The sequence below is a fragment of the Nitrospinota bacterium genome (assembly GCA_029881495.1).
Classification (GTDB): Bacteria; Nitrospinota_A; UBA7883; order JACRGQ01; family JACRGQ01; genus JAOUMJ01.
Genome location: JAOUMJ010000004.1, coordinates 1 through 57,671 on the forward strand (window position 1 = coordinate 1; position 57,671 = coordinate 57,671).

General features: G+C 50.6%; 48 protein-coding genes and 1 pseudogene (1 of these 49 running past the window's edge). 27 read left to right on the forward strand and 22 right to left on the reverse strand.

Annotated elements, in window-relative coordinates; translation table 11 throughout:
• Positions 1–582 (forward strand): hypothetical protein (locus OEY64_02435; GenBank protein ID MDH5541801.1); only part of this gene is annotated, 582 nt, incomplete at its 5' end.
• A gap of 170 nt (positions 583–752) precedes the next feature.
• Here OEY64_02435 and OEY64_02440 read toward each other — a convergent pair.
• Positions 753–1,205 (reverse strand): DUF1569 domain-containing protein, encoded by a 453-nt coding sequence (locus OEY64_02440; protein ID MDH5541802.1) that lies wholly within the window; start codon positions 1,203–1,205, stop codon positions 753–755.
• Between the two features lie 204 nt (positions 1,206–1,409).
• Here OEY64_02440 and OEY64_02445 point away from each other — a divergent pair, with 204 nt between their 5' ends.
• Positions 1,410–2,156 carry a C-GCAxxG-C-C family protein gene (locus tag OEY64_02445; GenBank protein MDH5541803.1) on the forward strand — a complete coding sequence of 249 codons (747 nt, stop codon included), beginning with the start codon at positions 1,410–1,412 and terminating at the stop codon, positions 2,154–2,156.
• 159 nt (positions 2,157–2,315) lie between these two features.
• Here OEY64_02445 and OEY64_02450 read toward each other — a convergent pair whose 3' ends face one another.
• The 6 genes from OEY64_02450 to OEY64_02475 form a co-directional block, all read right to left on the reverse strand.
• On the reverse strand, positions 2,316–3,572 hold the full coding sequence (locus tag OEY64_02450; protein ID MDH5541804.1) for a replication-associated recombination protein A: 1,257 nt from the start codon (positions 3,570–3,572) through the stop codon (positions 2,316–2,318).
• A 619-nt stretch (positions 3,573–4,191) separates the two neighbouring features.
• Positions 4,192–5,925 (reverse strand): threonine--tRNA ligase, encoded by a 1,734-nt coding sequence (thrS, locus tag OEY64_02455; GenBank protein MDH5541805.1) that lies wholly within the window; start codon positions 5,923–5,925, stop codon positions 4,192–4,194.
• Positions 5,926–5,951: 26 nt separating this feature from the next.
• Complete coding sequence (locus OEY64_02460) at positions 5,952–7,496, reverse strand: MFS transporter (protein ID MDH5541806.1); 1,545 nt, start codon at positions 7,494–7,496, stop codon at positions 5,952–5,954.
• Positions 7,496–8,128 (reverse strand): L-threonylcarbamoyladenylate synthase, encoded by a 633-nt coding sequence (locus tag OEY64_02465; protein ID MDH5541807.1) that lies wholly within the window; start codon positions 8,126–8,128, stop codon positions 7,496–7,498. The genes OEY64_02460 and OEY64_02465 overlap by 1 nt, the downstream gene beginning before the upstream one ends.
• Before the next feature lie 90 nt (positions 8,129–8,218).
• The gene (locus OEY64_02470; protein ID MDH5541808.1) at positions 8,219–8,626 is read right to left on the reverse strand and encodes a secondary thiamine-phosphate synthase enzyme YjbQ; all 408 of its coding nucleotides are present in this window, start codon (positions 8,624–8,626) and stop codon (positions 8,219–8,221) included.
• A gap of 55 nt (positions 8,627–8,681) precedes the next feature.
• A complete protein-coding gene (locus tag OEY64_02475; GenBank protein MDH5541809.1) occupies positions 8,682–9,947 on the reverse strand; it encodes a bifunctional folylpolyglutamate synthase/dihydrofolate synthase in 1,266 nt (421 codons plus the stop codon).
• 107 nt (positions 9,948–10,054) lie between these two features.
• Here OEY64_02475 and OEY64_02480 point away from each other — a divergent pair, with 107 nt between their 5' ends.
• Complete coding sequence (locus OEY64_02480; protein ID MDH5541810.1) at positions 10,055–11,185, forward strand: efflux RND transporter periplasmic adaptor subunit; 1,131 nt, start codon at positions 10,055–10,057, stop codon at positions 11,183–11,185.
• A 39-nt stretch (positions 11,186–11,224) separates the two neighbouring features.
• On the opposite strand, the gene OEY64_02485 is transcribed toward OEY64_02480, so the two are convergent.
• Positions 11,225–12,931 (reverse strand): tetratricopeptide repeat protein, encoded by a 1,707-nt coding sequence (locus OEY64_02485; GenBank protein MDH5541811.1) that lies wholly within the window; start codon positions 12,929–12,931, stop codon positions 11,225–11,227.
• 436 nt (positions 12,932–13,367) lie between these two features.
• Between OEY64_02485 and OEY64_02490 the strand changes: the two genes are divergently transcribed.
• The gene (locus OEY64_02490; GenBank protein MDH5541812.1) at positions 13,368–15,488 is read left to right on the forward strand and encodes a PAS domain S-box protein; all 2,121 of its coding nucleotides are present in this window, start codon (positions 13,368–13,370) and stop codon (positions 15,486–15,488) included.
• A 9-nt stretch (positions 15,489–15,497) separates the two neighbouring features.
• Here the strand turns inward: OEY64_02490 and OEY64_02495 are convergent, their stop codons facing one another.
• From OEY64_02495 to OEY64_02520, 6 genes are all read right to left on the reverse strand, one after another.
• Complete coding sequence (locus tag OEY64_02495; GenBank protein ID MDH5541813.1) at positions 15,498–17,087, reverse strand: DUF1957 domain-containing protein; 1,590 nt, start codon at positions 17,085–17,087, stop codon at positions 15,498–15,500.
• Positions 17,088–17,121: 34 nt separating this feature from the next.
• A complete protein-coding gene (locus tag OEY64_02500; GenBank protein MDH5541814.1) occupies positions 17,122–18,039 on the reverse strand; it encodes a DUF4912 domain-containing protein in 918 nt (305 codons plus the stop codon).
• A 236-nt stretch (positions 18,040–18,275) separates the two neighbouring features.
• A complete protein-coding gene (locus OEY64_02505; GenBank protein MDH5541815.1) occupies positions 18,276–20,054 on the reverse strand; it encodes a hybrid sensor histidine kinase/response regulator in 1,779 nt (592 codons plus the stop codon).
• A gap of 563 nt (positions 20,055–20,617) precedes the next feature.
• On the reverse strand, positions 20,618–22,402 hold the full coding sequence (locus OEY64_02510) for a HAMP domain-containing histidine kinase (protein ID MDH5541816.1): 1,785 nt from the start codon (positions 22,400–22,402) through the stop codon (positions 20,618–20,620).
• A complete protein-coding gene (gene der / locus OEY64_02515) occupies positions 22,399–23,733 on the reverse strand; it encodes a ribosome biogenesis GTPase Der (protein ID MDH5541817.1) in 1,335 nt (444 codons plus the stop codon). Before der ends, OEY64_02510 begins: the two co-directional genes overlap by 4 nt.
• Positions 23,734–23,922: 189 nt before the next feature.
• The gene (locus OEY64_02520; GenBank protein ID MDH5541818.1) at positions 23,923–24,663 is read right to left on the reverse strand and encodes a TlyA family RNA methyltransferase; all 741 of its coding nucleotides are present in this window, start codon (positions 24,661–24,663) and stop codon (positions 23,923–23,925) included.
• A gap of 375 nt (positions 24,664–25,038) precedes the next feature.
• On the opposite strand from OEY64_02520, the gene OEY64_02525 reads away from it, so the two are divergent.
• The 6 genes from OEY64_02525 (at position 25,039) to coaE (ending at position 31,900) form a co-directional block, all read left to right on the forward strand.
• Positions 25,039–27,456 (forward strand): tetratricopeptide repeat protein, encoded by a 2,418-nt coding sequence (locus OEY64_02525; GenBank protein ID MDH5541819.1) that lies wholly within the window; start codon positions 25,039–25,041, stop codon positions 27,454–27,456.
• Positions 27,457–27,587: 131 nt separating this feature from the next.
• Complete coding sequence (locus OEY64_02530) at positions 27,588–29,081, forward strand: glycosyltransferase family 39 protein (GenBank protein ID MDH5541820.1); 1,494 nt, start codon at positions 27,588–27,590, stop codon at positions 29,079–29,081.
• Positions 29,078–29,638 carry a hypothetical protein gene (locus tag OEY64_02535; protein ID MDH5541821.1) on the forward strand — a complete coding sequence of 187 codons (561 nt, stop codon included), beginning with the start codon at positions 29,078–29,080 and terminating at the stop codon, positions 29,636–29,638. The genes OEY64_02530 and OEY64_02535 overlap by 4 nt, the downstream gene beginning before the upstream one ends.
• Positions 29,628–30,689: a chorismate synthase gene (aroC, locus tag OEY64_02540; protein MDH5541822.1), complete on the forward strand. Its 1,062-nt coding sequence runs from the start codon at positions 29,628–29,630 to the stop codon at positions 30,687–30,689. Before OEY64_02535 ends, aroC begins: the two co-directional genes overlap by 11 nt.
• 4 nt (positions 30,690–30,693) lie before the next feature.
• A complete protein-coding gene (locus OEY64_02545) occupies positions 30,694–31,287 on the forward strand; it encodes a Maf family protein (GenBank protein MDH5541823.1) in 594 nt (197 codons plus the stop codon).
• Position 31,288: 1 nt separating this feature from the next.
• A complete protein-coding gene (coaE, locus tag OEY64_02550) occupies positions 31,289–31,900 on the forward strand; it encodes a dephospho-CoA kinase (protein ID MDH5541824.1) in 612 nt (203 codons plus the stop codon).
• A 55-nt stretch (positions 31,901–31,955) separates the two neighbouring features.
• Here coaE and OEY64_02555 read toward each other — a convergent pair whose 3' ends face one another.
• Positions 31,956–32,819 carry a DUF481 domain-containing protein gene (locus OEY64_02555; GenBank protein MDH5541825.1) on the reverse strand — a complete coding sequence of 288 codons (864 nt, stop codon included), beginning with the start codon at positions 32,817–32,819 and terminating at the stop codon, positions 31,956–31,958.
• A 141-nt stretch (positions 32,820–32,960) separates the two neighbouring features.
• On the opposite strand from OEY64_02555, the gene OEY64_02560 reads away from it, so the two are divergent.
• The 9 genes and pseudogenes from OEY64_02560 (at position 32,961) to OEY64_02600 (ending at position 41,508) form a co-directional block, all read left to right on the forward strand.
• Entirely contained in the window at positions 32,961–34,544 is a 1,584-nt protein-coding gene (locus OEY64_02560) for a tetratricopeptide repeat protein (protein ID MDH5541826.1), read from the forward strand.
• A gap of 176 nt (positions 34,545–34,720) precedes the next feature.
• The gene (smpB, locus tag OEY64_02565) at positions 34,721–35,176 is read left to right on the forward strand and encodes an SsrA-binding protein SmpB (protein MDH5541827.1); all 456 of its coding nucleotides are present in this window, start codon (positions 34,721–34,723) and stop codon (positions 35,174–35,176) included.
• Between the two features lie 71 nt (positions 35,177–35,247).
• Positions 35,248–36,054: an alpha/beta hydrolase gene (locus OEY64_02570; GenBank protein MDH5541828.1), complete on the forward strand. Its 807-nt coding sequence runs from the start codon at positions 35,248–35,250 to the stop codon at positions 36,052–36,054.
• The gene (locus tag OEY64_02575) at positions 36,051–36,827 is read left to right on the forward strand and encodes a methyltransferase domain-containing protein (protein ID MDH5541829.1); all 777 of its coding nucleotides are present in this window, start codon (positions 36,051–36,053) and stop codon (positions 36,825–36,827) included. The genes OEY64_02570 and OEY64_02575 overlap by 4 nt, the downstream gene beginning before the upstream one ends.
• A 4-nt stretch (positions 36,828–36,831) precedes the next feature.
• Positions 36,832–37,476: pseudogene (bioD, locus tag OEY64_02580) on the forward strand (dethiobiotin synthase).
• 72 nt (positions 37,477–37,548) lie between these two features.
• Positions 37,549–38,955, forward strand: coding sequence for an adenosylmethionine--8-amino-7-oxononanoate transaminase (gene bioA, locus OEY64_02585; GenBank protein ID MDH5541830.1), 1,407 nt, complete (start codon positions 37,549–37,551; stop codon positions 38,953–38,955).
• A gap of 15 nt (positions 38,956–38,970) precedes the next feature.
• Positions 38,971–40,419: an amidophosphoribosyltransferase gene (gene purF, locus OEY64_02590; GenBank protein MDH5541831.1), complete on the forward strand. Its 1,449-nt coding sequence runs from the start codon at positions 38,971–38,973 to the stop codon at positions 40,417–40,419.
• Between the two features lie 52 nt (positions 40,420–40,471).
• Positions 40,472–41,212, forward strand: coding sequence for a pyridoxine 5'-phosphate synthase (locus OEY64_02595; protein MDH5541832.1), 741 nt, complete (start codon positions 40,472–40,474; stop codon positions 41,210–41,212).
• A gap of 2 nt (positions 41,213–41,214) precedes the next feature.
• Positions 41,215–41,508 (forward strand): Dabb family protein, encoded by a 294-nt coding sequence (locus OEY64_02600; GenBank protein MDH5541833.1) that lies wholly within the window; start codon positions 41,215–41,217, stop codon positions 41,506–41,508.
• Between the two features lie 57 nt (positions 41,509–41,565).
• Here the strand turns inward: OEY64_02600 and OEY64_02605 are convergent, their stop codons facing one another.
• Positions 41,566–41,952 carry a CBS domain-containing protein gene (locus OEY64_02605; protein ID MDH5541834.1) on the reverse strand — a complete coding sequence of 129 codons (387 nt, stop codon included), beginning with the start codon at positions 41,950–41,952 and terminating at the stop codon, positions 41,566–41,568.
• A 275-nt stretch (positions 41,953–42,227) separates the two neighbouring features.
• Between OEY64_02605 and OEY64_02610 the strand changes: the two genes are divergently transcribed.
• The 7 genes from OEY64_02610 to OEY64_02640 all read left to right on the forward strand — a co-directional run bounded on the left by OEY64_02610 (position 42,228) and on the right by OEY64_02640 (position 53,715).
• Positions 42,228–42,836 carry a TetR/AcrR family transcriptional regulator gene (locus OEY64_02610; GenBank protein MDH5541835.1) on the forward strand — a complete coding sequence of 203 codons (609 nt, stop codon included), beginning with the start codon at positions 42,228–42,230 and terminating at the stop codon, positions 42,834–42,836.
• A 42-nt stretch (positions 42,837–42,878) separates the two neighbouring features.
• A complete protein-coding gene (locus OEY64_02615) occupies positions 42,879–44,411 on the forward strand; it encodes a TolC family protein (protein MDH5541836.1) in 1,533 nt (510 codons plus the stop codon).
• 3 nt (positions 44,412–44,414) lie between these two features.
• A complete protein-coding gene (locus OEY64_02620) occupies positions 44,415–47,513 on the forward strand; it encodes an efflux RND transporter permease subunit (GenBank protein MDH5541837.1) in 3,099 nt (1,032 codons plus the stop codon).
• 72 nt (positions 47,514–47,585) lie between these two features.
• On the forward strand, positions 47,586–49,883 hold the full coding sequence (locus tag OEY64_02625) for an MMPL family transporter (GenBank protein ID MDH5541838.1): 2,298 nt from the start codon (positions 47,586–47,588) through the stop codon (positions 49,881–49,883).
• A gap of 83 nt (positions 49,884–49,966) precedes the next feature.
• Entirely contained in the window at positions 49,967–50,764 is a 798-nt protein-coding gene (locus tag OEY64_02630) for an outer membrane lipoprotein-sorting protein (GenBank protein MDH5541839.1), read from the forward strand.
• Between the two features lie 16 nt (positions 50,765–50,780).
• Positions 50,781–52,031, forward strand: coding sequence for a hypothetical protein (locus OEY64_02635; protein ID MDH5541840.1), 1,251 nt, complete (start codon positions 50,781–50,783; stop codon positions 52,029–52,031).
• A gap of 406 nt (positions 52,032–52,437) precedes the next feature.
• Complete coding sequence (locus OEY64_02640) at positions 52,438–53,715, forward strand: sigma-54 dependent transcriptional regulator (GenBank protein ID MDH5541841.1); 1,278 nt, start codon at positions 52,438–52,440, stop codon at positions 53,713–53,715.
• On the opposite strand, the gene OEY64_02645 is transcribed toward OEY64_02640, so the two are convergent.
• The 6 genes from OEY64_02645 to tatC form a co-directional block, all read right to left on the reverse strand.
• A complete protein-coding gene (locus OEY64_02645) occupies positions 53,705–54,325 on the reverse strand; it encodes a fumarylacetoacetate hydrolase family protein (GenBank protein MDH5541842.1) in 621 nt (206 codons plus the stop codon). The genes OEY64_02640 and OEY64_02645 overlap by 11 nt on opposite strands.
• 39 nt (positions 54,326–54,364) lie before the next feature.
• On the reverse strand, positions 54,365–54,910 hold the full coding sequence (locus OEY64_02650) for a class I SAM-dependent methyltransferase (GenBank protein ID MDH5541843.1): 546 nt from the start codon (positions 54,908–54,910) through the stop codon (positions 54,365–54,367).
• Positions 54,911–54,953: 43 nt separating this feature from the next.
• The gene (locus OEY64_02655) at positions 54,954–55,208 is read right to left on the reverse strand and encodes a hypothetical protein (GenBank protein ID MDH5541844.1); all 255 of its coding nucleotides are present in this window, start codon (positions 55,206–55,208) and stop codon (positions 54,954–54,956) included.
• Between the two features lie 80 nt (positions 55,209–55,288).
• A complete protein-coding gene (gene yccX, locus OEY64_02660; GenBank protein MDH5541845.1) occupies positions 55,289–55,570 on the reverse strand; it encodes an acylphosphatase in 282 nt (93 codons plus the stop codon).
• Entirely contained in the window at positions 55,563–56,285 is a 723-nt protein-coding gene (pyrF, locus tag OEY64_02665; protein MDH5541846.1) for an orotidine-5'-phosphate decarboxylase, read from the reverse strand. The genes yccX and pyrF overlap by 8 nt, the downstream gene beginning before the upstream one ends.
• 10 nt (positions 56,286–56,295) lie before the next feature.
• On the reverse strand, positions 56,296–57,066 hold the full coding sequence (tatC, locus tag OEY64_02670; protein MDH5541847.1) for a twin-arginine translocase subunit TatC: 771 nt from the start codon (positions 57,064–57,066) through the stop codon (positions 56,296–56,298).
• 224 nt (positions 57,067–57,290) lie between these two features.
• Here tatC and OEY64_02675 point away from each other — a divergent pair, with 224 nt between their 5' ends.
• On the forward strand, positions 57,291–57,671 hold the 5' end (the start) of the coding sequence (locus OEY64_02675; GenBank protein MDH5541848.1) for a PAS domain S-box protein. The gene runs 1,761 nt beyond the window's last position; the window shows 381 of its 2,142 coding nt (coding positions 1–381); it begins with the start codon at positions 57,291–57,293; its stop codon lies off the right edge, out of view.

Consider the following 57,671-nt stretch of genomic DNA (forward strand, 5'->3'; position numbering starts at 1 on the left):
ACCCCTAAACTCGGCGAAGGGATGGATCTGATGGTCGGTGTGCAGATGTCGATGGGGACCGCGGAGTTCTCGAACCATGATTACGAGGAAGTAGCTGGTTTGACACCGCAGGAGCAGGCGGCGACACAGCTAACAAAGATCAAGGCAGAAGCTACCGTTGTAGACTTCCAGCTCCAGATGGCTGACATCGGCCACATGTCACTCGAAGTGAACGGTGCGTATGTCACCATTCCCAAGAGTGAGTTCTCCGCTCCAGATGCGATGGGTACGGCTCTCGGACTTCCGTTTGCCTACTCCGACTATAAGGACGGAAAGATCAACTGGTACAACGGCACCAGCAAGGATGTCAGCGGTTGGGACGTGAACGTCGGCCTCGGCGTCACTCATTCTCTCGGTGTAAAACTCGCGATGATGGGCACCGACAATGGGCAGGACACAGGCAACAAGCTCTCCGCAAATACGCTTGGCCTCTGGTACGACATCAAACAGAATATCGTTTTCCATTTCGAATACTCGATGTGGGATGGCGACCACAGGGAGTTCGACAACCAGATGTTCTTGATGCTTGAGCTCGGAATATAATTTCGGCTTAAGTTTTTCGGTTTCTACAGGGCCCGGAGGAAACTCCGGGCCTTTTTTTTATTCTTCCAAAAAGTACCGTTAAGACAAAAGGAGAAAACGGTTAATTTCTCTTTCACCCCGGCAGACAGGAACTTCACTGAAATGGGCGGTCGATAATTAAGGTATTGTTTTCAACCCTTCTTCGGAACAAGAAAGCCGAGGTGGTGACCCGCATGTTGCAGGTGCATCATCCTCCACTGGTCCAGGGTCAGCTTTCCGAATAGCCCGGAGGGGTGGAGATCCTTTGCCGTCGAGAGCCGGGTGAGGAGTTCTTTGGTTTTCATCACCGCCTCATGGTCGTCAACATTTTCAGTGGGGACAGACTGCGGGACCGTTTGGGAATTGTCCGGGTATCCTTCCCGTCGCATCAGCCACCAGAGAAACGGTTTTCCTACGAGTACCCTTATTATCCAGGGGGCTTTGAACTCGAATCCTTCAAGCGAACCTCTGAAATAGAACGCAAGGTGTGTGCACACCTGGCCGAGGCTCCATTTGCCAAGCCGGGAGTATCCGCTCTTTTCAAGCATTTCCAGATCTCTTATCACATCTTCGTAGGTATCGAATTTTGGTTTCCGCCGTTCCATTAGACCGCCCCTTTTCCAAAATAAAAATTTATCGTTCTTTATTCGAGTATATCATCTTCTCCCAGCCGGAAAAGAGCATGTCCAGACGGTATTCTCATAACTCAAAATTATCGGGTTTGTACTGAAGCCCGGTTGGTCTATCCTGTAGGTGTACACAGGAGTTTGTCGTTTTCCATATACAGGTTTCGTAAGGAGGGCACCAAGATGTCGGATATTATTCATCCTTCTGATAACAGGAATATTTCAAGAAAGGAACTCTTCTCCGGCGCCGGCCAGATGATCGGCGGGGCCGCCCTTGCTTCGATAGCCGGGCTTGGGCTTGCAGGTTGCACGAAGAAGGGGAAAGAGACCGTGGCGAAATATCCCTGGCCTTATGTAAAGCTCGATCCGCAGAAGTCTGGTGAGATAGCCTACGAAAACTGGTACAAGAAGTTCTGCTGTTACGCAGTGGCGAGCGGTATTTTACAGCCTCTCCAGGAGAAGGTCGGCGAACCGTACAGCGTACTTCCGATAGAAGCGTTCAAATTCGGTCATGGCGGTACGGTCGGATGGGGCACCCTTTGCGGCTCCCTTCTCGGCGCGAGCATTGCCGTCTCACTCATCGCCGGCGAAGAAGGGGAGGATATCATCAACGACGTGATCGGCTGGTACACGGAAACGGAGTTTCCTCTTTTCAAGCCGACCGCACCTAAAACTGAAATAAAGAATATCAGCGTAAGCGGTTCTCCACTCTGCCATGTCTCGGTAGGGAGATGGATGAAAAAGGAGGGGGTCGATTTTTTCAGTGAAGGGAGAGCGGAAAGATGCGCCAGGCTGAGCGCCGATGTTGCCGTTCATGCGGTTACGCTTCTCAATCTCTGGGCCGACAGGAAGTATGAAGCTGAGTATGACGATCAGCCGATGAAGTATCAGATGCCGACGCAGAACAACTGCGACGACTGTCACGCCTGAACCTGAAAGCGCGCTGCAAGAGTGACGGAATCTTTTTGATACGGCATAAGGGGTGCAATTATCTCTCTTCCTGTCTGCAGGGTGTATATGGAAGAAGCGGTTGCCCTTTGTGTTATCGGGAACGGTAAAAGCATGCGCCGGTCTTTATGAATGGCTGTATCAGCTCTTCCCCCGGTTGCGCTCTTTTATCTCTCTTAATCTTTCGGAGAGGGTTGCCTCCCGCCCATGCCCGGAGGAATTGAAAAAGCTGGCATTCTTTAGTTCTTCGGGGAGATACTGTTGCCGTACAAAATTATCCGGCTCTCCATGCGGGTAGGTATATCCGGTTTTATCCTTCTCCCCCGTGTGCCATTTGTAGCTTGAGTCGCGCAGGTGCGGCGGCACCTGCGGATTGGAGCCGGACTGCCTGATAGTTTCGATGGCCGAATCGATGGCGGTGACCGCGCTGTTCGATTTCGGGGCGAGCGCGACATATATGACCGCCTGGGTCAGCGGTATCCTCCCTTCGGGGAGACCTATTTTTTCGACCGCTTCGGCGGCTGATACCGCGAGAATGAGAGCGGTAGGGTCGGCGTTCCCGACATCTTCCGCCGCGGTGACTATCAATCTCCTCGCGATGAACCTCGGGTCCTCCCCGGCTTCAAGCATTCTCGCCAGCCAGTAGACAGACGCGTCCGGATCGGAACCTCTCAGTGATTTCTGGAATGCCGAAGCGTGGTCGTAATGTCCCTGTCCTGCCCTGTCGTACAGAAGGAAAGCTTTTTGCGAAACAGCCTCCACGGTTTTGGAATCGATCACATCTTCTTCCGCAAGATGAGCTGACGCTTCCACTATCCCGAGCGCGATCCTCGCGTCCCCGCCGGAGAGAAGCGCTATCTGTTCCACCACGTCGTCTGCCAGTTTGATATTGGAATCTCCCAGTCCGTTCTCCCTGTCCGAAAGCGCGTTGGCTATGACAGTCCTTATATCCTCCTCACGAAGAGGTTTTAACTCAATAACACTGCAACGCGAGCGAAGAGCGGGGATAACACCGAACGAAGGATTTTCAGTGGTAGCCCCGATGAAGGTAAACAGCCCTTTTTCGACATGCGGCAGGAGGGCGTCCTGCTGGGTTTTGTTGTAGCGGTGTATCTCGTCTATGAAGAGGACGGAATTCTTTCCCGAGTCCTTCATGAATCTCGCCTCCTTTACCACCTCCTTCAGTTCCTTGACTCCCGACTCTACGGCGCTCAGGGTGAAGAACTTTTTGCCGCTAACCTTCGCGGCGATGCTTGCGATGGTTGTCTTCCCGCTCCCAGGGGGACCCCAAAGGAGGAGGGAGCCGAATTTGTCGGACTCTATAAGTTTTCGCAAAGGTTTTCCCGGGCCGAGGAGATGCTTCTGGCCAACAAAGTTATCGAAGTTTGTCGGGCGCATCCGCTCAGCAAGGGGGGTTGCGCCTGAGACCGGAGGGATATCTTTCTCCTGACCGGATTCCTCGTTACCGCCGAACATCTCTATGGTCTTCAATAGCCCCTCCAAAACCTGATGTGGAAACGAAACGATTGTACCACTTTGAGTGATTCGTTAGGGACGGGGAGAGCGGTTATTGGAAAGTATCCTGAAAAACTGATATCCAAGATTGAATCGGGGGTGGTACAGGGGCTTTAGAAGAGGAGAGGTTGCTTCCCCTGAATATTGCCAGGTTTTAACCGAAACAATATTCAGCGCGTTGCGGGCCTTTCAGTTTGCATTACAAAGTTGTCAGGCCAAATGACTTGTAGAGGGGAAGTCCCCTAAATCCTCATCTAAATCCTGTATCTTGCTGTCTGCATGGTGCGTATACACTGTTTATTAAGCATGTTATGTGCCAACGCTAACATATTGATAAATAAAAGCATATATTCTTGTCGATACAGCAAAAGTGCGGTGATTATGTAGCTTTTATCTGTAAAAGAGATAAAACAATGAAACTATTGGAGAAACGGTGCGGTAATTATGAACAGAAGAAAGCAGGAAAACAACGTCAATACCTCTCTTCCCCTCTAATCGGAATTCAAGATGGCCAGAGTGTATCGCTTCTCCCCCTTACTATTCCATTCACGGTTTCGGTAAATTGCGAAACAGATATCTCATTCACGTTCTCTCCGGTTCTAAGCCTTACAGAGATGTTCCCGGCCCCCGCCTCCTTTTCACCGAGGATGATCATGTAGGGGGTTTTCATCTGCTGGGCGTTCCGGATCTTTTTATTCATTCTCTCGGAGGAGAGATCCGCTTCCCCCCTGATTCCCGCGCTTGAGAGCTGTTTTACTATCTCCTGCGAGTATTCGTTCTGGGCGTCGGTAACCGGGATAACCATCGCCTGCAGAGGGGCTATCCAAACCGGGAAGTTGCCCGCGACCTGCTCTATGTAAATTCCAAGGAACCTTTCGAGAGAGCCGAGGATCGCGCGGTGGAGCAGTACGGGCCTGTGCTTGCTGGAGTCGCTTCCGACATATTCGAGGTCGAAACGCTCAGGCATGGAGAAGTCGACCTGTATGGTGCCGAGCTGCCAGTTCCTCTTTATGCAGTCCTTCACGTTGAATTCTATCTTGGGTCCGTAGAACGCCCCCTCCCCCTCTTTTATCTTGTAATCGATATTCTGCTTTTGCAACGCGCTTTTAAGGGCGTTGGTGGAGGATTCCCATATCTCGTCGTTCCCCATAGCCGATTCAGGTTTTGTGGCGATGAATACCGAAATCTCCTCGAATCCGAACACCTTGTATATGGAGAAGACGGCGCTTACGAAATTGGCTATCTCGCTTTCTATCTGTTCAGGCGCGCAGTAGATATGTCCGTCATCCTGCGTGAAGGCCCGCAGACGGAAAAGTCCGTGAAGAACTCCGCTAAGCTCGAAGCGGTGTACATGCCCCATCTCCATGAGGCGGAGTGGAAGATCCCTAAAGGAGTGGAGTTTTTCCTTGTAGACAAGTATCGAGCCGGGGCAGTTCATCGGTCTTACCGCGTAATCACGCTCTTCCGCCTTGGTGAAATACATGTTCTCCTTGAAATTGTCGTAATGTCCGGAGCGGTGCCAGAGCTCAACATTCATTATTTCCGGAGTCCTTATCTCCTGTCCGCCTCGCTTGGCCCCCTCTTCCCTTATGAATTCGAGAAGCGCGTTAAAGATTCGAAGTCCCCGCGGGTGCCAGAATACGAAACCTGCCCCTTCGTCATGGAACGAGAAGAGATCGAGCTTTTTTCCAATGACGCGGTGGTCCCGCTTTTTCGCCTCTTCCAGCATGGTCTGGTACTCTTTCAGCTCCTCCTTTGTAACGAAGCAGAGGCCGTATACCCTTTGCAGAGGCTCATTTTGGGAATCGCCAAGCCAGTAGGAACCGGCTATCCTGTCTATCTTGAACGCCCCTATCTGTCCGGTATTTTCCACGTGCGGGCCCCGGCAGAGGTCGGTAAAACCGTTCTGTGTGTAGAGCGAGACTTCTGTTTCATCCTTAAGAAGCCCTTCAAGCGCCTTTATCTTGAACTCCTGGTCCTTAAAAAATTCGAGCGCCTCCTTGCGGCTTACGGTTCTTTTTTCAAAAGGGTGCTTCCCCTTAACTATTTTCTGCATCGACTTTTCTATTTTTGAAAGGTCGTCCAGTTGCAGTGAGCCCCCCGGGATCTTGACGTCGTAATAGAAGCCGTCGTCGGTTTCCGGCCCGAAGGCGAATTGCGCGTTTGGGTATAGCTCTTTTATCGCTTCAGCCATTACATGTGCCGCCGAGTGCCGCATTGCGTGCAGTTCTGTCACTTGTGCTCCTTTGTTTCCTTTGTTACTCAGGCGGTCTCGCCCTTTTCCCCAGTTAAGGCGGACATTATAAAGTAGGTGGCCGACATTAACAAATATCCTCCTGCCATGGTGTAAACAACTGTTGGCAGATCAGCGCCGGGGAAGAAGAGCCTCCCGTCGGGAAAAGGAGAGTGTATGAGGCCGATGATGGTTGCGGCGAAAGCGACAAGGGCTGTTATGGATGCCGCTTTAAGATTTTTCCTTATCAGCTGTGACGTCATGGTGGCCCATATCATGGCTGTTAGGATGAACCCGTTGCCGAGCACTGTAATGGCCTGATAGGTTTCCTGGTAATCGGGTCGGAGTTTCGATACGTCGATACCCGCTGTGCCGATAAGGGAATTTAACTGGATCAACACCAGGTCGGCGAGGATAGGGATGAAGCAGATCGAAACAGCGGCAAGCTCTTTTTTATCGGTCTCCCTGTACGCCTGTGTGCAGACCTCTATGCCGATGAAGACGAGTATCGGAACCATAACCGCTTCCGGCAGGATGGAGATGAGAAACCCTATCATCCCGAACATCGCGCCGAAGCCGATGAAGAGCCCAGTCGCTATGGTATACGCGGCGCGTCCCCCCATGTTTTTGTAGGCAGGGTGTCCGATATATGGAGTGTTTTGAATAACCCCTCCGCAGAAACCGGCTATAAGTGTCGCGACACCTTCAACGAGGAGTATGTCCCGTGTGCTGTAGGAGTCCCCCGCGACGGCGGCGCTTTCCGTGTTGTCTATACCCCCTATCACGTTGCTGATCGCGATAGGTATCGCCAGCGGGAGGTATTTGAGGCCGAGAGCGATACCGCCGAAGAATTCGAAGGTAGGCGCAGGGAAGGCGAAGGCGAAGGAAAGCCCCTCTCTTTCGATCCCGGGCGAAAATCCGAGAGCGGCAGATATGTAGTGAATGATCGTACCTATTCCGACAGCGGCAAGCGCGCCCGGTATTGCGCGCGGGAGTTTTATTCTCGCTACGAATGTAAGGAGTATCACCCCGAAGGCAACCATACCCGCGAGGGGGTCGTGTATTATTTTCAGGAAGGGGAGGAACGCGATGAAGGCGATAGCCAGCGCGCCAATGGAGCCGAGAAGAGCCGCGCGGGGGACAGCCCTTCTTACAGCTTCACCGAAGAAGGCGGTAATCGTTTTTACAGCTCCCATGACGATAAGTACCGCCATCCCGACTGCCCATGCCTTGTTCGCGTCTCCTGTCGCGATGAACGCCGGGCCTATCACTCCAAGCGTCAGCCCGAACAGGGCGATGGCGTCGATCCCCAGAGGCATCGCGCATACATCCTGCCTCTGCTCTTTTTTTGCAAGCTGAAAGGCCATCCATGAGTAAGCGAGGTCGCCCAGCATTACGCCGAGCGCGGTGCCGGGAACCATTTTGAGTAGAACTATTTCGGCAGGCATCTTGAATATACCGATGAGGATCGAGGCGAGGATAACAAGTCCTGTCATGTTGTCGAGCATCAGTCCGAAAAAGGCGTCGATATCACCCCTTGCCGCCCAGCGGTATTTGAAGTTCTCCCTGCTCATTACTGCTCTATCGTAAAGTTGATATACGGTCTCAACTCTTCAATCCCTTTCCCCTCACGGAGTATGACAGGCGCCTGGCCGGTGAAGTCGACGATTGTAGATGGGACGTTTTCCAGTTCACCCTGGTCGATTATCACCGCGACCGCGTTTCTGAATTCGGGGGTCAGTTCTTCAATGGAAGAGATCGGCTCCTCGGTCGCCACGTTTACGGAGGTCGTAGTTATCGGCCTGCCGAATCTTTTTACTATTTCAAGAGGCACCGGGTGGTTCGGTATGCGGACGCCGATGGCATGTTCGCTGTTAACCATCTTTCTTGAGACGGAGTTGTTTACCGGGAGGACGAATGTGTACGGTCCCGGCAGTACCTGTCTCAATACCCTGTGGGCGGAGTTGGAGAGTTTTGCGTATTGCGAAATTTCGCTTAAACCGTCGCAGATAAAGCTGAACGGCTTTTTGCTTGGGCGTTTTTTCAGGTTATTCAGTTTCGTGAGAGCTTTTGGATTCGCCATATCGCACCCTATCCCGTAGATGGTATCGGTGGGGTATATTATCAGTTCCCCCTTTGCCAAAGCCTCCACGGCGGCATCTATCATCCTTTTGGATATCTTCCCCCGAAATATGACCGCACTCATACCGGCTATTCTATTTTTGAAGGAGAGTAAAGGCAAGGAAGCATTCAATGGAGTTTATCCGGCTTGCCTGCGCGAGGTTTTGAGAAGAGGCTAATCGTCGCTAATGACGGTGCAGACCACACGGCGGTTGCTCCGGGGGCCGTCGAAATCGCAGAAGAATATGTTTTGCCACTGGGAGAGGCCAAGCTGTCCGTCGATAACAGGTATCGTCTCGGACGGGCCTATCAGACCCGCCTTTATGTGTGAGTCGCCGTTGCCGTCCTGTCTGTCGTGGAGCCAGACCCCTTTGGGGATTATCTTCCGAAGAAAGTCGATCACGTCGGTCGGGACCGAGGGGTCCCAGTTCTCCTGGATCATGATCGCCGAAGTAGCCCCCTGCGCGTAGAGCGACATGATGCCGTTCCTTACTCCGCTTTTCGAAACGATGCTCCTTGCATCTTTTGTGATGTCGATAAGTTCTTCCCTTTTTGTGGAGTGAACCGTGATTATTTCTCTCATTCGGGGATTATATTGGAAATCCGGGTGTGAAATAAACGGCAGGATCAAGGGGGGGTCAAATATTCTTTTTTACAGCCTCGAGGGTGGTGAATGAACCGGTGACGAGAAGCATGCGTGGCGAGGAGTTTTTGGCGATGCTTTTCATTTCATGATGTTCGATATGTACAGCTTTTATTCCAGCTTTTCTGGCGTATGGCAACAGCGCGTTTGCGGGAACCGCACGAAAATCGTCCGGCGTGATACATGCCATCGAAGCGGTAACCGGAGCAAGCATCTTGAGCATCATGCGGAAATTTTTTCCTCTGAGTACCCCGAAAATAATATCGAATTTCCTGTTCGGGTAAATTGCCTTCAGGTTGGAGACGAGAAGTTTTACCGCCGCCGGGTTGTGAGCGGCGTCGAAAATAAGCGTGCGCTTCTTTCGTTTAACTATTTCGAAACGTCCCGGAAGCCGGGTGCGGGAAACAGCTTTTGCTATGGCTTTTTCACTAATCGTAAGCCCCGAAACAAGAACGGCCTGCACTGCGACGGCGGAGTTGATCAACTGATGCGCTCCCGGCATGCATGGCGAGAGTTTGAACCGTTCACCTTTGGAGGAGAGGAATTCCCCTTTATCGGTAATCGAGAAATTCTTTCCAAGAAAGAGAGGGGTGGTACCTCTCTTTTTCGAGATATCGTGTATCACTTTTACTGCCTGCGGGGTTTTGTCGCCGAAGACGACCGGCCGCCCCCTTTTAATGATCCCGGCTTTTTCGTAGGCTATGCTCCCGATAGTATTGCCGAGAAAGGCGGTGTGCTCTTTTGAAATGTTCGTAATTACCGAAACGAGGGGATCAATGACGTTAGTGGCGTCGAACCGCCCCCCCATACCGGTTTCCATCACAGCAACGTCCACGCCGGTCTCCACGAAACAGCAGAAGGCGAGCGCGGTGGTCCACTCAAAAAAGGTTATATTTTTTGGGCACGGGATCCCTTTCTTATCTGCAGAATCGTAAAGCCTCCCCATCCTGTTAAGCGTTTTTACAATTACCTGCTTGGAGACCATTCTGCCGTTTATCTGTATCCGTTCACGGTAGTCAACGAGGTGGGGCGAAAAGAATGCGCCAGTCTTATATCCAGATTCCGCGAGTATCGAGGCGATGTAGGCGGTTGTGGAACCTTTTCCGTTCGTTCCGGCAACATGGATAAAATCGATCTTTTTTTGCGGATTGCCAAGTATGGCGAGGAGCTGTTTCACAGGGGGGAGCGACGGGCGCATCCCGAGCCTCTTGTATCCGTACAGCTCTTTCATCAGCAGACTGAAAGTTTTATCTTTAAACATCTATAATAAAGGAAACATAATAAGGGTTTTCAAATGCGACAGGCACCCATTGTATGGAAGCTGTCGCCCGGAATATATAGAAAAATTGTTTTGAGGAATACATTTTGATGGCGGATGTTCTTTTCCGGTTCAGGCTGGGCGCGCTCATTTTTTTCGCTATCTCTGGAGTCCTCCTTTCGTGCTCCGCCAAAGGAGAGGTCTCAATTGATGAGAAGAGGGAGGCGATCCATGTTGAGCTTTTCAAGGTGGTTCCACGCACCATATCGAAGAAATATACCGTGTCGGCGCTCCTTGAGGGGAGCGAGGAGGCGATAGTGGCCTCATCGATCGCCGGAGTAGTAAAGGAGTTTTATGTGCGTGAAGGGGATCATGTAAAACGGGGGGAGAAGATGCTTCTGATAGATCCGGAAGATTATCTTCTGGAAACAAAGCGCGCTCGAGCGGTGGCGAAGGCGAAAAGAAACAGCTACAAAAGAGAGAAGAAGCTAAAGGCGAAGGGGGCGGTTTCCGGCGCTGTGCTTGAGGCTGTTCAAACAGAAATGGAGATCGCGGATGTCGCGCTCTCCCAGGCGGAGCTTGCGCTGAAAAGGACGGTTGTCAAAAGCCCGATAAAGGGGGAGGTTGTCACCAGGGATATCCTTTTGGGTAGCCGCGTAATGCCGGGGAGCAGACTGTTCAAGGTAGTGGATACTGACAAAGTAAAGATGAACGTCGCGCTCTCGGAAAAGGAGGTGATCCACCTCCATACGGACGATGAGCTTGCCGTGGAGATCGACGCTTGGCCGGGGGTTGTATTTGTTGGGAAGATTATTTCTGTCCGGATAAGTCCCGATGCGGAAACCGCCTCGTTCCCTGTCGAAATAATCCTCAAAAGCGACGACAAGCTGAAACCGGGGATGGTTGCCCGCACATCGCTAAAAGGTGAAATTTTTGAAAACCTGATCCTTGTTCCTGCCGAAGCGATCATGGAAAAAGGGGGAGAGGATTTCATATTCATATTTTCAGACGGCGCGGCGAAGTTGAGGAAGATAGAAAGAGGAAAGCGTTTCGGCGATTTTATTGAGGTTACCGGCGGCCTTGGTGCGGGGGAGGAGATAATACCTGTATTTGGGCCGGAGCTTGTGGACGGATCACCTGTTGAGGTGGTGAAAAAGGGGAGCACAGAAGATAAGGGGAAAGATATTCCCCTTCAGGGGGCGTCTATTATGGATGATCCCGCAGAGAGCGTTGAGAAATGAACTATCCGGGCGGCAGGCTATTAGGAGGGAATTGAAGCGTTATTTTCCCTCGGCTTTTTTGCTGCCCTGATCTTTTTCCGTAGAAGCACCGGTAAGTTTTTTTGTCATATCTTCAATAAGGCCCGCGAGCTTGGTGTATTTTTGGAACTGTTTAATTTTCGCAAGATTCGGATTGGCATAGATCGCTTCCATGAGGCGAAATGAAGCCTGAGCCTGATCATCCATCTCAAGATATGTTTCGGCCAGTTCGCAAAGTATCCACTCCATCTGTTTTGGCTTGAATGAAAGAATCTCCTTGTAGATGCCAGCCGCCTTTGCGAGATCGTACCCTTCCCTGACCGCGTTCGCGTAGCCAAGTCCCGCAGTTTTGAGGTTTTCGATAACGATCTCCCTGTCGGGCACTTCGTGCTGAAGGAGTTCCTTGAATATTTCAAACGCCTTACCTACCTGTCCGTTCTTTCTTAGCTCTATGGCGAAATTATTGAATACGGGGCCGACCATGGTCGCATCCTGTTCGATGACGTTTCTGAATATCTTCTCGGCCTCTCCGTAATATTTGAATCTCGCGAGGAGGATCGCGTTGTCGATCTTGGCGTCAATATCAAGGCTCTTTCCGAGAAAATCGATATCCTTCGTTTTTTCCAGCATTTTGGCGGTGAGCTCCGAGAGGCTTTTCTGCTCTTCTTCAAGGCCAAGCCCCCTTATGTCGGTGGATGCGAGCGCGTTCATGATGGGCGCGAAAGGGGAGACGGGCACTTTTTCCGGGAAGGCGCTGTTTTCCTTGATGACCTTTTCAATCATCGTTTCGGACTGCTTAATGTGCTTCATTCCGGTATTGAAAAGTTCCTTGGCCTTTTCAGTGTTGCCGTTCTTCGCCTGAATCGGGATCATTGCGAAACAGCAGGCGCTGATCTTCGCGTACGGGTCAGGTGCAGACTTCTGGAGATTGTTTGCCTCACGATAGTCGTTTAGCGCAAGATTGTATTTCCTGATTTTAAAGAAAGAGTCGCCCCGGTTCATGAGCGCCTCAAAATTGGGCTTCAGTTCAATGGCTTTTGTAAGAAGCTCGATCGCTTTTTCATAGTTCCCCTTCGCCATATGTTCCGTGGCTTCGTCGTTCAGCGCCTTGTACATGTCTATCTTGTCGGTGTCCAACTCGCCGGCTTTCAGGATCTCCTCTTCTTCCACCGAAACTTTCTGTTTTAGTGCGTCGCTGAAATCGAGAAGCCCCTCAAGCAGTTCTTCAATATTCTGTTCGGTGGTCGCTCCGGGCGTGAGGAAGAGGGCGGACCTGATTCCAAAATTGCCCAAAAGCCTGAATACCTCTAGCTGTTGTTTTGGAGATACCGATTTCAGGAATATCGGCACCAGATTCGTAAACGGGAGGTTAGGCAATACTTTTTTAACCTGCCGCAAAAGCTCAATGATATTGGACCGGGTATACTGCGGGTGATAATGGAGGAGTACGAGGTTCCCTTTTGACAGCCATTGACCGAGGTTTTGAACAATAACCCTTGTCTCCTGCTTGTTCTGGGCGAAGCTGTTGAAACCAAGTTTTTCAAATATACCAAGAAGGTTTTCGGCGAGCGCCTTGTCCCCAATAGAGGTCCGGATAATCGGATATTTTTGGGCAAGATCGTTCAATAGTGGGCGGTATTCGAGGTAAAGCTTCTGTATTTGAGGGAGGTGACTGATATTGCCTTCCATTTTTGACTCACCCTCCCCTGGAGACTTAATATTTTTCATTTATGCGAAACATCCCATTGCTCAATATTCTAAAACCTGAACGACACACGTATCAATAGTTTACCATCATAAGGCTATCTTGACAGAATTATCCAGTTTTTTGCGACAGGGGGGTAACAAATTGCGAGAATTTGAATTGCTGATATAATGGGGGTGCATATTTTGTTACACCTGTGGCGAAATTCGTCTGGCGTGTTCACATAATTTCATAAGATACTATAATGAAATAGTTTTTTGAAATATGAGGGATTGACAGCAATTTTTCTGACAAACGAGTTATTTAGTAGCTTGAACCTTTGAAAATTTTGTATCTTCTTTTCATAACAGATTAACAGCTTTCTGGTTTCGGGGGATAGTGATGATGTGGGCGGATCTTCCTATTTGCGTCTTCCAGGTTCCAATTGTTGAATTGAAAGAGACGTAGCAGGTGAAAGTGATGAGTCCAGTAAAAGAGAAACAGATATACCTCTATCTCGTGATGGCTTCTGTTTCGATAGTCATTGCCGCTACATCCATAGGTATTCTTTACAACGTATCTTTTGAACAGCAAAAACATGGGTTGAAGCACCTGGTCCAAAGCCGCGCCCGATTTGTCGAGTCACACATACGGCAGGATAGTTCGTCTGCCAGGTTGGATACCAAATCCCCATTTGAACGAACGCTTGAACTGCTGCGGATGTCCCAGGAAGACTACGCGGGATTTGGGAATACCGGCGAATTTACAATGGCAAAACTTGAGAATGATAAGGTTCATTTTCTCATAAGGCACAGGCATGATAACCCTTTGCTCGACGAGGAAGAGCATGTTCCCTTCCCGATGGGTAGCAAGAACGCCGACCCGATCCAGAGGGCTTTGGCGGGGTTGTCCGGTACGATGATCGGGGAGGATTACAGGGGAGTATCGGTTTTGGCCGCGTACGAACCGGTCAAATTCGAGGGTTTTCCTGTCGGGATCGTTGCGAAAGTCGATTTGCCGGAGATACGTGCGCCGTTCATTCGGGCGGCCATCATCACCTCTCTTTGCGCGCTTGTGGCGATAGTCATAGGAACGCTCATTTTCAGGAGGGTAAGCGACCCGTTAATATCGGAACTCTATGAGAGCGAGGTACGATATCGCCAGCTGGTGGAGCTGTCACCGGACGGGATCATTATTCACTCAGGAGGGAAAGTGGTTTTTTCCAACAGCGCGGCTTCGCAATTGGCTGGCGGAAAGGGGCCTGAAGACCTTTTTGGAAAACCGGTTTTGGGATTCGTACACCCCGACTACCATGAATTCGTAAAAGAGCGGATACGGATAATGATGGAAGAGAAAAAGAAGCTCCCCCTTGCTGAAGAAAAATTCATCCGGCTTGATGGACGTGAAATCGATGTAGAGGTAACTTCAATGCCGATCGTGTATATGAAAAAGCCAGCGGTACAGCTTGTATTCCGCGACATCCGGGAGCGGAGGCAAAGGGACGAGGAGCGCTCGCGTCTGGTAAAGGCCATCGAGCAGTCCGCCGAAACTGTCGTCATAACGGATGTTGACGGCAATATACAGTACGCAAATCCCTTTTTTGAAAAAAGCACCGGCTATACAAGAGAGGAGGCAATCGGGAAAAATCCGCGTATTCTGCAAAGCGGCAAGCACCCAGAATCTTTTTATGACAATCTCTGGGAGACGGTTACTGGCGGGAAGGTATGGTCGGGGTATTTTGTAAACAAAAAGAAAGACGGAACGCTTTACGAGGAAGAGGCGACCATTTCCCCCGTTTTCGACAAGAGCGGGAAGATAGTCAATTATGTGGCGGTGAAGCGCGACGTAACGCATGAGAAATCACTTCAGAGAGCAAAAGAGTATTTCACGGCCGTCACATCCCACGAACTCAGGACCCCTGTCACAAAATTGAAATTGGTGAAAAAGCTTCTTGGCGATATTTTTGCCGACGAAAAGCCAAGGCCCGAATTTGACAAGGTAATGTCGACGATCAATGAAACCGACAGCAGTCTGAACAGGATACTGATGGAGACCGAGCTTCTAACCGATTTGAGCCTTACGCAAACTGAAAAATATCTTAGAAAGGTATTTATACATAATATCCTTTCAGTCAGCATAGAAAACGCTCTGGAGTCCGGAATGGAGGAGCACAGGGAGGTATCGATAATCGAGAACCTCGACAATATCCCGGTGGCGACAGAAATTTACGGCAACAATGATATGGTAAAGACCGTTTTTGATAACATACTTTCCAACGCGATAAAGTATACGCCGGACGGAAAGAGCATTCATGTCTCCGCCGGAATTCAGGACGGTCTTATTGCGGTGGAATTCAAGGACGAGGGGGTCGGTATTCCAAAAGAGGTCAAGGAGCGGATATTTGAGCCATATTATTCACTCAGCAATGTGCTGAACTATTCAACCGGGCAGTACAAGTTCAAGGGGGGCGGGGTTGGCCTTGGTTTGACCATATCCCGCATGATCATGGAGTTTCACAACGGGGAGCTTCTTGTAGAGAGCGAAGGGGTGGATAAGGGAACCAAGGTTACGCTGAAGTTTCCGCTTCTCAAAAAGGTGTAAAATCCGTGTTTAGCAGTAAGTTCTGAAATCTATCTCCGGGAAAATATTGTCCTGTGTCTCGAGCTGTGCGAGCCATTCATAGTCGATCAGGCCGGCTTCTATCTGAGCCGTAAGGTTGTTGAACCTGGCAAGATGTTCCCTCGTTCTTTTTACTGCATATTCGACCATGGTTCCGGTCTTCATTATGAAAGCCCAATCGGAGCTCTGCGCAAGGAGAAGCTCCCTGGCGGCCTGATTCAGTGCCCTTGTTTCACCGCTCGTAGCATGACGGTATTTTTGCGCGATGCGCACCATTTTTTCGCCAGCCCTGATGAGATGAGGATAGATCCAGTCGTTGCTCCCTTCGAGCCATACTTCCGCATATCCCTTGTGCCCCCATGACGACATGGTAGGCATACACACCTGGTTTTTGGGAAACTTTTCCAGATATTCCGACGGTGTAATCGTAGCTATCGTTTTCTGATCGTAGTAGATCTTCCTTAGAAGGAAGTTGATCCAGTCCGGGCCTTCATACCACCAGTGGCCGAAAAGTTCGGCATCGTACGGCGAAACTATTATCGGAACTTTTCCTCCAGTAACGTCATAAAGATGTTCGGCCTGCTTTTCCCTGTTGAACATGAAGTTGCTTGCATGCGAGGCTGCAGTATCCATTGCGCTGGAAGGGGCGTATGGCTCCTTATGGTTGGTATTTCCGGTTATGCGATAGTATTTGATACCGGTCATCTTACGCAAACCGTTTGGCTGAACGTAATCCTTGATGTAAGGGAAATCAAGGTCGTAGCCGATGTCCCTGTAGAATTCCCTGTATCGATAATCTCCCGGATACCCCTCTTCAGCGGACCAAACTTGTTTTGATGATTCCACATCTCTCGCGAAGGCGGCCGCTCCCGCAGGAGTGAAGACCGGGGCGAAGATCCCGTACTTAGGCCTCGGATCGGCGTGAAGCACAGCGTGAGTGTCGACGAGGAAATACCTTATCCCTTCCTCCCGCAGGATTTCATCCAGCCCCGGAAAGAAACCGCATTCAGGAAGCCAGATCCCTTTTGGTCTTCTTCCGAGATTCTTTTCGTAGTTTGCAACGGCAGTTCTAATCTGGGCTCTCACAGCGATCCTGTTGGATTCCATGAGAGGAAGAAAGCCGTGAGTGGCCCCGCAGGTGATTATTTCAAGGTTTCCCTTGTCCTGGAACTCCTTGAATGCCGAGACGAGATTGCATCCGTAGTGGTTTATAAAGAGATCGCGCGAGGAAGTGAACTTCCAGTTGTACATTCTTGCCACTTCGTTGTATTCAGGCTGTCCTGCTGTCCTATGAATCTCCTTTTCCGAAAGTTCGACCAGCTTGTTTATGTAGCGGACGTAACGCGACTGAAGGAGAGGGTCGGTGAGCATCGACATAAGCGTAGGGGTGAGCGACATCGTGATACGAAAATGCACGCCGTCCCTTATCAGCCTGTCGAATACCTGTATCAGCGGAATGTAGGTTTCGGTGATAGCCTCGAAAAGCCAGTCCTCTTCCAGAAACTCCTCATATTCCGGGTGGCGTACATACGGCAGATGCGCGTGTAGTACAAGCGCGAGATATCCCTTTGGCTGATTCAATTTAATTCTCCTTCAATTTGGATATTCAATTTGTCTATTCCCCGCTTTGGGAATGGCCCCCTGAGGAGACAGTTTCCATCAGCCGTTTGCGCATGGCTTCTGTAAGTTCCTGCGAAGAGCCGACCGTGGAAAATCCACCAGAAAGTCCGTATATTCTCCAGAACTCCTCATCTGCGATCATCCACTGCTCGTCCATCCTGGATGATGCGCTAGCGCGCGGAGTGGTTACGCCGTTCGACCTTGCCATGGGATAGAAGTATCCTTGCGGGTCCAAAAGCCCTATCTCGACAAGATAAGAGCAGTCATCGTGCTTGACGTTCAGGTACCATGTGCCGTTGATCGATCCCACGTCAATATCGTAAAAACTGTGAGCGTTGCCTCCAGTGAAAATAATATTTGTCACGTCGTATACTCTTAAAACAGTCCTTGCGTACCGCAGGTCAACCCCTTTTTCAGAAGCTATCCTGCCAGGCTCATCAGGATTTATATCCCAAAAGGTGTAAAGCCAGAATGGGTCGCGTACGAGAAGCACTATTCTGTTGTCCTGATACCTGTCAGGGAGGCCGTTCGTATATTCCAGGTGCTCCTGTCGTTCCGCTACGTGGTATTTCGATTCTGTAATGGCCTGTTCATGCGGAAGCTGAGGCTTCGTAAGAGGTACATCTTCTATTGAGCTAATAACCGGTTTTGCCTTCGCCGAAGCCTTAACGGACTTTGCGGTTTTTTTAGCTGTCTTTTTAGCACCGGCTGTTTTCTTGGATGTTGATTTCACCTTTTTTGCCGATACCTGGCTTTTGGCCCCCTTCTTTATTGACGGCTTTCCGCTCTTTTTCAATATCGCGGAGACAATCTCCTCCTTTGTATTTTTTGCGTCAACAGGGAGTTTAAATTTTGCTTGCGCAAGCTTTAAAAGGTCGGCCTTCGTTTTTTTCAGAAGTTCGCTTTTTGTCATTTTCGTATCCTCAAAAATTTTATATCTGTATTGTCCAATAAATGGAGCTATTAATGTGCCAAAAAGATATTAGTTATCTGGTTGAAAAATGGTGAGATAATCAATCTGCGGATTTTCGATAAACGCAAAAGGGGCGCGCATGCCCCATTAATTGGGCAAGTGGAACCTTTTTGAGTCATAAAGGGGAGGTGGCGGTTTGAATGGTAGCAGAGCGTTTTTTGACGATTATTCAGAGTTTAGCCGATGAATTTCTGAATTCGTGAGATCAGGTCATTCTTGATGATCGGTTCGGTAATGAAGTCGTCTACCCCCATTCGCACCGCTATTTCCCTTGTTTCGGTTTCCTGCATTGAGGTCACAATGATTACCGGGATGTAGCTAGTCTTAGGGTTTTTCTTGATTTTCGTCAGCAGTTCTATTCCGTCCATTTCAGGCATTTTGATGTCTGTTATCACCAAATGAGGTTTTTCGCTTTCGATCAATTTCAAGGCTTCAATGCCGTTTAAAGCTTCGACTATGTTCACATCGAACGGTTTTAAATATCTGGACAAAAGGAAAAGTCTGTCCGGGCTGTCGTCTACCGTGAGGACAAGCGGTTTTACCTGCGGAAGTTTTATATAAAAGGTTGATCCTTTGTCAGGTTCAGATTCCGCGTAAATTATGCCGTTGTGCGCATCGAGTATATCCTTGCAGAGCAGGAGCCCAAGCCCCGTTCCCTTCTCCCCCCTGGTTCCCCGGGTTGAGAATTTTATCCCTTCCTTGAAAAGTTGTTCCATGACATCAGGGTGTATCCCGATGCCGGTGTCCCTGATCGCGATAGTTGAAAATTCATTTTGCGGAATGAAGAGTGTGATCTTGTCGCCATTGTTGCAAAATTTCACCGCGTTGGAGAGGAGGTTCACTGTTGCCTGCGTCAGCAGGTTTTCATCTGCATAGATCCTGCTGTATTTCGGTATTTCATTGTTGATGCTGATACCTTTCTGCTGAGCTAGCGTCTTTATATGTTCTATCGCGTTTTCGGTGATGTAGTAGGGATCCAAAAAGCGAAAAGCTGTGGTAAATTTGCCGGTTTTCAATCTCTCTATATCGAGCAGATCATCGATAAGCTTTTTCATTCTCTGCCCGGAGGAGATCGCGTTCTCAACGATTTTTTTTCTTTCGGTGATCTCGATATCTTCACTGAGGAGTTCCAAAAAGCCTATCATGGTGCCAAGCGGCCCTTTCAGGTCGTGCGACACGATTGATACAAACTTATCTTTCGTTTTGTTTGCGCTCTCCGCCATATCCTTTGCGGCTCGCAACGCAGTTTCTGCGTCTTTACGTTCGGCGATTTCCTGGATAAGAGCTTTGTTCAGTTTTTCGGCATTATCCTTTTCCGCCACGAGGTTGTCTATAAGGTCCAGGTTGTCGAATCGCAGGGTCAGTGATTCGGTAATATCGCGGTTCATTTGACGTGCGGTCATTATCATCAGAACGAGAAAAAGGGTGACCATCGTTCCCATAGCTTTCGGAATTTCTCCACTCTGTAAAAAAAGCATGACAATGACAGGCAGCAGAGAGGAGATGCTGTATGCGTAAAAAGATTCGATGACGGTTGAATTTGTCCCGGTTGCTCCCGCGACCATTCCGCCAAGAACAAACGCGATAAAGACCTGGTGCGGCGTGGAAGTTTCCGGAAAGAGGAAGATAGCGGAAGAACCCCAAACTGTACCGAGCAAAAGCATCGAAATCGTTAAGTAGTTCTGCCATTTCCGCAGATTTTTGCCGGTTCTTTCCTTTTTAATATAGACGCGGAAAAGAAGCGTCCTGAAAATAGTTGCCGTCATTATGGAGGCAAGCCAGATGACAATCGCTCTGTGTGACGCGTAATCCCACAGAACGTAAGCTAAAATTAAACTATTTATGAAAATCGCGATGTTTGCGATATGCGTCCGCGAATAGATAAGTTTTGTCTTCACAATTCCGAGTTTTTCGGAATTTTTATTTCGCGCCCGTAAATCTTTTTCCAAAGCCACTCTTGCAACCCCACTTTAAAAAAGAGATATAAGGATAACATGGTTATAACAACATTTTGCATATGATTGAATTCATGCAAACAGACATGTCTGATTTTGGCTGACTGGCATTTTCAGGATCGATCCTCTGACGAATTCTTAAATGTAAATAATGTCAAAAATACAGATTCTTTCATGCTCTTTTGACGCTTCAGTGATGTTTTGGATGAAGCCTTTCATGTTCTGCAAATTCGCAGTTGTTTTTCAAGCATTTATTGTAGCGAGGTTCATGGCACGCATTGTGCTACTAAATAAGGCAGGTGTAATGTAACTGCAATTTACGGGAAAGGAGGACGATTTTGGACAAGCTGAAAAATTTCTTTTACGCGGTTGAGCTTCTCGGTTCTTTGCTGATTGTCACCTTGATGGCCTTTTCGATACTGCCGAAATATCCGTGGTAGCGAAGGAAAGTTTGGCAATCAATTATAAGGAGAAAGTAAAAAGGATTCGGGCCGTTATTGGACAAAAAACTTCCCTGCCAGGATGGAACCATTAGCGGCCTCTGCTCCGTCAACAAGGTAAAATTATTGCTGAGGCAAAGTGAGCAGTGGAATGGTGAAATTGAATTCCGAGCCCGCACTGTTCCCCATGTTTGATACCGGGCTTACCACCCATATCTTTCCGTTATGCAATTCGACCAGATTTTTACATATCGCAAGGCCTAGTCCTGTCCCTTCCTTGTTGTTGATTTGTTTGCCGGGTTTGAATTTCTCGAAAATCCTCTCCTTTTCCTCTTCGGTAAATCCCGGGCCGTTGTCTATAACGCTTATCAGCATACTGTTTTCCACGGCGGTTTTTCTGATCTTGATCTTGCCGTTTGGAGGAGTAAATTTGATGGCGTTCACGGTGAGATTGTTCAGTATCTGGTAAAGCTTGCTGTTGTCCGCGATAACGGTTTTTGGATTTTCGTCCGGCTCGTAGATCAGCTCGATCCCCTTTTCGTCGGCGCTCAGTTTCATTGTTCTGACAAGCTCCGTTATCAGATTGTCCATGTCGACTTCGGCAAGGTGCAGTCTCATTTCTCCGGCTTCAACTTTTGCAAGGTCTAGAATGTCGTTGATGAGGGTAAGGAGTCGGTTTGACGAATTGATGATCGTCTGAAGGTGTTTAGTCTCGGTTCCTTTCTTTTCGGCCTCCGAGATGAGAATTTTGGCGTAAGAGGAGATAAGCCCCACCGGGGAGCGCATGTCATGCGAGACTATCGATACGAATTCGTCTTTTATTTTATTCAGCTTTTCTAGCTCCATGTTTTTTTCCGCCAGCTCCGTGGCGTATTTTGCCTTTTCCTGGGCGGCTACCCTTACATGGTTCAGCCTCATCAGTATGATCGCGCCGATATAGAGAATGGTCGCTACGAAAGAGGCAAGCATCAGCGATTTAAAACGGCTCTCCTGAACCAGTTTGGTAATTTCATTTTTAGGGGTCATTATCGCTACCGACCAAATGACATCCGAAAAACTGGCGGGTGAGAAGGAGACCAGCACCGGATATGAAATTACTTTTCCCCCTGCCGTTTTCTGCATTTTACGCCAAAGGGTTTTTTCCTCACCATTCATCATCATCTTTATAAGTTCTTCCCCTTCCGGGTATGTGCCGAGATGCCGTATGAATCCAAGAACCTCCTGTCTGCTTTTCTGACTCGCAAGGCCGACAAGTGTGTGCGTAACAATGAAGGCGGCGCTTCCTTTCTTAAATCCGATGGATTCGAGAAGATTGTTTTCAAGCTGGGCCTTCGAGATAAGCGCCACTATCATTCCGCTTAAAAAGTAGCTCCCTTCCTTTGTGGGTCTAAGGAGGGGGGAGGCAACCGCAAAGCCTGCGAACTGACCGTCTATTACCAAGCCGTCGCTGATTATTGTTTCATCCTCGGATCGCTCTTGCCATGCGGGGTCGCTCCTCTTTAGGATCATTGTTTTGAATAGCGTCTGAAGCTGTTCCAGAAGTTCCGGCGAGTGCTCACCGAATACCGGATCCACCAGCACCCTTCCGGCATAATCCAGCAGAATAATGGTTGAAATGACCTCTTCATGGCTGTTGATTATCCCTTCTATTTCATCAATGGCCCGCTCCTTGTCCAGATTCTGGGCAGAGAGTATCTTTGACAATAGTCTTAGTTCCGTCTCCACCTCCTCGAAAAACATGCGGAGTGTTTTTGCGGAGGATTCAGCAAGTACCGACTGGTAGGTGGCGTATTCGGCTTCAATTTCGTCGTAAACCGAATCGCTCAGATTATCGGCTATAAGAGATATTAAAACGACTACAAACGCGAGCGAAAGCCAGACGAAAACGTCGATCTTTCTCTTTATCATCTTCTCCCTTTTCTTGGCTGAAAACGGCAGACCACCGGTGAGCCGTCGAAACCGTACTCTTTCCGTATGTTGTTTACAAGGTATCGCTGGTAATGCTCAGGTATGCGCTCCGGGCTGTTCACCGAGAAATTGAATATCGGAGGAGCGCTTTTTGTTTGTGATACATAATAGAACTTTGCTCTCTTTCCGTCCACTACCGGTGGTGATTTTCTGTCTACCCATTTAATAATGTTCCGGTTAAGCGGGCCTGTGTCGACCCTTTTGCCGTACTCTTTCATAACGTCCTGGATCACTTCGAATATCTGGCCTGTTCTCTGTCCCGTGACCGCCGATACGAATATGACCGGCGCGAACGAAAGGAACTTCAGCTCTTCCCTCAGGTTGTCGGTATAGACCTTTGTAGATTGCGAATCCTTTTCGGCGAGATCCCATTTGTTCACGACGATGATGCAGGCCTTCGCCTCATCCCTAATAATGCCGGCTATCTTTGATTCCTGATCCCCGATCCCCCGCTTCGCGTCAATCACAAGAAGAGCTACCTGGCACCTCGATATCGCCTTGAGCGCCATTATCACGGAAAATTTTTCGAGCTTCTGCACAATGCGGTTTTTCTTTCTCATGCCCGCCGTGTCGATAAAGATGAACTCCTTGTTGTGCCACTGGACAACTGAATCGATACTTTCCCGCGTTGTCCCCGGAATGTCGGAGACCATCATCCTGTCCTCTCCCATTATCTTGTTAAGAAGAGATGATTTCCCTACGTTCGGCCTGCCGACGATCGCAACTGTGACAGGTTTTTCCACATCTTCCCCTTCCTCTTCTTCGGGATCCCTCTCTCTCCCTTCCACCAGCGCTTCGGCAAGGTCGCCAAGCCCTACGGAATGTTCGGCGGAAACGGCGATCACTTCGTCAAGGCCGAGTTCGAAAAACTCCGAGAGATTGAAATCGTTTCTAGGAGTGTCGATCTTGTTTGCGGCGACCACAACGCGCTTCCCGCTCTTGCGGAGCATCTCAGCGATATCCCTGTCTATCGGCGTGAGCCCCTGACGGCCGTCGACGGCAAAGCAGATGACGTCAGCTTCCTCCACGGCAAGCAGCGCCTGCTCCCGAACCTGTGTGGAAATTTCGTCATCAGGTGAAAATTCAAGACCGCCGGTATCTATTAGAATGGCGTTCCGCCCTTCGAGATCGGCTTGGCCAAGCAGTCTGTCGCGCGTCACACCGGCGTAGTTGTCCACTATCGAGCGCCGCGTTCCGGTCAGCTTGTTGAAAAGTGTCGACTTCCCCACGTTGGGGCGGCCGACGATACAAACGGTAAATGCTCCCGCCATGATTTCCTCTCTGGCAAACTGACATATTAACATGCCAAGTCCCATAGAAAAAGAATGCTTTATACCCTCTTTTTCTGCTGACAAGCCTTGAACGGCCCGCAAACCAGGCATTCAAGATGAAAAAAAAATTACTCGTGGAGCATCCAGTCTGAGCAAAAGCGGCCAGCGTATGCCAAACTTTTCACCGCTTCATTCAGGCGCCTTGAAATGAATGAAAAATTCCTTATTACCTTTCGCCCCGGTGATGGGGGACTCCGTAAAACCTTTTGAGGCAAGTCCTATTGATTCGCCGAACGATGCTATCTTCTCTATAACGGAAATGTGGCTCTTCGGGTCGCGGATTATCCCTCTCCCTTTCGAGGCTTCCACCTTACCGACTTCGAACTGGGGCTTAACCAGCGCGAGAATCTCCCCGCCGGGTTGCATCACCCCTTTTACCGGATTCAATATGAGCTCCAGCGAAATGAACGATACGTCGATCACGGCAATTTCGAATAAACCTCCCGCATTTTCGGGAGACATTTCTCGCGCGTTAAACTCTTCCTTTGATATGACCCTGCTGTCGTTCCGCAGTTTCCAGTCGAGCTGTCCCTTGCCGACGTCAAGCGCGGTAACAGACTCCGCCCCAAGCTGAAGGAGGCAGTCGGTAAAACCCCCAGTAGAAGAGCCGACATCGATACATTTTTTTCCTTCGACCTCAATGCTGAAATGCTTGATCGCGTGGGCGAGTTTTGTCCCCCCGCGCGAGACGTAAGGGTGGTCCGGCTGTTTTACGGAAATTTCGATATCTTCATCGAAATTCTCTCCAGCTTTTTCCAGTTTCCTCCCGCCGGTGGAAACATTCCCTGTCATTATTAGCGATTGCGCGCGCGACCTGTTGTCGGCGAGCCCCTTTTCGACCAGTAGAATATCAAGCCTTTTTTTTGCCATAAGCCAAGTTTAATGGAAGAATGGTGCGATAAGGAAAGTTATTCACCCCATGATTTATGGGATAGAATCTCCAGATGGAAAATCTCGAAATACGTTTTACTGCGGTGATCATTAATTGCCGCGGCAGGGGAGGCGTGAGCCGAACGATGCCTATTTCTCCCCGTTTCGCGTCAGGAGGGAGCGATTTTTAAATTCGGAATATTAAAAGCCGCACGGGAGGCGATATCCCGCATAGGGGAGATTTTCGTCAAAATTTTCCGGTCCAAGTCGGCGCCGCCCGCGAAAAAAACGGTAACCGAAAAGCAGGAGAAAAAAGAGGATACCGCGAAAGCCGAGCCGTCCGCGAAAACCGGCGGTGAACCAAATATCTCAGCCATGAAGAGTTCGTCGAAACCTCTCATCTCAACGGCATCGACGCCGAAAAAGGCAGAGGAAAAAGAAAAGCCTTCATTAAAAGCAACAGAGGGAAAAGCAGAAACGCCGCCCGATACCGCGGCGTTGGAAACTGGCGGGGGGGCATTCACTCCGATGGAGTTTGCCACCGCCGCAATAAATGAAGGAGATATCGTGGAAACCATGACCCAGGAAATAACCTTTGACGACATCCGCGAGCAAATTGTCGAGCCGGGTAAGGAAAAAGAGGAAAATGTGACCGCAGTAGCGGGTGTCATTGAAGAACCTGCCGTTGAAACCGTGGCTGTGGCAGAGGAGGAGAAGTCTGAAGAGATACCTGTTGAAGAGGCTCAGGCCGATCCCGAAGAAGTAGCCGATGTGATTGAGGAAGAGGAGAAGGTCGAGGAAGGCTCGACAGAAGAATCACCCGAGGAGCCTGAAACCGTGTCTGTGGCCGAGGAGGAGAAGGTCGAGGAAGGCTCGACAGAAGAATCACCCGAGGAGCCTGAAACCGTGGCTGTGGCAGAGGAGGAGCAAGCCGAAGAGATACCTGTTGAAGAGGCACCGGTCGCACCCGAGACGGAAGCGGAACAGGAGATCGAGGATAGAGAGCTGACGGAAGAGGAATTGGAAGCGGAGGCGCTAGCTGAAGCGGAGGCGGAAGCGGAAGCAGAGGCGGCCGCGAAGATGGAGGAACAGCGGGAACTTTTCGAGGATCAGGAGATCTACGAGCCTTTAAAACTGTCAATCAATAAACTCACCGCGACTGAAGAGGAGATAGCCGCCCTGATTGCCGGGAGGGTTGCCGGAATGGAACCGGATGCCGCGATGAAATTCACGGTCATTCTCGAAAACTCCGAACCAGCTATTGAAATGGCGGTAATGTATTTAAATGAGGAGGCCCCCGATATTAATGGATATATCTCCGCGATAGAGGAGAAAAAGATTGCTCTCAAATCGCGGTTCGAAAACGATGTTGAGCGCGAGAAGCTCGACAAGGGAGATTTTCCGGATACCGTTTCATTGGTGACACTCGCCGTTTTTCTTTTATCGCATGAAAAACTTTCTGAAAAAATGGGGAAGGCGCTGAACATCCTTTCGGCCTCTACGTTTTTCTCAAATGAAAACATTCCGCTGGAAATCATCGAGAGGCACATCGAGTACATACCGGAGCCTATCTCCACGCCGGAGATATCCTTCTTCAGCGCGCCCGATACGATTGGGAAACTTCTGCCGACCCGGTATCTGAACGGTGATTTTTCGATTGATCCGATCATGCAACAGCTTATCCGTTTCAATCTTGATTTCCGCGACAGGAAAAAATGGGGGCAGGCGGTTGCCGACATCATATCTTCCGAGTTCCCGGAGAAAACCTATGACACATCCAAATGGGATGAAGCCTCGAAACTGTATCACCACGCCGTAGCGTCGGCCAACAACGCCAAATTCTATAACGTCGCCGGAGAATCGGCGGCAAGACTTTTCAATCTTTGCGGCCTTTACCAGAAAAGCCGCGGCTCTTTTGGTGAAGCGAAGACGCTGTTAAATTCCGCCGTCGAGACGGCCATGTCGGCATATGGCAAGAAACATCCGGAACTTGCGGTTGTATTAAACAACCGGGGGATGCTCCTCCGGGAACTCTCGGAGTACGCGCAGGCGGTAAAGGATCTGAATCTTGCGCTGGAAATAAACATGGAAGCGCTCGGCGCGGACAATCCTTCAACCCTTTCCAATATGAACAACCTCGGCCTTCTCCAGATGGATAACGGAGATTTCGCAAACGCGAAACTGAATTTCGAAAAAGCACTCAGGACCGGAGAAAAGATCTTCAGTAAAAGACATCATCAGGTCGCGATATTTTGCAATAACCTCGCCGTGATTCATTTCAGGACGGGTGAGCTTGAGAAGGCGAAGGAGCTGGCCGTCCGCGCATCGAGCATCGACAAGGAGGTGCTCGGCAGCGGGCATCCCGCCGTCGCTGTGAGGCTGTCGAACCTTGCCTCCATTCAGAAACGGCTTGGCGAGATGGATGAAGCGCTGGAAAATTACACTGAAGCGCTGCACATTGATGAAGCGGTGTTTGGCAAATCGCATCCTAGGGTCGCCGAAGACCTCGGCAACATCGCCTTGCTGCAGAAGTTGACCGGGGATAATGATTCTGCAAGGAAAAATTTCCGCCAGGCTTTGCAGACGAACGAGGCTCTTCTCGGAAAGAAACATCCGACCTACGCAATCCAGCAGAACAATTACGGACGGTTCCTTCTCGCCAAAGGGGACAGGAAAAACGGGCTCGTCAACTGCCGCCAGGCTCTTGCCACGCTCGAAAAGTCGCTCGGAAAGAATCATTATCTGACCGCTGAAGTAAAAAGGGGAGTTGAATCGGCCGAAAAGAAGGGGTAATGGACCGTCTCCTTTCCGGCGAAGGCGGATGCTTATCCAGTTTTCTCTGCTTTGCAGGAACCGCACATCAACGGTTTTTCTTTTCATTCAAAGGCGTTAAAATCAGACATGGTTTTTTTTGGAGAAATTTGTTGCCGGTAACTAAAAGGCTTTATTGGTTCCTGATAGTCATTTCTCTTTTCAGGCTGGCGGTAGCATCCGTTCTGGAACTCTCTCCCGATGAAGGGTACTACTGGCAGTGGGGGAAAAACCTCAGCCTTAGCTATTACGACCACCCGCCGATGGTCGCCCTGTTTATCGCGATAACCACGCTTTTTTCGGACGCAGAGTTCTTCGTCCGCCTCTCCGGCGTTCTTGGAGCGGCTCTCTCTTCACTGCTGATATACATCCTCACCGTAAAACTTTTCAAGGATGAGGTCGCGGGTTTCATGGCGGTGATCGTCATGAACCTTTCCCTGATATTCTCAGCCGGTGCGCTGGTGATCACGCCGGATACGCCGCTCGTTATCTTCTATCTCGCTTCTCTTATCACGTTTTACACGGCGGCAAATTCTGACCCTTCTTCAACAGCTTCATACGGCAAGTGGATCATCGCCGGCACCGTGACTGGCCTTGCCATGCTCAGCAAATATACCGCCGTATTCTTTTTCCCCTGCGCCTTCATGTATATGCTCATAGCCCCGGAGAAAAGGGTGTGGCTCATCAGGCCGCATCCATATATCGCGGCGGTAACGGCGTTCATTACCTTTACGCCGGTACTGCTCTGGAACGCGAGGTATGACTGGATATCGTTTGCTTTCCAGGCGGAGCATGGGCTGGCGAAACTGAAGACGGCCTGGTACGCACTCTTCGCCGAGTTCTTCAGTTTCCAGATAGTTCTTTATTCCTTCGGAATATTCTTTTTTCTCATTGCGGCGTTCTTTACGCTTTTTCCGAGGTCGTTTGGCTTCGGCTCCGGCAAAGATGCAAGGCCGGAGGTTCTCGACGGGTCGCGGTTTCTCCTTTCGTTCGCGCTCCCCATTCTCCTTTTCTTCTTTTTCAACGCGACACGCGCGAGGGTGGAGGGGAACTGGCCTATCCTTGGCTATCTCCCTCTCTTTGTCCAGACAGGTGTGTTGGCCGTTGAAAGGTATTTGAAGGATGGCGTACGCTGGAGTGTTTCCGTTTCCGTCGGCATCGCGCTGTTCCTCCTGGCATTTTTCCATCTGCAGATAGTGAATCCCGTGATACCCCATCCTCACAGGGATGAGATAAGCATACGCCTCTACGGCTGGGAAGAGATAGGGAGAAGGGTCGACGCGAACAGGGAGAACGGCAGGTTCACCTTCGCGGTGACGAACAGGGCACAGGTCGCTTCCCTTGTGAACTATTACACATCACCCCATATGGAAACCTACATGCCCCACTCGAACTGGAAAAGATTCTTTTTTCTAAAACCGATAGATTCGCGCATCGGTGAGAACGCGATATACGTTACCGAAGTTAGGCGCGACGATATCGAAAATATAAAAAAGATGTTCGAGAAAGTCGAGAAGGCGGAGTCGTTCGACACCCTTAGAAAGGGGGAGCTCATTAGGAAGGTGAATATCTACAAGTGCTACAATTACCTTGGAGGCATAAAGTGACAATCGTCGGCAAAGCCTCGTACGACAAGGTGGTCTTCGCCGGTTTCAAGCATTCGGGGAAGAGCCTCATCGGGAAAATGGTTGCCGAAAAGCTCGGGTTCAGGTTTGTCGATATCGACGATGTCATTGAAGACGAGTATGTAGCCGGCGGAGGCGAAAAGGTCACGGTCAGGGAGATCTATAAAAAACTTGGAAGTGGAGGTTTTTTGGAACTCGAAGCGCTGGCTATCCGCGCAGTGTCGGGGGAAAAAGGGGCGGTCATTTCCCTTGGAGGGGCGAGCCCGCTTAACTCCGGTTTCGATAAGGCACTTTTCGGGCGGGCGGTATTTGTATATCTGGCGGTAAGGCCGGATGTGCTTTATGAAAGAATAATCGCGAAAGGAATTCCCCCCTTTCTGGATGAAGAGAGGCCGAGGGGGAGCATGGATGAACTCCTTGAGAAGAGAACTCCGTATTACGAGTCGATTTCTGATATAAAGGTGGATAATACCGACAGGGAACCGGCGGAAGTCGCCGGGGGGATAATTGAAGAACTAAGGAGAAGGTATGCCGGGTAATACTTTCGGGACTCTGCTCCGCCTGACAACGTGGGGCGAATCGCATGGCGCCGCAATAGGCGGCGTTCTGGACGGATGCCCGTCGGGCATTGAATTGAGCGAGGCCGACATGCAGGTCGATCTCGACAGGCGGAAGCCGGGGCAGAGCAGGCACGCGTCACAGCGCAAGGAGCCGGACACCGTTGAAATTCTCTCCGGCCTGTTTGAAGGGAAAACAACCGGCGCGCCTATCTCATTTCTCATAAAGAACAGGGATAAGGATTCGTCGGCTTACGAAGATATAAAAAACCTCTATCGTCCCGGCCACGCCGATCTCTCATACGATATGAAATACGGATTCCGCGATTACCGGGGGGGGGGCCGTTCATCCGCCAGGGAGACGGCGGTGCGCGTTGCCGCCGGTGCGATCGCCAAAAAGATAATCGCAGGAATAAAGGTTACCGGCTACACCATCCAGATAGACGGCGTAAGAGCTGAAACATTCAGCGAGGAAGAGATAGAAAAAAATCCGGTACGTTCCCCCGACCCGAAAGCGGCGGAGGAGATGGAAAAGATCATAGACCTCGCCAGGAAAGCGGGGGATTCCGTCGGTGGGATAGTGGAGGTCACAGCGTCGAATGTCCCGCCGGGGCTTGGGCAACCTGTGTACGGAAAGATCAGCGCCGACCTAGCCTCCGCGCTGATGAGCATCAACGCGATTAAAGGGGTGGAGATAGGGGCCGGGTTTGCCTGCGCTTCCATGAAAGGGAGCGAGTTCAACGACCCGATAACGGCAAAGGGTGGCAAATTCACATTCAAATCGAATAACGCCGGAGGGATCCTCGGCGGGATCACTTCAGGACAGGATATAGTCGTGAGGATAGCGGTCAAGCCTACCCCTTCGATCCTGAAAGAGCAGGAGACAGTCGACAAGGATGGAAAGAGCGCCAGCATCAGCGTGACCGGGAGGCACGACCCCTGCATCTGCCCCCGCGTAGTTCCCGTTGCCGAAGCGATGGTCGCCCTTGTGCTTGCGGATCACATCCTCATCGGCAGGTCGTCGCGAATCTGAGAGTATGGAAAGAGTTTCCCTCATCCTCGCTTCGGGGTCGCCGAGGAGGAAAGAGATTCTTGAGGAGATGAGCCTCCTTTTCGAAGTAAGGAGCGCCGATGTGGACGAAACCTTGCGCGACGGGGAGAGCGCGGAGTCTGCCGCGAGAAGACTCGCTCTGGACAAGGGGGAAGCCGTTGCAAAGGAAGCTGTCGATTCACTCATCATCGCGGCGGACACGCTGGTTACGGTGGAGGGGGAGATACTGGGTAAACCGAAAGATGAAAACGACGCACGCAGGATGCTGAAACTCCTTAGCGGAAGGGGGCACGAAGTTGTCACCGGAATCGCCTTCATTCTCCGCGCGGAGGATGTAAGGCATGTCGTATTCAGCAGGACGGAAGTCTTTTTCCGCAAACTTTCCGAGATCGATATTGAAGATTATATTTCCACCGGCGAATACGCGGGGAAGGCGGGGGCCTACGCCATACAGTCCGCCGGTGGTACGCTCATAGAATCCCATTCGGGGAGCTTTTCAAATGTAGTCGGGTTACCGGTTACCGAGGTGCTGAAATTCGCGTCGGCGTTCGGCATTGACCGTTTTCCGTGGAAGGGGTGAAATGCTGGTCATAGGGCTAACCGGGGGGATAGGCTCTGGGAAATCGACGGCTCTCCGGGTCTTTAAGAAACTTGGTGCATTCATAATAGATGCCGACAGGCTCGCTCGCGATGTGGTTAAACCGGGGCGCCCCGCGTGGCAAGATATCAGGAGCCGTTTCGGCAAAACGGTATTCAATGCAAACCATACTCTCAACAGGAAGAAGCTCGCATCGATAGTTTTCAAGGACGCCAAGGCGCTAAAGGAGCTGAACGCCATGATCCATCCCCGCGTATTCGAAGAGGAGAAGGCGCTTATAGGAAAATATTCGAAGAGCGGCAAAAATGCCGTCGTCGTAGTTGACGCGCCCCTGATGATAGAGAGCGGTTCGCATAAATGGAAAGACGTCTTGGTGGTAATGAAGGCTTCGCGCGAAAGTCAGGTTGCGCGCATTGTAAAGAACAAGGGTATGAGCAGGAAAGAGGCGGAAGCCCGCATCGCGGCGCAGATGCCGCTGGCGGAAAAGCTCAAGTATGCCGATTTCGTTATTGAAAACGATTCCACGCTGGCAGACTGCAGGCGCAACGCGGAGAAGGTTTATCGGGAAATTCTGAAAAGGCATCGAGGTAAATAGTCCACTCGCGCAACTCCCGTTTACCGGTTTCCCGGAGCCGGAAATATTTCAGGAGCTAAAAATTGTATTTGACCAGCGTGATGAATTTGCTGTCGAGCATTTTCACGTCCGGCGAGGGCGGAAGATTTGAGTAATCGGCGATTACCTTGAATTCAAGCGCGAGATTGTTCGTCAAACTGTTTTCGACGCTCCCTTCATAGTAGATGTAGTAGTCCTTGTCGCTCTTTGATGAAACCTTAAGTACCAGCTTCTCCTTGAATTTTATGCTGTCGTTGAATTTGTGCCGAAAACGCCATTCGGCGTAGTTTACGAAATGCTCCTCTTTCATGTTGCCATCCTTATCGGGTCGGATGAAGGAATCCTTGTTGTAAAGGACGTAAACGCTTCCGGTAAGGTAGGTTTTTTCAGTTTTAATAAAATAGTATCCGCAACCAGGACCGGTTGAGAGCCTGTTGTCGTATCCCTTGAAAGGATTTTTATAGTAGTTTACGTTCCAGAATGGAAAGAGCCTGTCGAACCTCATCTCCCCCCTCAGGTCGAGTTCGTTTTCATCGTTGCTCTTTATTCCCTTTGATTCGCTGTACGCCGATTTGCCGTCGAGAAAAAAACGGTATGTCTTCCGCTCCAGTGACAGGTCGAAGTTCAGCGACATATCGGCGGTATCGGTGTTTCCTCCGGTCCGGTGGTAGCCGAGTGAGATCGATCCTTCATCCTTCGGCACGAATGCAAGGCGACCTATCGAGGCAGAGATAGGCACAACCGTTATCTCCTGTTCGCCGAGGCCAGGATTTTCATCTCCATAAAGCGGTCTTGCCGGTACGGTCGCTTCTTCAGGCTTGGGCGGGTCGGCATACGCCTGCCCCGTGAAGAGAAGCAACGCTCCAAGGATCGCAAACGCTCTGTATCTTTTCGCTCTCATAGAATGGAAATTCTACAATTTTTCAGCCACGGGGGGAACCTCCAGGCACCGGATGGCAAGATAATCTTGCTCCTCCATACGGTCGGGATTATGTAATAATATGAATGAAGATGTTAATCGGTATCAGTAGGGGATTTTGAAATGTCTTTGCCTTTGAATTTTGGTATTCCGTATCACACGCTCGTAACCGCCGTAATCATCGCCTTGTCCACGGCTCTTCTGGCGGTACTGTATCAGAAGTTCTTCAGGAAAAAGGGGATAAACGATTATCCCGACAACTGGCATATGCCGCACCGGCAGAACCTTCATTTCACCGGCAGGGAAGAGCAGATATTGGCTCTCCATGCCTTGCTCCACGCTTCCGTTAAGGTCGTGATCATCGGGATGAAGTCCGAGCATGTTTCGGGGGGTATAGGCAAGAGCGAGCTCGCCATTGAGTTCGCATACAGGTGCCGTGACGAGTATTCCCTGATATGGTGGATTGACGCCGAAACGATATTCTCCATCGAAACCGCTTACATGATGATTGCCAGGAATCTTGGCATCCTGAAAAAGAACGAGAGAGATCAAAACAGCATCTCCGCCGCCGTGAAGGATTGGCTCTCCATGAACGGAGAATGGCTCCTTGTTTTCGACAACATGATGAATGAAGAGGACCTGCTCCCGTACATCCCCTCGGAAGTGAAGGGGAGGATACTTGTCACCACCCCAAAAAGCGACTGGAAAGAGAGCGTTGCCGCAAGGTTTTCTCTCGACGTCTTTACCCCGAAAGAGGCCGTGGATTTTCTTCTGGAAAGGGAAGGGAACACATCGGAGGCGAGAGAGGCGGAAGAGCTATCAAAGGAGACCGGTTTTCTCCCGCTCGCGCTGGAGCAGGCTTGCGCGCATATTAAATATGAAAAGATATCCATCGCCCAATATCTGGATTCGTTCAGGACAAGAAGGGTCGAGATATTAATGTCCGGCAGTCCGGCTTCGCCAAATGGTGTGGTCGAGACGGCGTGCGACCTCTCTTTTTCCAAATTGCATGAGGAGGCGAAACAGCTTCTGTTCCTCTGCGCGTTCCTCCACCCGGAGGATATCCAGTTTGAAATGATAAAGGACGGCGCGGAACATCTCCCTGAACCGCTGAGGTCGGCGGCATACGACATACTGAGGCTTAGGACCGCCGCCGCAAGCCTCACCTCATACTCCCTCCTGTATTATGAGGAAAACATGATCATCATTCATCGTCTCATGCAGAAAGTGATACGGAATCGGATGGACGCGGAAACGAGGAAAATATTCGCGGGGGCCGCGGTGGCGATAGTCGACAAAGCTTTCACCTACGGAGAATACAAGCAGGAAACATGGGAGCATTCCGACCGCCTTATCGCTCAGGCGTTAACGGCAACGAGCCACGCGGTAGAGGAGGAGGAGGCGCTTGGAACGGCGATAGACCTGATAAATAACACCGGTCTTTATTTCCAGCAGACGTCGAGATGCCCTGCCGCAAGAGAGCGTCTTGAACTTGGGCTTGCGCTCTCCGGAAAAGTTTACGGCCCCGATAATGCCGATGTCGCGGTAATGCACGACAACCTCGCCGAAGTTCTGATGAAACTCCGCGATTTCGAGAACGCGAAAAAACATTTTCAGCGCGCTCTGGAGATAGGTATCAAGGTTTACGGAGAGGATCACCCCACCACGAACCTCTACCGTGAGAACGTGGAATCGCTCACAAGCTGACCTCTTCCTCGCACCGCCGAAAAGAGATTGCCGCACTCTGTCCGCAATGACTGTTTAATGAACCACCCCTTGTCCTTCGTCAAGCCGGAGAAACAGCTGATAAAAGTCCGCGTTAACGGAAAAAATGGAAGAACGGATTCGATTCTGAAATAAGGAAAAACCTGTACAATAGGCGGATGATAAAGACTATCGCCAGCAACAAAAAGGCGTTTCACGACTACACGATCCTTGAAAAGATCGAAGCTGGGCTTGTACTTGTGGGAACCGAGGTGAAATCACTGCGCGCTGGGAACGTGCGTCTCAGCGAGGCGTACGCCTGGCCGGTAAACGGCGAGCTTTACATACAGAACATGTTCATCGGCGAATACAAGCAGGGGAACATACACAACCACGAGCCGACGCGCGACAGGAAGCTGCTACTCAAGAAAAAGGAACTTGAAAAACTCATCGCGAAGACACAGGAAAAGGGATTGAACATCGTCCCGTTAAGGATATATTTCAAGGATGCTCTCGTGAAGCTGGAGCTTGGGCTTGGCAAAGGTAAAAAACTATACGATAAGCGCGAGACCCTCAAGAAAAAGGTGATGGATCGCGAGGCGCAGAGGAGTCTCGCCGACAGGAACAAGGGGTAGTCAGTCATCCGCAAATTCTGTTTTCAGAAGCTTCTCTGCATGAAGCATGCTAAGCCCGGGGGGAAAGGATATTGAGCGCACTGCATTTCGAATCTGCCGGTTTCGGCGAACCGATAATTTTCATCCACGGCTGGGGTGTGAGTTCGGCGGTTTGGAAAGAGGAGGCCGACTACTTCTCGAAGAGGTTCCGCGCAGTGACGGTAGATCTACCGGGACACGGAAAGTCGGCGCCGGTCGACGTAGAGCTGACCATTAAGCTCTGCGCGGAGCTGTTAAAGGAGCTAATGAAAAACGAGGGGCTGGAAGGCGCGCACCTTGTCGGGTGGTCGCTTGGCGCGGAGGTTGCCGCGCGTACGGCGATGATCTCCGGAGGCAGATTGGTCCGCTCACTCGTATCGGTCGGAGGAACGCCGTGCTATGTCGCTCCGACGCAGAAGGACGAGTGGGGTATGCCTGAGGGGAAAGCAAAATATTTCCAGCGACAGCTTGAGCGCGATTTCTCGGTGAGCCTTTCGATGTTCATACACACATTCTTTGAGGCGGAGAAGGATATTTCAGCCGAGCGGGCGGCGTTCATCAAATCGGTTTTTTTCGGCGAAGATTTTCCGCCGGACCAAAGGTCTGCCATTGACCTCTTAAAAAGTCTCTATGACGAGGATCTGCGCGGGGAATTGAAGGCCTCTCCTCTCACATTGCCTCTCTTGGTATGCCATGGCGACCGTGATATGATTGTCCCGATTGGAGCGGCCGAACAATGGAGCGCTCTCCTTTCGCAGGTGAAGATCGTGAAATTTGAAAATTGCGGGCACGCCCCGTTCCTTACAAACAGCGAGCTATTTCGGGAAACCGTTGAAAATTTCATAACGGCATTAGGATGACCAATACCGACAAGATAAAACGGGCCTTCGGGAGGAGCGCCGGAAGCTACGAAAGATTCGGCACCTTGCAGCGCGAGGTATCCGCGCGCCTCGTGCGGGAATTCACTCCGTTTGATGGCTCCCCGCAACGCGCTCTCGACATCGGATGCGGCACAGGGTTCACTTCGACCGATATGAAGAAGCGTTGGCCCACGGCTGACATTCATCCGCTCGACCTCGCTTTGCCGATGGCGAAACGTACTCACGCGGCGGGCTTCATAAAAAGTGTCGCCGGCGACGCATCATCCCTCCCTTACGCGGAGGCTCTCTTTGATGTAGCGGTATCTTCACTCGCACTGCAGTGGGGGAGCGATTATGAAAGAATATTTTCCGAAGTCTCCCGTACGCTGAAGCCGGGGGGACTCTTTTCGTTCAGCGCCCTTCTCCCCGGAACGCTGAGGGAGCTTCGAGGCGCTTACGATTCGGCTAGCAGGGAGTGCACCGGCAAGGGGGCGAATTTCCCCTCCTTTGCTTCGATAGAGGAAATGACTGCGCCTCTTGAAACCGGGGGATTCCGCAATTTGTCGATACATGCCGAGAGCGTGGTGAAGAGCTACTCCACAGTTGAAGAGATGATGCGGACATTGAAAGGTATAGGAGCTACAAATCCGGCAAGACCGGAAAATCCTCCGAGGCGTGACGTGCTTGCGCGGACCATGGAATTTTATCCCGGGCGCAACGGCCATGTGGAGGCGACATATGAAATCTCCTACATCTCCTGCGTGAAGGGGTAGCGGTATGGATGTAAATGCTCGCGCCGGATATTTCGTCACAGGTACAGGCACAGGTGTAGGGAAGACCGTCGCGGCGGGAGCCGTCGCGTACCTTTTGAAAAAAGCGGGATACTCAACAGGGGTGATGAAACCTGTACAGACCGGGGCGAAGAGCGTAAAGGGGAAACTGGTATCGGAGGATTACGAATTTCTCCGCGCGGTAGCCGATACGGACGATCCTTATGAAACGGCCGTTCCGGCAATATTGAAAACTCCGCTCTCCCCGTATCACGCATCCCTTGCTGAAAGGGAGAAGGTGGATGTGGCCCATCTCGCGATCAGTTTCCAGAAGATGAAAGAGCGGTACGAGGTCGTAGTGGTCGAAGGGGCGGGGGGGTTGATGGTTCCGCTCACGGAAAATCTTTTCTGGCACCACTTCATCAAGATGATAGACCTTCCGTTGATAGTGGTGACAGGCGCGGAGCTTGGAATGATCCATCAGACCCTCTCCACGATCCTTTCTGCGGAGATGTATGGGCTGGAGATAGCCGGGATAATGATAATGGAGACGAAGAAAAAGAATAATCCCGAGCCGGATATCAAGTGGCTCGAAAAAACTTCCGGCTATCCGGTGCTCGGAGTCCTCCCTCACACCTCTTCGGTTGCGGGGGCGAAGGTGAAGAAAAAGGCCTTCCACTCGCACGTTGAAAAACATATCAAGGCAAAACCTTTCGTCGATTATATCGAAAGGAAGGGGTGCGAAGCGGAGTGGAAACGGCTGAACGAAGCGGATCACAAATATGTATGGCACCCCTTTACCCAGATGGCGGATTGGGTGAAGGAGGAGACGCTTGTCATCGAATCTGCGAGCGGAATGAAGCTGAAGAGTATAACGGGGGAAGAGTATTACGACGGGCATTCCTCTTACTGGGTGAACGTGCATGGGCACGGCAATCCAGAACTTTCAAGAACGCTTGCCCGTGAAACTGCAAAGCTCGATCACTCCACATTCCTCGGATTGAGCAACAGGCCGGCGATTGATCTTGCTGAAAAGCTTGTGGAGATTACGCCAAAAGGTTTGAGCAAGGTATTCTTTTCCGATAACGGCTCCACCGCGGTGGAAGTCGGCATGAAGATGGCCGTGCAGTATTTCCGCCAGAGGGAGAAGGGGAAGAGCCGGAAGAAAAGGAAGTTCATCGCGCTTGGCGAGGCTTATCATGGCGATACGCTCGGCGCGGTTGCCGTAGGTGGAGTTGAGATATACAGAAATATCTTCGGCCCGCTCCTTGCCGACGTGGTATTCACACCTTCGCCATACTGCTATCGGTGCCCATTGAAGAAGTTTCCGTCCGACTGTTCTCTTGCGTGCGCCGCGGAGATGGAGAAGTTGATAGTGGAGAACCACGAAGATATCGCGGCATTTGTTATAGAACCGATAGTCCAAGGGCCGGGGGGGATAATCGTGGCCCCTTCGGGCTATCTGAAAAGGGTGCGGGAGCTATGCACGAAATACGACATACTTATGCTTGCCGACGAGGTTGCCGTAGGGTTTGGCCGTACTGGAAAGATGTTCGCCTGCGAACATGAAGAGGTTGAGCCGGATCTGATGGCGCTCTCAAAAAGCCTCGGTGCGGGACTTGTCCCGATAGCGGCGACGATGGCGACCGATGAGATTTACGAAGCTTTTCTCGGGAAGTGGGAGGAGCAGAAGACGTTTTTTCACGGTCACACATTCACCGCCCACCCCCCGGCGTGCGCAGTCGCCCTGCAATCGCTGAATTTATACAGGAAGCAGGGGATTATCAGGCAGGTCGAGACGAAAAGCCAGGCTCTTGCCGATTCGCTTGTGAGGTTCGAGAACCTCCCGCATGTAGGGGATATCCGGCAGAAGGGGATGATAGCCGGGATCGAACTCGTAAAGAACCGTGAAACAAAAGAACGTTTTGAGATAGCGGTTCGTGCGGGTAACATGGTCTCAAAGGAAGCGAGGAGGAACGGGCTGATAGTGCGCCCCCTGGGTGATACTCTGGTGCTCTTTCCGATCCTTTCCGTCAGTGAAGGCGATTTGAGAAAAATGACGGATATACTTTACAATTCGATCGCGGCTGTTACAGGTTCGTTCGAAAAGAACGAACCGTTTGTGAAATAGCCGGTTTCGTATACCATGTTAAAAAAATATTGGGAGACGGCAGGAACATTGGAGACATCCGAGAGCAAGTTTCATGACGAGTGTGCCATTTTCGGCATTTACAGGCACCCCGAAGCGGCGAACGTAACATACCTCGGCCTTTACGCGCAGCAGCACCGCGGGCAGGAGAGCTCCGGCATAGTATCATCTGACGGTTCCGACCATCATATACACCTCGGCATGGGGCTTGTGGCAGATGTGTTCAAAAGGGAGATCATAGAAAAACTGCACGGGAATATGGCGATAGGGCACAACCGCTATTCAACCACCGGCGCGTCGAAACTTATGAACGCACAGCCGCTGGCGATCGAATATTCCGCCGGATATCTTGCCATCGCGCACAACGGCAACCTTGTGAACGCGTCGACCGTCAGGGCGGAGCTTGAGGATATCGGCTCAATTTTCAGATCGACCATGGATACGGAGGTGATATCCCACCTTATCGCGAAGTCGAGCGAGAACACGCTCTTCAGCCGCGTGGTGGACGCACTGCATCAGGCTAGAGGGGCCTATTCGCTACTGGTTATGAACGAGGATGAAATGATAGCGGTGCGCGACCCGAAAGGGTTCAGACCGCTTGTGATGGGGAAGCTGGATGGCGCGACGGTCTTTGCATCGGAGACTTGCGCGTTCGACCTCATTGGAGCGACGTTCGAAAGGGATCTGAAACCGGGAGAGCTGGTTCATGTAACCTCCGACGGCGTGAGATCGCACTTTCCGTTCCCTCCAAAAAAGAGCTGTCAGTGCGTTTTCGAGTTCATATATTTCGCCAGGCCCGACAGCAATATCTTCGGCCGTTCAGTCCATGAGGTGAGAAAAAATTTCGGCAAGGCGCTTGCGCTTGAACTTCCGGTCGAAGCGGACATGGTGATCCCCGTGCCGGATTCCGGGGTCCCCGCCGCGATGGGTTACGCGGAAAAATCTGGCATCCCTTTCGATATGGGTTTGATAAGGAACCACTACATAGGGAGAACGTTCATCGAGCCGGAGAGCAGGATCAGGCATTTCGGCGTAAAGCTGAAACTGAATCCTATACGTTCTCTCATCGAAGGGAAAAAGGTCGTAGTCGTCGACGATTCCATAGTGCGGGGCACCACATGCAAGAAAATAATCGGAATGGTGCGCTCAGCTGGCGCAAAAGAGGTTCATATGCGCATCAGTTCCCCCCCTACCACGCACCCCTGTTTTTACGGAATTGATACCCCGACAAAAGAGGAGCTTATCGCTTCGAACATGACCGTCGAGGAGACGAGAAAATTCATCGAGGCCGATTCGCTTGCCTACCTTACGCAGGAGAAGATGCTCTCCATATTCGGCGATGAGGCGGTCGATTTCTGCACGGCATGTTTCGACGGAAACTATCCGATAAAACGGTTCGATATGGATATCGTTCAGGCCGAGCTTTTCGACTCAATAAGAAAATAGCCGGTCACTGTTTCGCTGAGCCGGCTCTATAAATCGTATATAATCCCACACCATGGCAAAGCTTGGAGTAAACGTGGATCATGTCGCTACCCTTAGGCAGGCTCGTCTTATCGACTATCCCGATCCGGTTGCGGCGGCGAAAATTGCGATTGAGCATGACGTCTCATGCATCACTGTGCACCTGCGCGAGGACAGAAGGCACATTCAGGATAGAGACGTATACCGTATCAGGGAGCTTGAGAATTGCAGGCTGAACCTGGAGATGGCGGCGTCCGAGGAGATCATAAAAATTGCGCTTGATGTAAAGCCGGATCAGGTGACCCTCGTGCCGGAGAGGCGGGCGGAGTTGACTACCGAAGGGGGGCTTGATGTCCTTTCCAGGATCGATTTCTACAGGGAGCTTGTCGCACGATTCAGGGATGCCGGAATACCGGTATCGCTTTTTATAGATACGGATGATAAACAGGTAGAGGCTTCATCCAGGACGGAGGCTGGCGCCGTGGAGATAAACACAGGAAAATATTCGGAAGCCGATTCAAAAAGTAAACAGGCCGAGAGACTGAACGATGTCCGTCGCGCAGTTGAATCGGCCCACGCGCTCGGCATGGTTGTTCATGCGGGGCATGGGCTTCACTACGAAAACGTCTCACCCGTTGCCGCGTTGCCATGGGTGGATGAACTTAACATTGGTCATTCGATAGTGTCGCAGGCGGTCTTTGTCGGTTTTTCAAAGGCTGTTCTTTCGATGAAAGAGTTGATCGAAAAAGCGTCCGCGGGCGCAAAGGGGGTTTGAAAATGATCAGGCATATAGTTTTGTTCAAGATGAAGGAAGGGAGCACCGGCGAGGAGAAGGAGAAGCTTATGGCGGACCTTGCGGGGCTGAAGGATTCAACCGACGGGCTCATGCTTGAGTGCGAGGTCGCTTCGGATGTCGCGTCTACCCCTACTTCTTACGATGTCGCGCTGAATTCCCTTTTTGAAAGCATGGAAATGGTCGCCTCCTACCAGGTGCATCCTGCACATGTAAAGGTGCTTGAATATATAAAGAAGGTATGCGGAGCAATTTCGAAAATCGATTACGAGGTGTAACGCACCTAAAGCAGGCTTCCAGCCTGGCCGATTAAACCGAAAGGGAACCTGAAAGGTTCAGCTCTTAATTACAGCTCCGGCGGTAAATATCCCTACCGGCTTTTCTTCCTTTACGACAATGAGGTGCATAATCTTTTTGTCGGCCATGATCTTTTTCGCTTCAAAGATCGATTCGGTATGGTCGATTACTATAGGCTTCTTCGTCATGATCTTCGAAATGGCTGTAGCAGCGAGATCCTTTCCGCTGGCGACACCTCTTCTCACGATATCCTGCTCGGTTACGATTCCGGTGATTTTTCCGGTCTTTCCGATAACAAGGAGAGAGCCTGTATTTTTGCTTTTCATTTTTGCGGCGGACTTTTTTATGGTTTCAGTTTCCTTTATGGTTACCACGTTTTTATCGGCCATATCACCAACTGCGAGCAGCGTTTTAAATTCCGCCATTTTGGAACTCCTCCCGGTTTATGTAAGTTGAATTATGGTAATTTACCCTTGCCTTGAGGAAGTGTCAAATTAATTAAAAAAGTTCATTGAATTGCCATGAGCTATTTAAACATCTGAAAGTGAAGCGTTTTTGGAGATATCTGGAAATGTGCCTAAGGAAATAATGTTATGTATGATAACAGGTAGAATTGAGTAGCGGCTCTGGTTTGACCAGTGAACAGTAAACGCTGAATATATTGTTGAATGTTCAGCAACATTTCAGTAATATCCCAAAGGTGGAAACCAACGAAGATATCAAGGGTAAAATTCTCGAGGCGGCGATGGCGAGGTTTATCCATTACGGTTTTCATAAAACTACAATGGCGGAAATTGCCAAGGATTGCGGCATGTCAGCTGCGAACCTCTACCGGTTTTTCCAGAACAAGGCCGAGATAATCGTCACACTTGCGCTGAATCATTTTGAGGTGACATGGGAGAAGATGGAGGCGATCGTTGGCAACCGTACCCTTGCTTCAGCGGAAAAACTTGAAAGCTTCTTTGTTCATCTCTTCAGATGCAACCGCGATCTGTTGCGCGAAAAGCCGAATATTTCAGAGGTGGTCGAGTTCTTCCTTAATGAACGCCCGGACATCGTAAAGGAGATGGTTTCCCGCGAAATCGTTACGCTGGAAAAAATTCTCGTAGATGGAAATGATTCGGGCGAATTCGCCATTGAGGATACCGCGGAAACCGCCAGGAATTTCAGGATGGCGTTTACTCCGTTTATCGTCACGCCGTTCCTTCTTCATATTATGGATAACAAGGTCATCGACCATGGCGACCTGGAAACGAGGCTGAAGAGTCTGCTGAAGCTCCTTTTGAAAGGTATATCCGCGTCGAATTAATAGATCGGCAAAAACCGAATTGGCTTAAAAGGTGTATTGAAAATGATTAGTACATTCAGGAACGGAAAATATATTCTCTTTGCGGCCCCCTTGTTCGCTGTCGCGGTCGGATTCCTCGGAACCGCTGAATCGGCAAAGGGGGCGGGAGAGAGGATCATCTCTTCAGCCAGAGATATCAGGAATATTATCGGGAGCAACAATTACGATGTAAAGATCCTAGGCGAGCAGGTAAAGCGCGCGTCGGCTGTCGTGGAAGGGATCGAAGGGGCCTACTTCCCGATGCTTTCGCTCGACACCAGCATCATGGACGACAGAAAACAGCCGCTGAGCAATTTTCAGCCTGCGAGGGTGGAGAACACGCACTGGGGCGCGACGCTTATTCAGAGAACACCGATGGGGATCAATTTCTCGGCAGGGGTAACGAACGACACGGCTAAACTTTACCAGTCCGACCCTCCAAACGATTTTCTTCCATATCCGGCAACGTTCAACCAGCCGGTGGTCTTCCTGAAGATGGAGATGGACATTCTTCAGGATCTCATGGGCTTTGTGAGCTTCAAGGAGTGGGATCAGTACCGGATAGACGAAGAGGTGTCGAAGATGCAGGTCGAACTTATAAAGCACAAGCTGTTCACCAGCAGTTCGGCGCTTCTCTGGAATACCAGGGAGATGATGGAGATGAAGTCGATCATCGAGGAGATGGTGACGAGGTTTGAAAAACTTGAAAAGGATGTTGATGCCAAGGTGCGCAAGAGGATTGCCGAGCCTGGGGACATCTACAAGCTCAAAGCGCTCGTCGCCCAGAGGAAGGCGGACGTTGTGGCGCTAGAGAGGACAGTGCGGGAGATAGAAAAATCGATCGCCGAAATTCTTTCTGTGCAGGAGGGGATTCGCTTCATGCCTGACAGGACGCTTGCGTCGCTGGAAAAGGGGATAGACGCTTGCGAACAGGATATTCTCAGCCGGAAGGAGATGGATACCGCCTGGAGCAGGGAGTTCGACGTTCTTGAAAAAAATATCAGGCGCGGAGAGCTTGAAAAGGATATCAGGTACAGGAAGGCGCTCCCCGACCTGAAACTCGTTGGCTCCTACGCGAAGACCGGCACCGATTCAACCTTCGGAGACGCGTTTTCAAATATCGTGGACCAGGACAAGCCGCAGGTATATGTCGGTTTGAATTTTTCCTGGCCGCTTTCCTCCAGCGTTGCGAAATCAAGGCGGGTATTCGGCGATACCGCGCTCGCAACCCAGGGGATGACATACGGCAAATTCTACGAAGGGAGCAGGGTTTTTCACGAATCGACTATCAGGAAAATCGGGCATCTGAGGGAAGAGGGGAAACTTTCAGATGAAGCTGTCGGATACGGCAGAAAACAGATAGACGATCTGCACAAGAGGTACAGGCAGGGGCGGGTAAGCATGTTCGAGCTTGTACAGGAGGAGAGCTCCGTGCTTCAAAGCGAGTTGACCCGCAAGAGGGTATGGGTTGAGAGGATAAATAATATCTACCAGTACCTTGGCCGCTTCGACAGGCTTAGTTGCGCCGATAGCGATCTTACGGCTGGAAGAGATTAACCGATGATCACATATTTCATAAAAAATCCGAAGGTCGTTGCTCTCATAACTCTTGCGATCGTGATTGGGGGGATTATCAGTCTGTTGGCGATGAGGCGGGAGGCTTTCCCCAACGTCGATTTTGCCATGGCGACGATCACAACATTCTATCCGGGTGCCACGCCGGAAGATGTTGAGATACAGGTAACAAAAAAAATAGAAGACGAGTTGAGGGGCATAGAGGGGATAAAGCAGACGCGCTCCATCAGCCAGGAGGGGTATTCCGAGATAACCATTGTCGTAGATATAGATAATGTGAGCTCAAGGGAAGTGCTGGACGAAGTACAGCGAACCACCGACAGGGTGGTCGACCTCCCGGCTGAACTCCCCGATCCCCCTCATTTCAACGAGATCAAGACGAAGCATTTCCCGGTTCTGGAGGTTTCGGTTCTCGGCGATGTTGACGAGGAGAAGTTAAGAAAGGTTGCCGATCAGCTGGAAGATGTTTTCGACATGAACAGCGGTGTGGCCGCGGTAAACAAGATCGGGTACAGGGAGCGCGAATACAGGATCTATATAGATCCCGTAAAAATGGGGAGATATCACGTAAGTTTCAACGAGGTGATACGGGCGATCGGCGCGAGCAATGTCGATACTCCCGGCGGCATATTCGAAAGCCGCCCGTTCAAGAAATCGGTCAGAACAGTAGGGTCGCTCAAGGAAGCCGAGATGTTTCTCGACGTTGTGGTTCGCACGAATCTTTCGGGCCAGGTCATACGCGTGCGTGATATCGCCACAGTGGACGATACGTATGAAGATCCGAGGGTGGTGGCGAAGACCAACGGCAAGCCGAGCATAATCCTGGTTGCCATGAAAAAGGAGCATACCGACATACTGAAATTGACCAAAGAGCTCAAGGAAGCGATTGCCGAATTCAGGAAGGGATTGCCGGAAGGGGTTGGCGTAATTGTCAGCAACGACGAGTCGGAAAGGACAAGGACACGCCTCGACATCATAATTTCCAATTCGATCATCGGATTTTTTCTCATGCTCATTGCCCTTATCGTATTCCTTGATCTGAGGAACGCGCTTGTAACGTCTCTGGCGGCGCCAATCGTTATCCTTGTCACGCTCATTCTCATGAGCTTTTTAGGAATTACGTTCAACATGATCTCAATGCTGGCGGTGATAATCGCGCTCGGCATGTTCGTGGATAACAGCATCGTCATATCAGAAAATATTTTCAGGCTGAAGCAGACAGGATTGTCGATGGAAGAGGCGGCGATGAAGGGGACGATAGCGATAGCCGCTCCCATAACGGCGACGGTACTAACTACTATCGCGGCGTTTGTTCCGATGATGGTTACCTCGGGCGTAATGGGGCAGTTCATTATTGCCATTCCGATAGTGGTCACATGCTCACTCCTTGCCTCCCTGTTCGATTCCTTTTTCCTCCTCCCGGCAAGGATAATCGCGCTGGACAGGGAAGCGGTCATAAAGGAATCACGGTGGTTCGCCTGGTGGAGACATCTGTTTGAAAGTTTCGTAAGGTTCTTCATCAGATACAAGTGGTCTTCGATCGCACTTGCGAATCTTCTCCTTATTGGCGCACTGATATTTGCCGTGAAAAAGATAGACTTCATTCTCTTTCCGCCGGAAGGGGTCGACAGGTTTGCTGTCAAATATCTTGCCCACCCCGGAACTCCCATTGAGGATGTGAACAGGGGGATAGAGAAAGTTGAAAACGCTCTGATGAGTCTTCCCTCCGATGAAGTGTACGCCATCACTACGAGAACCGGCGTCCAGCAGATGGGCCTTGGTGACCCTCTATCCAGGGTCGGGGACAACGTGGGGATGATACTCGTATACCTGACGCCGGAGAACGAACGGAAAAGAACCGCGGCGGAAATAATATCCTGGCTGAGGGAGAATGTAGATATCTACGAGCCGTTTGAAATGATCCAGTTCGAGACCCTGGCGATGGGCCCACCTGTAGGAAAGGCGGTTACGGTCTCTGTGCAGGGGGATGACCTCGAAAAGCTGAAGGAACTAGCCGGACAGATATGGAAGTTCCTTTCCGATATCGACGGCGTGACGGACATCGATCAGGATCTAAAGCCCGGCATAAGGCAGTTGCGCGTTGAGATAAATAAGGGTGTTCGCGAAGAGATAGGCCTTACCGTAGCAGAGATCGCGGCCGCTCTTAGAACCGCGCAGGAAGGGGTCATCGCTTCAAAGGTCAGGAAGTATGATGATGATATTGATGTCCGCGTCCTTTTTTCAAAGGAGGCGAGAGGGAGCATGACCTCGCTGGAAAACCTTCTCATATCGGATGTGAGGGGAAACCTCATCCCTCTTCATAAAGTTGCGAACATCAGGGAGGTGGAGGGGCCGGAGCCGCGACGGCATTTTGATTACAGGCGTTCCATCACTATTACCGCCGGTGTCGACACCGATAAGGTCACTTCGGTGGAGGTGAACGCCGCGCTGAGAAAGGCGTTCGCTTTCATCCCGGAGAAGAATCCAGGTTATGTGCTGAAATTCGGAGGCGAAGAAGAGAGCACGATGGAGTCGATGTCGAGCCTTGCGCGCGCGATGGTCTTTGCGATCATCGGGATATTCTCGATACTCGTGGCGCTGTTTGGCTCGTACGCTCTGCCGTTTTTGATAATGTTCTCCATCCCTTTGGGATTCGTAGGGGTAATAGTAGGGTTTGCGGCCCACGACAAGCCTTTCGGCTTTCTGGCGATTATCGGGATGATAGGTCTTTCCGGCGTTATCGTAAATTCGGCGATAGTGCTAATCGCCTTCATTGAGGACATGAGGAAAAATACTAAATTAAGTCTCGAAGAGTGTCTCGTACAGAGCGCCGGCACAAGGCTCCGCCCGATACTGCTGACGACGTTCACGACGGTGCTCGCGCTTTTCCCGACCGCGTACGGGATAGGAGGATTCGATCCGATGCTAGTTCCGATGACGCTTGCCATGGCTTGGGGTCTCCTCTTTGGAACTCTCCTCACGCTACTTGTAATACCGTGCGGATACGCAGTGATAGAAGATGTAATCCAGTTCTCTAATAGAGTGCGGGGTAAAAAAGGGGAAAAGCATCCGGTAAAAATATAATTTGAACTAGCGGCGCAATACACGCTTAATGGCGGTATGAGATCGACTTGACCATGTGAAGAGAGGATTCTGATGGCGAAGCTCAATTTTGGTTCGAAACTAGCGCTTAAGGTAATAAAGTACCGTTTCCAGATCATCATACTCACCGTTCTTTCAGTAGCGGTCTCATCCGCCGGTCTTGCATATCTCACCTTCTCCAGCGACAGCAGGGCGTATTTCGGTCCCGATAATCCACAGCTAAAGGCTCTCGAAAAGCTGGAGAATACATATTCTAGGGACGACTCCGTTCTCCTTGCGATTGCGCCGAAGGACGGTAACATCTTTTCCGCCAGGACACTTTCGATTATCGGCGAGATAACCGATGAATTCTGGAAGCTCCCCTTCTCCAGCAGGGTGGAATCCCTCACCAACTACCAGCATACTTCGGCAGACGGCGACGAGCTTATAGTGGAGAACCTTGTAAAGGAGGCCGATGAACTGACGGGCGCTGACCTTGACCGCATAAGGGAGATCGCCGTAAACGAACCGTTCCTGAAGGATCGCCTTGTTTCTTCCAAAGGGAGCGTTGCCGGCGTCGTAGCTCTTTTCAGAATGCCGGAGAATAAGAACGAGGCGACAAAGGAGGTCGTTGGGAAAGTTCGTGCGTATGTGAAGGAGGTTAAAAAGAAATACCCCGACATGGAAATATACCTGGTCGGGAGCCTGATGGTGGATACCGCTTTCGCGGAAGCGGGGGAGGACGACATGAGGAGCCTCATCCCTATCATGTTCGCGATAATGGTTTTCTTCATGTGGGTGATGCTAAGGTCGGTTACTGCAATGCTTGTCACCACGCTCGTAATTATTTTTTCGTCGGTCGTCTCCATGGGGATTGCGGGCTGGCTCGGAATCGTGCTTACCGCTCCGTCGGCGAATTCGCCTATAGTCATACTCACGCTTTCGATAGCGGATTCGATACATGTCCTCGTTACCATGCTGCAGGAGATACGAAAAGGGAGATCGCGCGAAGAGGCGATAGTGGAATCGATGCGCATAAACCTTTCTCCGGTGTTTCTGACCACCATTACCACTTCGATAGGTTTTCTCAGCATGAACTTTTCGGATTCTCCCCCTTTCTGGGATCTCGGAAATATAGTATCGATCGGGGTGCTGGTAGCTTTTATATATTCGGTTACGTTTCTCCCTGCGATGATGGCCATCCTCCCGATCAAGGTGGGAGAAGAGAAAACTTTCGGCCCGCCGATAATAGACCGGTTCGCCGATTTTGTCGTATCCAAAAGTACGGCTCTTATGTGGGGTATGGCTCTTTTTATAATTTTTTCCGTATCGGGCATCTCCAGGATAGACGTGAACGATCTGTACCTCGATTATTTCGGAAAGAAGTTCCAGTTCAGGAAGGATACCGATTTCATTGTGGCAAATCTCACCGGTGTAAGCATGGTCGAATACGACCTCTCGTCGGGTGAAGAGGGGGGGGTATCCTCTCCAGAATATCTTGACACTCTTGAGCGTTTCACTGTTTGGCTCCTTGCCCAGCCGGAAGTAAAACAGATAAGCGGATTCCATGACGTCATGAAGAGGCTGAACAAAAGCATGCATGGCGACGACCCCGCCTATTACAAGGTACCGGACAGGAGGGATCTTGCCGCGCAGTACCTCCTTCTGTACGAGATGTCGCTCCCGTTCGGGCTCGATATGAACAACATGATAAACGTCGACAAGTCCTCCACAAGGTTCAGGATATCGCTTATCGACATTTACAACCGGGAGATACGGCAGTTCGAAAGGAGGGCGACCGCGTGGCTCGAAGAGAATGCTCCGCCGTCGATGCATGTTGACGGCACAGGGATGTCGATCATCTTCGCGCACATCACCGACAGGACTATCAACTCAATGTTCAGGGGTACCGCCTTCGCCCTCTTTCTTATATCTGGGCTACTCATACTCGCGTTCATGAATCTCCGCATAGGGTTGATAAGCCTCCTGCCGAACATAGTTCCGGCGTTGATGACATTCGGTCTATGGGGTTATACGGTGAGCCAGGTCGGTCTCGCCGCTTCGGTCATCGCGGCGCTCAGCCTCGGGATAGTGGTGGACGACACGATACACTTTCTCTCGAAATATCTTAGGGCAAGAAAGGAGCTCGGCCTAAGTCCAGAAATGGCGGTGAGGTACTCCTTCCATACGGTCGGCAGGGCGCTTGTAATAACTTCAGTCATACTCGTTGCCGGATTCGGGATATTGACCCTCTCAAATTTCAAGGTGAATTCAAACATAGGCACCCTCACCGCGATAGCGATAGCGATAGCGCTCATAGTCGATTTTCTTTTCCTTCCCGCCCTTCTGCTTAAACTTGAAAAGAGAAGATGACCGGATGCCGGTTTTTAAAAAGTGTAGAATGGGTGAGCAGCGAAGAGATGGCGCGCCCTTCATATTTTAATAGGAGAATTGCCGTGAGATTATTTGCGATTCCGTTTTTTATTTTCCTGACACTCGTCGCGCCTGCGACAGCAGAGACGCCGGAGGAGAAAGGGCTCGCCATAGCGCTGGAAGCGGAGAAGCGCGACAGGGGATGGGGGGATTCCACATCCGAGCTTGAGATGATCCTTATGAACCGGCATGGGGAGACCAGTATTCGCCAGATGAGGGGGGAGTCGCTTGAAGTGGAGGGTGACGGCGACAAATCGCTGATGGTTTTCGATAATCCCCGCGACGTGAAAGGCTCCGCCATGCTTACATGGTCGCACAAGAATGGGGACGACGACCAGTGGCTCTACCTTCCGGCCCTTAAACGTGTGAAGAGGATATCGTCTTCCAGTAAATCGGGCTCCTTCATGGGTTCGGAGTTCTCATATGAAGACCTCTCCAGCAGGGAGGTGGAGAAGTACAGCTACCGCTTCCTTCGGGAAGAACCGTGCCCGTGCGAAGAGCTGAAATCGCTTACCTGTTTTGTCTCTGAAAGTTTTCCGGTGGATAAAAGCTCCGGATACACAAGAATTGTCAGCTGGCTCGATACGAACGACTACCGGTCGTGCAAGGTTGAGTTCTACGACAGGAAGAGCTCCCATTTGAAAACTCTTCTGTCCAGCAATTATAAAAGATTTCTCGACAAATTCTGGAGGCCGATGAGGCTCGACGTCACGAATCACCAGTCGGGGAAGAGTACAACGCTGGAGTTCAAGGAATACAAATTTAAAACGGGATTAAAAGATTCGGATTTCAATCAGAACGCTCTCATGAGATTCAAGTAGGGGTGTGGGAGCGGGTATGAAAGGCGTTGTCGGTCCGGCTGTTCGGTTGATGTGGGGCGTTCTATTTTTCATTGCTCTTCTCCACGTAGAATCGCATGCCGCGGAGATCTCCGGTTATATCGAAGGGGAGGCCAGGATATTTCCATCTTCTCCTCTTTACGACGGGCAGGAGAACCACTCCGGCTCAGTTGCGGTACTGTCGGAGTTTTACCAGGAGCTCGGCCCAACCTCCGCAATGACTATCACGCCATTTGCCAGGTTGGATTCGGGTGATCCGAACAGGACCCATTTCGACCTGAGGGAGTTCTTCTTCCTTCTTCATGGGGAGTGGTGGGAGGTTCGCGCCGGTATCGACAAGGTCTTCTGGGGTGTGACGGAATCCGTGCACCTTGTCGACATAGTGAACCAGACAGACATGCTTGAATCGTTTGACGGTGAGGAGAAGTTCGGTCAGCCGATGCTGAAACTCTCAATTGCGGGAGACGTCAAAGGGATCGATCTTTTCATTCTCCCCCTCTTCAGGGAGAGAAATTTTGCAGGCGAGGGGGGGCGTTTGCGCAGTGAAATACTTGTGGAAGGGGACGAGGCCGCTTATGAAAGCGTAAACAGGGAAAAGAGTGTCGATTTTGCGGTGCGTTACAGCTATACGTCGGGGGGATTCGATCTTGGCATTTCGTATTTCAAGGGGACCGGCAGGGAGCCGTCGCTTCGCCTTAAACGGAACGACATGGGATTTCCAGAGATAGACGCGAAAGGGAACATTCATCTCTTCCCGTATTATGAGCAGATCACGCAAGCGGGGGTCGATATGCTGCTGGTGCTCGATGCGTGGCTGCTGAAACTGGAGTCGATATACAGAACGGGGCAATCCGACAGGGACTGGATGAAAAACGATTTCGCATCTTCGGCGCTCGGCATTGAATACACGGTATACGGGGTCGCCGGTAGCGGCGCCGATGTAGGCATTCTCGGGGAGTGGGTTTACGACGACAGGGGTGATTCCGCCGTCTCCGCGCTCAACAACGACCTGATGGCGGGGCTGAGGTTTTCACTAAATGACGTTTCAGGCTCCACCGCGCTCCTTGGATATATCCATGATTATAAAAATAGCTCTTCTTTCCTCACGCTGGAGGGGAGCAGAAGGCTAAATGACCATCTGAAGCTGGAGCTGCAGGGATTTTACTTCCTCTTCTCCCCGGAGGATGATCCGTCATGGGTGATAAGGAGAGACTCATTCATGGAGGCTCGGCTCGTCTGGTATTTTTAGCTGCTGATAAAAATCGGCAGTAGCAAACAGCTCGGGAAAACTTTGAATCGATATAAAAGTACGCCGCTGTAACCCGGTTACCCGCTTTTTTCTTCTAAATGATTTATTTTTTTATCTATTTTTGTTTGTCCATCAACACTTTATTAAATACAAAATGCAATAAGTAACGAAAAATAAGTATGTTTTATATTAAATATCATTCTCATTATTCGGTATATCAAGGAGGCCTGTATCTATAAATATACATATATGAGCAAAGATGGTATATATTGCACATTTGTGCATGTCGGGATTATTGACGAGTTTTTACCAGTTATATCAACGGTTTCACTTTCCTTTAGTTGATTTTAATCTCATTTCAAGTTAAATTAGATGGAATTATATTGAATTAGGGTGGTAATCGGCTATGGATAGCGTCAAAGAAATGAACGATGATTCATCAGGGAGTGATGAGATCTTCCCTGAACCGAAGATAGCTCTTTCCGGTGCACAGGTTTCCGGCGACGATTATGCGACATCCTCTACCGAGGATACGGAGGAGCCTTTGAATTCCGACTCCGATTCTTTTTCCGACTCCGCGCCCCTGCCCGGCGCTGTTCCGACTGCCGAGACGCAATCAACCCCTGTTTCTGAAGCAGCTGTTCCGGCAAATCCGTTCTCACGGATAATCGGCAACAGCCAGCAGCTGAACAAGGTTTTTGATTCTGTAAGGAAGATTGCCGACACCGATTCCACTGTGCTGATACTCGGCGAATCGGGAACCGGCAAGGAGCTTTTCGCCAGGGCGATACATGATCATTCGCCGAGAGCAAAAAACAATTTTGTTGTAGTGAACTGCGGCGCGATACCGGAGGATCTCCTTGAAAGCGAGCTCTTCGGCCACGAGAAGGGATCGTTTACCGGCGCCATAAGGACGAGGCTCGGGAAATTCGAGCTTGCCAACCACGGCACGATCTTCCTCGACGAGATAGGGGACATGAGCCCTTCCCTCCAGGTGAAGCTGTTAAGGATACTGCAACAGCAGGAGTTCGAGCGCGTCGGCGGAAACCAGGTTATCCGCACGTCGGTAAGGGTTCTTGCCGCCACGAACCGCGACCTCCAGAAGGCGATAGCCGAAAAGAAGTTCCGCGAGGACCTCTTTTACCGCCTCAACGTAATCCCGCTCAACCTCCCTCCCCTGCGGGAGAGGAAGGACGATATCCCGAAACTTATTGAGCATTTCATGGGGCGCTTCAACAGGAGCAAGAACCGAAGCGTCAGCTCCGTCACCTCCGAAGCGATGAGCGCGCTGATAAAGTACGACTGGCCCGGCAATATAAGGGAGCTTGAGAATATCTGCGAGCGGATGGTTGTCATGACCGGCGAAGGGGAGATAGGGATGGATGATCTGCCGTTCCATATCGTCCCGGACAACGTGGAGAGCGAACAGCTCCTTCACGACATGCTCCTTGTAGGTAGCGAGGAGGTTGATCTCTTTGTTCCTCAGGACATCCCGCCCGGCCTGGTGGTAAAACTTCCGGATGAGGGGATAAGCCTCAAGGATGTTGTCGAGGAGTATGAAACGATGCTGATAATGCAGGCGCTCGAAAGGTCTAACTGGGTAAAGAACAAGGCGGCCACGCTCCTTGGACTAAACCGCACTACCCTCGTCGAAAAACTGAAGAAAAAGGGTATCAACCGCTAGACGCTATCTCCGCCACCCACTCCCGCTCAAGTAAAAGCTTCTCTCCGTCGAAAATTTTTCCTGTAATGCGGTCACCGGCTTTGTAGGAGCCGACCCCTTTCGGTGTTCCGGTCATTATTATGTCGCCATCCTCTAGCGTGAAATGCCTTTTAGCTTCCGCGAGTATTTGAGAGGGATTGTGTATCATCAGTTCCTCCCCCCCCTCCTGTGCCGCGCTTCCGTTTATCGAAAGGGTGAGGCGGAGGTTGCCTAACCTCTCAAGCGTTATGAAATCGCTGAATACGGCAGAGCGGTCGAAAGCTTTCGCCTTCTCCCACGGCAATCCCTTCGCCTTGAGCCTTTTTTGCACCTCCACAAGGGTAAGGTCGAGGCCGAATCCGACGCCGGCATACTCCCCGTTCTCCACGATGAACGATATCTCCCCCTCGTATCGGCAGACCTCCTCCGGTACGGAGAGCGTGGATGATATGGAGCTGTTCGGCTTCATAAAGAGCACAAGCTCCCCCGGCTCCCAGTTGCCGAGTTCCTCTATATGTTCGGCGTAATTCATTCCGACACAGATCACCTTTGTCGGAAAGTATTTTCTCTTATCAAACAGAACGGAATTCAATTCTCTCCCCCTTTACGCGAAGCGGACGATTTGGGAAAACTATGACAGGGTATCAACCTTTTGCCCCACATTCATTTTATAAACGAAGGCCTCCCTGTTTCCGTAAATGTATACAGGCTTGAATCCTTTTAGCAGAAACCGGTAGGTGATTATCACGGCGGTAGGCTTCAGTTCGCGTCTGAATTTTTCATGGAGCTGGTCGGTCGCCTGGTGCGAGAGGTAGCAGTAGACGAAATCGGCGTCGCTCAGCTCCGTACTGCTTGCCGAGGCGAGCCGGATCTTTATTTTGTCCGACAAGCCGGCTCTCCAGACGAGAAGCCGCGCGATAAGAACTTTCAGCGGGTCTATCTCTATGCCGACCCCTTTTGCGCCGAATGTTTTTGCCAGATATAAAAGCACCCTTGCGTCGCCGCAACCGAGGTCGTAAACGAGCGAGTTCTCGTTTATCCCCGCTACCTTGAATATCTGTTCGATATCCTTTTGCGGGGTGGGGAGCCATACGGCGCCGAAGATTCCGGGGAGTCCGATAGAAAGGGCGATTATGAGAACAAAGCCGAGAGGGAGATAGTAAAGGAGTGATTCCAACTATTCGTATATCCCAATCAATGGAAAAGGGAAGGGGGCTGGATCAATCGTGACCGGCATCGTCCCTGTCGGTCAGCGACCTGTACGCGGCCCGTAGCGGAAAATAGGCGATGCTGATGAATACCGCCAGCAGTATCAGAGCATGCGGCGAGGTCAGAACCTCATAGATCGGATTGTTAACAAGAATCGCGACTGAATACCCAATCCCGATAATTCCGGCGAGAACGGGGAAGATTACCGCTTCCGTTTTTGCCCAAATACTCTCTTTATTATTTTCCAATGTAATCTGTTCGCTCATTTAATCGTTCTCATTTTTTATATCAGTAAAGATAATATGTTGAATGGGGTATCACCGCAAGTCATTTCGGAACAGCGAGTTCATAACCTCACGCTGAATGTTTCAAATCCGTTTCCAGGTTCTTCCCATCTGGCATCAACCGATGTGACCCTTGCCGATGGGGGACCCTTTTTGCACCAGGCGACAAGTTTTTCGAGCTTTGACTTTTCCCCTTCGGCTACAATCTCGACCGTACCGTCCGGCAGATTTTTTGCCCATCCGGTAAGGCCGAGGGAGAGCCCGGTCTCGGCCGTAGTTGAGCGGAAGAAAACCCCCTGCACAATTCCGTGCACTATCAGGTGTACCCTCGCTTTTTCACCCATTTTTGAGCGCCTCTTTTATCTCCTTAATTATCATCTCCGCCGCCTTTAAAGGTTCCTCCGCGGCAAGGATAGGGCGGCCTACGACGATATAATCCGCTCCGTCCATTATCGCATTAAAAGGGGTGGAAATCCGTTTCTGGTCGTCCGTTTTGGCCCATTCCGGTCTCACTCCGGGGGTGACGATAAGAAAATCCTTTCCGAATTTTTCGCGAAGCCTCCTTGTTTCGAGCGGCGAGGCGACTACTCCGTCGAGACCTGAGCCAATCGCTGTACCGCAAAGCTCCTCAACCCGGTCTGGGAGAGGTGTTCTTATTCCGGCGATGTTCATCTCCGCCTCGTCCATCGAAGTGAGGATGGTAACGGCGATGAGGAGGGGAGGTTTTTTTATCTGTTGTACGGTTTGCGCGGTTTTTTTAAGAGCCGCCGGCCCGGCGAGAGCATGCACGTTTATCAGGAAGGCGCCGCTTTCGCACGCGGATTTGACGGCACCCGCCATCGTATTCGGGATATCGAAAAATTTCAGGTCGAGGAATACCTTGCCGCCGAGAGTGTTTATTTTTTTTACGATCGAAGGGCCTGCCGTGCAGAAGAGCTCAAGGCCGACCTTGAAAGTGCTGACGGCAGGGCGAAGTCTCTTCACCCATTTCAACGCTTCCGCTCCCGTGCCGACGTCAAGCGCGACTATCAATCTTTCAGCAGGAGTTATCTTTTTCAAACCGCTCTCCCTACCTCTCCTCTATCTGGTCTATCGGCGTAACGGCATTGACATCCTTTTTCCCCTTTTTAGCTGTGGTTTTCAGGATGAGAATGCTCGCTTCATAAAGTATCACTATAGGGATAGCCAAAACGACCTGGGTAAAAACATCAGGCGGGGTAATTACCGCCGATATTACAAACGCAGTTACGACCAGATAAGGGCGGAACCCGGCGAGCTGTTCCACGGTCACCAGGTCGGCCATGTTCAGGAAAATGACCACGATGGGGAGCTGGAAGACAATTCCGAATACCACCATTAAATTGAGGCAAAACCCAATCACCGCGGAAATAGAGAGCATCGGCAATAGTGTTTCTCCGCCGAACCCAAGAAGAAAGGCCAATCCGTAGGGGAGTATCATGTTGAAACAGAAGAGGGCGCCGGCTGTGAAGAACAGCGTCGAGAAAAAAATGAATCCTGAGAGGTATTTTTTCTCCTTCTTTAAAAGCCCGGGTGCCAGAAACGCCCACGCATGGTAGAGGAAGAAGGGGAGGCCCAGAATGCCCGCCGCGTAAAAGGCTATTTTCATATGGACGAAAAAGGCTTCAGTAGGGCTTATGAAGACCAGTTTACCCCCGGGGAGGAGCGAGGTAAAAGGTGCAAGGAGGCGGTCCGAAACGGCCCATGTTGCGAAGAAAAGGACAAACACCATTCCAAGGCAGAGCATCAGCCTTGAGCGAAGCTCCTCAAGGTGCTCGGTAAATGGAACTTTCTCGCCCTCTTTCAGTTTCTTGATCATCATTCTCTCCAGTGGAATCATAAGGATAACACGCGATTTTCAGAATGTCTTTTTCGCGATGCATTTTAAATATGAGGGAAGGGTCATCCATGTTTTTTCCCGGTTTTTGGAACATCGCCTCGCCAATCCCGGGGAGTTACCCAAACCTGCAATATGGTTTAAACTTGTTATACTTGTTTGCAACGGCTTATCCAGCCGGTATGGATCGAAATAGGGAGCATTCGATTATGGATGACAGGTTATTACGGAGATTGGCGGGCGTCAGGCCGGCATATATTGTTCTTGTGTCGGTGCTTGCCTCTGTCAGCCTCACCCTGGTAATTGTCTCCATATGCAGTCTCTATTTTTACGGTCGCGTTACTTTCGAGTTTATCGCTACCGGGATCATCGCCTCTTTCTTTGTGGCTTTCTTGGTCGTCATGTTTCTGCAAAAAATTACGAATAGCATTATGGAAGTGAAGCTCCAGTCGGATTCCATGATCCAATCCCTGGAGAAAAATATCTCCAATATCATCCAAAAGAGCAATGACGTCTTCTACAGGACCAACCTGAAGGGGGAGATAGTCTGGATATCTCAATCGGTTCAAAAGGTGATGGGATATTCTCCG

What these genes read in the sequence shown, in the direction of transcription:
- OEY64_02615 (MDH5541836.1), top strand. Translation starts at nt 42,879, where the DNA reads ATGATTAGTACATTCAGGAACGGAAAATATATTCTCTTTGCGGCCCCC.
- coaE (MDH5541824.1), top strand. Translation starts at nt 31,289, where the DNA reads ATGCTGGTCATAGGGCTAACCGGGGGGATAGGCTCTGGGAAATCGACG.
- OEY64_02655 (MDH5541844.1), bottom strand. Translation starts at nt 55,208, where the DNA reads ATGAGCGAACAGATTACATTGGAAAATAATAAAGAGAGTATTTGGGCA.
- OEY64_02620 (MDH5541837.1), top strand. Translation starts at nt 44,415, where the DNA reads ATGATCACATATTTCATAAAAAATCCGAAGGTCGTTGCTCTCATAACT.
- OEY64_02625 (MDH5541838.1), top strand. Translation starts at nt 47,586, where the DNA reads ATGGCGAAGCTCAATTTTGGTTCGAAACTAGCGCTTAAGGTAATAAAG.
- OEY64_02545 (MDH5541823.1), top strand. Translation starts at nt 30,694, where the DNA reads ATGGAAAGAGTTTCCCTCATCCTCGCTTCGGGGTCGCCGAGGAGGAAA.
- OEY64_02560 (MDH5541826.1), top strand. Translation starts at nt 32,961, where the DNA reads ATGTCTTTGCCTTTGAATTTTGGTATTCCGTATCACACGCTCGTAACC.
- OEY64_02485 (MDH5541811.1), bottom strand. Translation starts at nt 12,931, where the DNA reads ATGAAAAATATTAAGTCTCCAGGGGAGGGTGAGTCAAAAATGGAAGGC.
- OEY64_02605 (MDH5541834.1), bottom strand. Translation starts at nt 41,952, where the DNA reads ATGGCGGAATTTAAAACGCTGCTCGCAGTTGGTGATATGGCCGATAAA.
- OEY64_02635 (MDH5541840.1), top strand. Translation starts at nt 50,781, where the DNA reads ATGAAAGGCGTTGTCGGTCCGGCTGTTCGGTTGATGTGGGGCGTTCTA.
- OEY64_02600 (MDH5541833.1), top strand. Translation starts at nt 41,215, where the DNA reads ATGATCAGGCATATAGTTTTGTTCAAGATGAAGGAAGGGAGCACCGGC.
- OEY64_02475 (MDH5541809.1), bottom strand. Translation starts at nt 9,947, where the DNA reads ATGTTTAAAGATAAAACTTTCAGTCTGCTGATGAAAGAGCTGTACGGA.
- OEY64_02500 (MDH5541814.1), bottom strand. Translation starts at nt 18,039, where the DNA reads ATGACAAAAAGCGAACTTCTGAAAAAAACGAAGGCCGACCTTTTAAAG.
- OEY64_02480 (MDH5541810.1), top strand. Translation starts at nt 10,055, where the DNA reads ATGGCGGATGTTCTTTTCCGGTTCAGGCTGGGCGCGCTCATTTTTTTC.
- OEY64_02440 (MDH5541802.1), bottom strand. Translation starts at nt 1,205, where the DNA reads ATGGAACGGCGGAAACCAAAATTCGATACCTACGAAGATGTGATAAGA.
- tatC (MDH5541847.1), bottom strand. Translation starts at nt 57,066, where the DNA reads ATGATGATCAAGAAACTGAAAGAGGGCGAGAAAGTTCCATTTACCGAG.
- OEY64_02575 (MDH5541829.1), top strand. Translation starts at nt 36,051, where the DNA reads ATGACCAATACCGACAAGATAAAACGGGCCTTCGGGAGGAGCGCCGGA.
- OEY64_02470 (MDH5541808.1), bottom strand. Translation starts at nt 8,626, where the DNA reads ATGAGAGAAATAATCACGGTTCACTCCACAAAAAGGGAAGAACTTATC.
- OEY64_02520 (MDH5541818.1), bottom strand. Translation starts at nt 24,663, where the DNA reads ATGGCAAAAAAAAGGCTTGATATTCTACTGGTCGAAAAGGGGCTCGCC.
- OEY64_02510 (MDH5541816.1), bottom strand. Translation starts at nt 22,402, where the DNA reads ATGATAAAGAGAAAGATCGACGTTTTCGTCTGGCTTTCGCTCGCGTTT.
- der (MDH5541817.1), bottom strand. Translation starts at nt 23,733, where the DNA reads ATGGCGGGAGCATTTACCGTTTGTATCGTCGGCCGCCCCAACGTGGGG.
- OEY64_02595 (MDH5541832.1), top strand. Translation starts at nt 40,472, where the DNA reads ATGGCAAAGCTTGGAGTAAACGTGGATCATGTCGCTACCCTTAGGCAG.
- OEY64_02460 (MDH5541806.1), bottom strand. Translation starts at nt 7,496, where the DNA reads ATGAGCAGGGAGAACTTCAAATACCGCTGGGCGGCAAGGGGTGATATC.
- OEY64_02555 (MDH5541825.1), bottom strand. Translation starts at nt 32,819, where the DNA reads ATGAGAGCGAAAAGATACAGAGCGTTTGCGATCCTTGGAGCGTTGCTT.
- smpB (MDH5541827.1), top strand. Translation starts at nt 34,721, where the DNA reads ATGATAAAGACTATCGCCAGCAACAAAAAGGCGTTTCACGACTACACG.
- purF (MDH5541831.1), top strand. Translation starts at nt 38,971, where the DNA reads ATGTTAAAAAAATATTGGGAGACGGCAGGAACATTGGAGACATCCGAG.
- yccX (MDH5541845.1), bottom strand. Translation starts at nt 55,570, where the DNA reads ATGGGTGAAAAAGCGAGGGTACACCTGATAGTGCACGGAATTGTGCAG.
- OEY64_02445 (MDH5541803.1), top strand. Translation starts at nt 1,410, where the DNA reads ATGTCGGATATTATTCATCCTTCTGATAACAGGAATATTTCAAGAAAG.
- OEY64_02465 (MDH5541807.1), bottom strand. Translation starts at nt 8,128, where the DNA reads ATGAGTGCGGTCATATTTCGGGGGAAGATATCCAAAAGGATGATAGAT.
- aroC (MDH5541822.1), top strand. Translation starts at nt 29,628, where the DNA reads ATGCCGGGTAATACTTTCGGGACTCTGCTCCGCCTGACAACGTGGGGC.
- OEY64_02525 (MDH5541819.1), top strand. Translation starts at nt 25,039, where the DNA reads ATGAAGAGTTCGTCGAAACCTCTCATCTCAACGGCATCGACGCCGAAA.
- OEY64_02640 (MDH5541841.1), top strand. Translation starts at nt 52,438, where the DNA reads ATGGATAGCGTCAAAGAAATGAACGATGATTCATCAGGGAGTGATGAG.
- OEY64_02490 (MDH5541812.1), top strand. Translation starts at nt 13,368, where the DNA reads ATGAGTCCAGTAAAAGAGAAACAGATATACCTCTATCTCGTGATGGCT.
- OEY64_02450 (MDH5541804.1), bottom strand. Translation starts at nt 3,572, where the DNA reads ATGCGCCCGACAAACTTCGATAACTTTGTTGGCCAGAAGCATCTCCTC.